The organism is Lyngbya sp. CCY1209 (genome assembly GCF_055795065.1).
The window spans coordinates 1-57,671 of record NZ_JAYFER010000581.1; the positions used below are offsets into that span (position 1 = coordinate 1).

Sequence of the window (57,671 nt, forward strand, 5' to 3'; positions counted from 1 at the left end):
GGGGGCTGGGGGGGATGCGGTTTCTATTCCCTACACCCTACACCCTACACCCTACACCCGCGCGCAGCGCTATAATTGTTAATTATGAACGTTCTCTCCGCCACCGTCTCCCAACTCCTCGAACTGATTTACAACATCATCTTTTTCGAGGTGGCGGGAATCCCCCTGATCGTGGTCTGGTTTATCGGCGGCGGCTTCACCTTTACCCTGTGGATGAAATTTGTCAATTTGCGGGGTTTCAAACACGCGATCGCCGTCGTTTTGGGGCGTTACGACGACCCGGAAGAGGAGGGGGAAGTCTCCCACTTTCAAGCCCTGGCAACAGCCTTATCTGCCACGGTGGGATTGGGAAATATCGCCGGAGTTTCCATCGCCATCGGTTTGGGGGGACCCGGGGCGGTGGTGTGGATGACGCTGGCCGGTTTTTTGGGGATGAGTAGCAAATTTGTCGAGTGCACCCTCGGCCAGAAATACCGCCAGATCAAGCCCGACGGCACGATCGCGGGGGGGCCGATGTACTACCTTTCCGCCGGTTTGGAGGAGTTGGGGCGAAAAAATCTGGGGCGGGTGCTGGCGGGAATGTTCGCTATTTTGGCGATCGCCAGTGCCTTGGGAAGTTCGAGCATTTTTCAGGCGAATCAATCGAAAGTGGCGGTGGCGCGGGTATTACCAATTTTAGCAGATCGGGGCTGGATTTATGGCTTGATATTGGTGTTTTTGGTGGGGTTGGTGATCGTCGGTGGCATCCGCCGGATCGCCCAGGTGACGGCGATTTTAGTTCCCGTGATGTGCGGGATTTACGTTTTGGCTGCGGTGTGGATTATCGGTGCAAATTGGGCAGCGATTCCGGATGCGATCGCGACCATTTTTAAGGGTGCATTCGTCCCTCAAGCGGCTGCGGGGGGTGTTTTGGGGGCATTAATTCAAGGGTTTCGGCGGGCGGCGTTTTCCAACGAGGCGGGGTTGGGAATTGCCGCGATCGCCCACTCGGCAGCGCGGACGGAGGAACCGGTGCGGGAGGGACTCGTCGCCACCCTGGAACCGTTTATCGACACGGTGATTATCTGCAACATGACGGCTTTGGTCATCATTATTACCGGGGCTTACAATAACCCCGAATGGGCGGATTTGGGGGGCGCAGAACTGACATCGGTTGCCTTCGGTTCGGTACTCGGATGGTTTCCGACGGTGTTGGCGATCGCGATATTTTGTTTCGCCTTTTCCACCGCGATCGCCTGGGGATATTACGGCGAACTGTGCTGGCGATACCTGCTGGGAGAACGGACGGCTATTATTTATAAATTACTGTTTTTGACCGCGATATTTTTGGGTACAATTGTCAATCCCCAAACCGTAATCCAATTCAGCGATGCCATGTATCTCACCATGTCAATTCCCAATTTATTGGGGCTGTATTTTCTCGCCCCGGGGGTGGCGGCGGATTTGCGAGACTATTGGGAACGGCTGCGATTGGGGAAATTTAAAGTGCGATCGGGTTGAAGATCCCCCCCAGCCCCCCTTGGTAAGGGGGGAGAAGAGTTCAAAGTCCTCTTTTTTTCAGGGTTGAATATCCCCCCCAGCCCCCCTTGGTAAGGGGGGAGAAGGGTTGAAAGTCCTCTTTTTTTCAGGGTTGAATATCCCCCCCAGCCCCCCTTGGTAAGGGGGGAGAAGGGTTCAAAGTCCCCCTTATTAAGGGGGATTTAGGGGGATCAGACTGTATCGCAGTAGACAGACAAGCGCTATAATTGCCCAGCGGTTCTATTCAACCGGCTGCGGTTGATTTCGCCGTTGCAACTCCTGTTTGATCAAACTTTGCAAGGACTCGGCATAATCGGCACTTCTCTCAGCAACACCGTGGATAAAGAAGATCAGCATGGCGATCGCGCGATTAATATCGTAATTTTTTACACTCAATTATATCATTCATTGTAGGGGCGCAAGGCTTGCGCCCAAATGCCGGGACAAATTTACGTTCCCGAATTGCCTTGAATCAGACAGGGTGCGGAAACCACCGTCAAATTATTGGTGGCAAAAATCGTGCAGCGATCGCGTTCCGACAACAAAATCGGCGGCGGTTCTGACAACAATTTTTCTTGGGCTTCTTCCGCCAAATCCTTCCACTGCACGAACCAGAGATTTTCGGTCATAAATTCCGCCTCAAACGCATCATTTTCTAATACAATAAAATCGACATTGTAGGTGTTAACAAAATCCTGCATTACTGCCACATCAGAGGTATAGTGGGCGCGGATAAAATCCTTCGCACGTCGCCGGATTTGACGGTAGTAACCGAGTTGGTAGGGAAGGGAATGTTCCCAGGAAATTAACACCGATCGCCGCCCGAAACTGGGGATGTTGTCCGCCTCGATCGCCAGGGTTGCAACCACCGTATCTTTGGGCTGATTTTGCAAGAACATATACAATCCAGATTCCGCCCCAATAATATAGTTTTTTCTGGGAAACGCACTTTTCCAAAATAGGGGCGGATAGAAGATAATTAAAATTCCGATAACCGCAATTAAACCGGCGGTAATTTTGGGGCGATCGCGCAGCTTTCTCAATCCGCAATCCAACAGCAGCATCAGGGCGATCGCAGTCGAAATAGCCAGAATAATTCGGAAACTGTGGCTGGTGTAGCGACTGGGTAGAAATAGCTTAAAAAGGAGGATATGGGCGGTAAAAAATAGGAAAATCGAAGATACCGTCAAATCGGCGATAACCGTTACCCCGTCATTAATCTGTTTTACCAACGGGAAGCGATCGCGAAATTTCAGCAACACCGGAAGCAGCAACCCCAACGCCAAAATTGGAGGATTAAACGAGAGGCGGAACCCGCTGCGGCTATTTTTAAACCAAAAACTCCAAAACGCATTTTCATAAAAAAACGGAACCCGCCCATCTTCCCCAAATTCCGGCCATAGTTTGGCTTCGGCGACGGTAATTGTCGGGCCGAATTCCGAAACGGAAGAAAGGTAGTAAAATATCACCGCGATCGCCACCGAAATACCGACACCAGAAATGATGTAATCCCGGCGATTCTGGGAAAAACGAAATAGCCAGCCGTACCAATTAATCGGCCACAAAACTAACACCCCGACACCCACTAACATCAACGGCCCATAACAGAGTCCCACTAACGCCGTACAGATGGCGACACCCACCCAAGATCGCCGCAATAGATAATAGAGAAATGCCATAAAAGTGGGATATAAAAACCCCGTACTGATGGCGGTGACGAGTTCCCCATTCAACCACAGATTTTGACTCAGAAGCAGCGACCCTAAAAAGCCCACAACAGGAATCGGAAGCAGGACAAAACAGACGGCAAAACAGTAAGCAGTCGTCACCAATCCCAGAACAACCGGCAGCAGTCTATTCAAAATCAGCGGTTCGATACCCAACCGCGCAAAAATCCTGTAAAATACACTCACACCCGGCGCGATCGCGGACTGGTAAAAATCCGCGATTAAATCATTGGGAAACAGTTCCGGATCGGAAAAACGCTGCATCCAAAAGAGATATTGTCGCGCATCGTCCATGATTATATATTCGCTGCTAAACGCCGTTTTCCAGACCGGAATGGCGAAGCTGACGGTAAATGCCAAACTCAGGAAAAACCAAAATAATGTCCGGGGACTGTAGGGGTTCGGTTCGGGTTGGGTGAGAACTTTTTCCAAGTGTTGAAGTATCGGGAAATTCATCGGGCGATCGCAAATTTTTACAGTCAATTGCAGGGTAGCAGGGGCAATCATCGGAGTCAATCCCCCGACGTGGCGAATTACAGTCCGAAAATCGGTGTACAATGGTGCATCGTCCGCAAGCTGAAAGACTCATAAACAGGGGGATCATGCAGCAACCGACAGTAGCCCAGGAGTGGAATTTAAACGCCGCGATCGCCGAAACATTAGCGACGGATGGCGGGCTCTCCGTGGTCATTCCCGCCTACAACGAGGAGGCCGCCATCGGCGATGTCGTCCGGGGCATGGTGGCGCTGCTAACGCCCACTGAATGCGAATTTGAGGTGATCGTCGTGGACGACTGTTCGAGCGATCGCACCGCCGAACTCGCCACCGCGGCGGGGGCCCGGGTCATCCGCCAAGCCCGGAACCGGGGTTACGGGGCGTCGCTGAAAATGGGGATGCGGCGGGCGAAATACGGATTGATTGCAATGGCGGACGCCGACGGACAACACGATGCCGACCAACTCGCCAATTTGCTGGCGGCTTTGGGGGAGGCAGATGTCGCGATCGGAACCCGCTACAAATCCCACGTTCCATTAGTTCGCAAACCCGGAAAATTGGTTTTAAAATGGGTGGCAAATTGGATCACCGGTTGGAACATTCCCGACCTCAATTCCGGCCTGCGGGTGATGCGTCGCGATGCGATTTTGGACTGCATCCACCTGGCACCGGACGGCTTTTCTTTCAGCACCACCACCACCATCGCCCTCATCCACCACGGAATGTTAATTCAGTGGGTTCCGATCCAAGTTCATCAGCGGGTGGGGCGCCCGAGTTCGGTGAAAGTGATTCGGGACGGGTTCAATACGATCCTGTTAATTATCCGCCTGGTGGTCATTTTCGCACCGCTTCGCGTGTTTTTGCCCGCCAGTGGCTTGTTATTTTTACTGGGTTTGATCAGTTCCGCGATCGGTATTATTCAAGAGCAAAATATCGCCGATCGCGATGTCATTATCCTATTGACCAGCATCATTATTTTCTTTTACGGAATCCTCGCCGATCAACTCTCCGCCATCCGCCGGGAACTGCGGGGATAAGCCGCCGATTGACTGAGGGCGAATGGCATTGAGGACGAATGACATTGAGGGCGAATGCCATTCGCCCCTACATTCAATTATTTTTGATATCAAATCCGGTCGAATATCCGCATCGCTTGGGAATCAATTCCCAAGCTAATAGCATAAATCCTCTCAAGAGGATTGGGAAGTTTGTGCGATTCAATAATCAAACGAGATACACGGGTCAATTCAAAGTCCCCCTTTTTAAGGGGGATTTAGGGGGATCGAAACGTATCTCAGTAGATAGACAACTGCTATATTTTTTATGAATCGCATCTGTAATCATGGATTGACTGTCTCGCCCCCAAACCCTCAATTCTGAAGGCTTAGATCGATCGCATTTTAACAAATCAAGTCATTAATTGTTCGTCAGCGGTGGTAACTGCAAAATTTCGGGTATCGCCGGTGATCCGGAATGGGTGCTGCCGGCGGGATATTTTACATCGATATATTGTTTCACGATCGGTTGAATTCTGAAGTGCGATCGCGCGTTTTTTGCGGGAGTTTCCAACCACGATCGCCGTCCCAAAGATTGTAACGCGATACCCAGCAAATCGGGACAGCTTTCGATCTGTTCCTGGAGTTGGGAAAGTGTCGCCAATTGCTGTTTGAGGGCTAGGGATACGACAACCCGTCTTTCCAACTCGGAAAGGCGATAAAATTGGCGATCCAGGGAGGCGATCGCATCGTCGCTCAAACACAGATCGTCATATCGCAAAAACTCCGAAACTCGCCCCCCAAATAAATCCCGGATCATCGTCGCCACACCCTGCAACCACAGCGGATTTCCCCGATAAATGTCGATCAGCGTATCCCAACTGTCGCGATCGCAAAGTCCCAAATGTTCCAAAAGTGCGATCGCCGATTTCCCCAAACCGCCCAATTGTAAAAAATGAACGGGAATATTATCTGCGATCGCCTCGGCGATTTCCACGGGAGGTTCCCAACCGTTCAGCAGCAAACAACTGTCGTGGTTGAACGTCGCCAGATGTCGGAACAGGATGCGATAATTTTCATATTCCGGCCGATAATGTCCCGCTAATTCGCCGCTGGAAAACACGCCTTGAACGTCGTCCAAAACGATTAAATATCGGCGCGATCGCAGACATTTCATCAACTCACAAAGCTGGCAGTCGAAGCGATCGAGCGGTGTCGGTTCGGGGCGATCGTCCAAAAATTGTAATAAGTCGGCGAGGAGATTTTCCGGCGTCGGGGAAAAGAATAAACTCCGCCAGATCACCCCGTCAAAATGGGATTGGATGCGATCGACGAGTTGGGCGGACAAGCTGGTTTTTCCCATCCCCGCCATTCCCAACACCATCGCCACCCGACAGCGTTCTTTCACAATCCAGGTTTCCAAAATGTCGAGTTCTTCCCCCCGTCCGTAGAAGGGTTCGGCGTCGGGCACCTCGTCGAGATCGAGGCGGGTGGGGGGGGTGGCGGTTGAGTCCGGCCGGGGGCGATCGCTTTTTTGGTGGGAAAAGTGGGAAAAGTGGGTTCGATCTAGGGCAGCCCGAAAGTTAGATTTCTTAACCTTCTCGCCCAGAACCCGCGACAGGATTTTCCACAGGATTGAAGCCACATCTTTAATATGACCTTCCGTACAGTGGACCCCGGCGGCAATCTCCGCATATTTCTGATTTTGGAGGGTTCCCCGCACGATCGCGGTCTGCAAGTTGTCGAGGTGCTCCCCCGTTTTCTCGAATACCAGCTCGTCAGTCAGCCTGACCGCATCTTGCCCATCCATGACTCGCAATATCTATCAGGATTTTACCATTGTACTCCCACCCAATCCGACTTTTCAAGACCCGGGGCGACTTCTTCCGACTTAATCCGACTTTTTTTCCGGTGAGCGATCGCCGACCCAATCCGACTTTCTCCGACTGACTAACCGGCACATATTAAACCATAATAGAAATAAGCCTTCATCGTCGCACCTCACCGATCGCTTTCGGCATTTAGAAAGAGTCGTCAGGAGAAAAAGAGAAGCTATGAAAATAAAATCGATCTCCAAAATTATCTTAGTGTTTTCCCTCGCTTGTCTGGCCTCCCTGTCAGTGGGTCAGACGGCGAGAGCGGAGAGAGTTTGTCAAGTCACCGACCCGACCGGAACGCCTCTCAACGTCCGCGAATACCCGAACGGAACCGTCATCAATGCCTTGCGGAATGGCCGAGAAGTCTACATCCACGACACCAGCAATGATGGCCGCTGGGTGAGGGTCGGCGGCTACTACAACGGTAGCTATAGAATGTGGGGTTGGGTTTTCAGAGAATATATTAGCTGCTACGACCGATAAGAGAATTTACCCCAATTGGAAAGACAACTCCGATCGCACCGTTGACCGGTGCGATTTTTGCGATCGAAACCGGCCGGGCAAATTCCCGACTTTTTCCGACTGAGTATAAAAAAAATCAGTTTTCGGCTTATACTGATAATTGATAGTCAGAAAAATTGATATTTCCGTGTATTTACGGATGGCATTTTTCCGACAATCTCATCTTAACAGACTTGCGTAATTTTACGGATCTCCCGGGGTAAAAAATATGACATCTTCAACCATTTCTCCCGCCCAAGCCAACCTCAAAATGGCCCTCTGGCAGATCGAAGCCGATTCGACGAGCAACACGGAACTTTACGTTTGGCTCAGTGACAGCGGACTGTCCCCGGAAGTCGCCCTCAGACTCCACGAAATGATGAGCCACACCCAAACAGTCGGTCAAAAAGTGTTCTCCGTCGGCAAAATTGTCCTGATCAAAATTATCGAATTTGTCAAAGATCATCCCTTTCTCGTGGCGGGTGTCGGCATCGGTGCGACCGTCGGAGCCGCCGTCGCCGGCATCATCACCGCCATTCCTTTCATCGGTCAACTTCTCGCTCCCATCGCCCTGGCTCTGGGAATCACCATTACCGCCGCCGGTGCAGTTTTCGGCCACAACATGGATCGTCGCTTCCAAGGAGTCGGGGAAGAGATCGTCGAAATCGCGACCATTTTCTTCAAGTTGGTTGCGGATGTTTTCAACGTCATCTTTCGCCATCCCGCGATCGCCTAATTTTTAAGGAGAGTTTAAAGATGTCCGATCCGAAATCGTTGACCAAAAATCAACTCGTCAAAGCCATTGAAAAATTGGAAAAAAATCCCTACGACAAACTCACCATCCTATCGGATTTGGGAATTGGCATCGTCGGTGCGGGGGCGGCGGGTTCGGCGGTGGCAGCCTTTGGCGGCACGTCCATTTTATTTGGATTGGTGACAGTCGCCCCACCCGTCGGATTGGTGGTCGGCGGTGCGGCGTTGGGTGCGGCTGCTCTCGTCGGCGTCAAACGGATCTTGATCGACGGCACGTTCAACGGGGGCAAAAAAGCGGAACTGCTCAAACAGATGAAAGAGCGGCTCACGGAAGTCGAAGCCAAAGAAAAATCCCACCAGTTGGACGAGAGTGATAAAACAAAATTTATCATCCTCTTGAAAGAACCCATCCGACAGAACTTGATCTCGCCCGAAGATGCTCAAGCTTTGATCGAAGGGGTCGAAAGCGGCCACCTGTCTCTCTCGGAAGGGATTCAAATGGTGCGGGACATTATCGAATCGGTCGATGTACAACCCGTCGAAACTCCCCAACAACCGAAACCTTCAGACGCATCCGACAAAATCGAATTTTCTACATTATTGGAAGATGCGGTCAAACGGAAACTAATTTCCTATCAGGAAGCCCGGGCCTTAATTGATGAAATCAAACGCGATCGCCTCTCTTTCCGAGATGGAATTAAAAAAGTTCGCGAGATGGTCGGAGTAAAAATCGGCGTTTGAGAATAAAAAAAGCAGCCCGAATGGGCTGCTTTCACTGGGAGAGATACTACAATTTAGGTTGTCGTGAAGCGGTTAACTGAAGGCGGGAACGGCACTCGCCGAAACCTGTGGCGTGCGATAATCGGCGACTTGAGCCGTTCCGGTTGTGTAAGAGATGCCACGATATTTCAATGTTTTGGGGGCAGAAATTTCCGGGACTTCTGCGGTATGGATGGAATAAGTTTGACCTCGGTATTTGGCAGTGATGCCGGTATCGACCGTTTCGATAGTCCCATGATTTTGGGTGTAAGAGATGCCACGGTAGGTGAGTTTCATGAGGTTGAATCCTCGAATCTATTCATGTTTCAATCATCTCTGATTTTCCCCCTGTCGGCTGTGACGAAAGTCCGCCGGATCGGTGAATTGACCGGCGCGATCGCGTGACGAAAACTGACGGTAATCTGCGACGTGACTCGGGGAGATGACGTGACGGCGCGATCGCTTTTCGGGTGACGGCGATCGCTTTTCGGCTGGGGGGAGGCGGAAACCGTCCCAGAAGATGAGAAAAAATACTTACTTTTTTACAAAAAATCGAGCGAGAGGGCGATCGGCAACGTCAGCCCGACTGAATCGCACAATTTCCCTCAAAACCAGTATTTAAAAGACTTCCAGGCTCAAAATCGACACTCCCGATTCTCGCTCCATTATCCCAAGTTGGCAGTTTTTTGTAAAGTTATGTAAAATAAATTGTTAAGAGATGTAAATTTTACTCAGCTACTATGGAACTCAAGCAAATTGAAACCTATATCGACAGTCCCAACCCCCAGGACCGCATGAGGGCGATCGTGGCGTTGAGACACCATTCCCCCGCCACAGTCGTCCCCCTATTGATGCGGCGGGTGTCGGACAAAGAATTTATCATCCGCTCCTTCGTGGCGATGGGGTTGGGGAACCAGCAGACGGAGGAAGCCTTCGCCGCGCTCATCGACCTGATCGAATACGACGGCGACTATAACGTAAGGGCCGAAGCCGCCAATTCCCTGCTCAAATACGGCGATCGCGCCCTCCCCGCCGTCGTTCAATTATTCGAGCGGGACACCAACTGGCTGGTGCGGCAGAGCATTTTAGCCGCCGTTTCGGAAGCCAATCGCCCCGCAATTCTCATCAAACTGTGTCGCTGGGGAATCGCCGGAGAAGATATCGTCGTCAAACAGGCCGCGATCGCCAATTTGGGGCGGTTGCACGGCACACCCCAGGCGGAAGAAGCCCTGGAAATCCTGCTCTCCCTCGCCACCGATGAAGCCGTGGAAGTGCGGGCACAAGTCGCCCGGGTCCTGGGATTTTTCCAGGAACCGGAAGCCCAAGCCGCCCTCATGGAACTGCGGAGCGATCGCGATTACCGAGTTATCGGCGCCTCTTTAGAAGCGTTGCTGTAAGATTCCGTTGTTGCGCTTGGGCGCTTTTCTGCGGAGCCCAAGCCCAACAACGGGTTTTTTAATCGGATTGGAATTTGACTCGGAAATCGCCCCGCTTGACAAATTCATCCAAATCCTCCAAACTCAGGGGTTCCGGGAGCGGATAGCGGGCGGAAATCAGACGTTTGAGATCGGTGTGGTAGCGGATCATCGACGCGAAATGTCGCGGGTATTTGTCCTCGGCGACGCCGACAAAACTGCCGCCCTTTTTCGCTTTTTGAAACACCTGCCGCCAGCGACCGATCGCGGGCAACCCCACCGAATCGACCCCGTGGGAAAATAACATCAAATAAATGTCCTCGTAGCGATCGCTATTATCCAAATAATTTTCCAGAACCCGCAGGGAAGATTCCGTGTTGAACGTCATCCAGAAAGGCACCGAACCCGTCCGCAGCGTCCACATCGGTTCCGTCAATAAAAACGATTCCACCAACAGGCGATTGGTCACGATCTGACGTTTTTCGTACCACCAACGATACAGTTGGGCCACTAAAGGACTCAGATCCGAAGGCTCATCGAAAATAATCCGCCGCACGCGATAGCCGTGCTGTTTGGCGAACCGCTCCACATCGTCCCGCAGAGACGGCTCGAACCCCCATTCCGCCTCGGGTCGATCGCCGTCCGGTTCGGGCCCCTTCCACCGGCGGCGGTGGGAGTTTTCGCGTACCAAATAGGCTTCGACGCGATCGCTCCCTTCCATAAATTCTTCCGGCGTCGCGCCCCCCAGGGCACCGAACTGAAAAATGTGGCGATCGCCGATTTCAACCGTCGGCCAGGTGCGCCGACATTCGATTAAAAATATCGTCCCCCCGGGCGGCAAATTCTCCCGCAAAAATCGCTCGTAACTCGCCCCCAACGTCAACCGCTTGACGCGAAAATAAGCCATGCCCTGACTCGTCAAACGATCTTGACAGGGATCGTGCATATGGTGTAATTTTAAATCGGGGTTATTTTCCAACAAAAAATCCGCCCACTTTCGACCCCAATCCAAAGCCTGTTTCGGTTCGTCAATATTGATCTCGCCCCCGTGGTTGACCGGAATCAAAAAAGTCTGGGGAAGCCAGGGCATATCCAACGCCGCGCAGAGGTTCACCAAAGCGCCGCAGGACGACCCGATCGCCACGGCGGGATAGGAGCGTTGGGGGTATTGATTCGCCATCCAATCGGCGACCACTTCCGATCGCACGTCCTGCAAATTTTCCGGCGCGATCGCCTCCCCCGCGCTGCCAGAAATGTACACTTGTTCTTGCAGCGATCGCGGCAACTGTTCCACCAGATCGGCGATCGGTTCAAAGGCGGACGGAACCACCCCGATACCGGGAAAATCTTCCCCCCGCAAATAAGCCGACGTCGCCCGCAGCATCCCGGAAGCCGAATCGAAGTTGGCGATGTAGGGCGGCGTAAAATTATTTTTGGCAAAAATTGAACTTAAAATCGGGTTCGTCGAGGGTGCTTTCATCGGATGGGTTCCTTTTCTTTTTGGCCATGAGATTGGGTGCCGCTGAGGAAGGCTCGGGCGACCCGGGCGACGGCGACGGGTTCTTTATAATTCAACGTGTGTCCTCCCCCTGCAATTTCGACATATTGGGCATCCGGCAAAAGATTGAAAACTTCTCGCGCCCATTCATAAGGGACGACCGGATCTTTTTCGCCCCGAACCACCAATGTCGGAACTCGGACACAGGGCAATTTCTCTTCGATCGCATCCGAAATCGCCAGATTAAAAGTCTGTAAAATGCGTCGAAAACCCGCTTTTTGATAATCTTCAATTTGAATCCCGGCCTGAGAAGACGCTTCATAGGGCGCATCCAGAATCAGACGCCAGAGCTGCTGGCCGAAGGTGCGGGCTGATCGATCAACCGTCGGACCCTGTAAAATCGCCCGTTCCAGGCGTTCGGGGTGGCGGACGGCGAATTCGACGATAATCTGGCAACCGAAGGAATTTCCCAGCATCGCGGCTTGTTGAATACCCGTCGCATCCATCCACCGGCAGAGGCTATCCGCGAGCCCCGATAAATCCAGCGGCGGTTCCGGTTTGTCGCTGTCGCCGTAACCGGGCAAGTCGGGGATGTAAACGCGATAATCCGGTGCCAACTGTTCCCCCGTGGGCACCATGTAGCGCCCCGAGAGTCCCGCACCGTGTACCAAAATGACGGCGGGCGCACCCGGCGGCGCGATATCTTCCGATCGCCGGTCGTAGATAGATAAACCCTTAACAATTGTATATTGACCCTGCAATTTTCCCCTTTGTCTCGTTTTTCCGGGGTCGAGGCGATCGCCCGTTACCCTGCCACCAATTCTCCCGACGGGCGAGAATTCGAGCATCTGCCGCCGGGAAGAGATTCGGAGCGAAAATCAGTTCGCCCCGGCAATTCTAAAGAGAATTGACGCATTATTCCGAACCGGAGAGATTTGGAGCTTTAATAAACCCAGAAAACTGGATTTCTCGAACCGGTCACAAGCGATGAACTTCTGGAAATCGACCCTCCCGACGATCGCCCTCATTTCCACGATCGCCTATTTCCCCCTCTCCCCAAGTGCGATCGGCCAGACCCCGGAACAGCGGGAAGCGATCGAAGCCGCCACCATTGCCGTCGTCCGACAACCCGGACGCCCCACCCCCACCGTCGAGAAAATCACCCTCGTCGGCGAATACGGCCTGGTTTCCTGGCTGATGGGAGAAGCCGGGGGAATGGTGGCACTCATCGCGCGCGGCGGCACCTGGGAAGCGATCGTCCTCCCCGGCGGCCTCCCCTCCCCGGACGATCTCAGTCAAGCCACCGGCATCCCCGCAGATGTCGCCGCCCAACTGCTTTCAAATCATTAACGGGAGTCGGGGGGCGGAGGAAGCTTCGGTAAGCGGAGGAAGCTTCGGTAAGCGGAGGAAGCTTCGGTAAGCGGAGGAAGCTTCGGTAAGCGGAGGTTGAATTGGGGGTGGGCAGGCGCGGAGGCAGAGCCCCTACAATCTAAAATCAGGGCGCAAGCCAGGGGCCCCTACAATCCCGACACCCGACACCCGACACCCGACACCCTAATTCCGATATAATAATCCGGCAGTTTCAACACGAACCGCTTCGGATGGCCGACATTCCCCAATCTGCGACTGAACTGGCTGAAGTTCTCACCGAATTGAGCGACCTCAACTTTGAACTCCCCGACCCCGAGGACGAGGGGGTTTCCGAGCACGAGTTCGCGAACCAGGTGGACACGGCCTGGAAAGTGTGCGATCGCTTCGACTTGCAGACGGAGATCTGGCGGGGGCGGATTCTGCGGGCCATCCGCGATCGCGAGAAACGGGGGGGCGAAGGCCGGGGCTCGGGGTTCCTCAACTGGCTCAAACAGCGGGAAATCAGCAAAAGTCAGGCCTACGCCTTAATTGAACTGGCCAACAGCGCCGACTCCCTCCTCGCCCAGGGACACCTCAACCCCGAGGCGATCAACAATTTCAGCAAGCGGGCCTTCGTGGAAACGGCCAAATCTCCCCCAGAAGTGCAGCAGATGGTCAGCGACGTCGCCTGTCAGGGCGATCGCATCACCCGCCGGGAAGTCCGCCAGATGGCCGACGAGTGGACGGCGATGAGCTCCGATCTGGTCCCCGACGAGGTGCGGGAAAAGGCCGTCGCCGGGTCGATGCCGCCCCGCTACCTGGCGCCGCTGGTGCGGGAAATGGAGAAGTTGCCGGATGCCCACATTGGGGAAATTCAGCGGGAGATGAAAGCGAGTCCCGACGTCGATACAGTCCGTCAGTTGACCTCCGAAGCCCGCAACTTGTCCAAATATTTGGACGCCGCCGCCCAGGTTCAGGCCTTGAACCAGTCCTCGGTGGATGTGGAAATGGCTTTGGAAGAGGCCCTGCGGGTCGGATGCCTGAGTACCGCTTCGGATCTGGTCAAACAGGCGACCCAGTTGGAACAGAGCATCGTCAAACTGCACGCCACCTGGCGGCGGGTGGGGAGTCTCGCCGATCGCCTCTATGTGGATACAGGGGCCAGCACCCCCCACCTGCGATCGCTCCTGAATTGCCTGGAACAGTTGGCGGGTCAGGTATTGGAAGTGAATTTGGGCGAGAGTGACGAGGGGCGGATTCGCCTACAAATTCTGTCGGATGGCGAATAGCGATCGGGGGAATGCCGAACGATTGAAACCCCCCAATTTTATCGCCCGGTTAATCGGAGATTAAAATTTGGTTAATTCCGGCGCGATCGCCCGAGAGTCGAAAATCGATATGATAAACTTCTAAGTAGAATAATAAATTGTCTGTCCGTTGATTTTGATTGGGGCGGGCAAAATCAGCGATCGGTTATTTGGCAGTGTGAAATAGTTCGTCAAATTTCGCTCCGCTCAAAGCCCCCAGAATTGGGGGTTTGGGGGCAAGATATTTTCAAAATGATTTCAGATGGCTATTTCTTTTTTCATCAAGTCATCGATGACATCTGGGTTGAAAAGGTTCTCCATCGCCGGCGAGAAGAATCGAGGTACAGTTCGGATGTCCGCCTTCCTCACTCGGTAGCATCTACGGGAATTGAGTTGACAGCGATCGCCGAAAAAATTGGGTCAAAAAAAACTTAATGATGAACGTATGTTCTCAAGGCTCCCCTTTTATGCCTGCCTCCCTATTTTCCCCCCAAAATCTCCGTTTAGATTCTAGCTTACAAGAACTGTCCCTGTACGAATGTCAGGTCGATGTCGATGCGGTGGGGATGGTTCTGTCTCATATCTTTGAAACCAATCCCGGCATTCCGGGGGTGATTTTGAAGTGCGATCGCGAGTTCGTCGGCATGATTTCCCGGCGGCGATTTTTGGAACGCCTCAGCCGTCCCTACGGGCGAGAATTGTTCCTGACGCGATCGATTCGCGCCCTGTATCGGTTCGCCCAAATTGAACTGATGATGCTTCCCGGAGACACCCCCATCGTCGATGCCGCGCACCAAGCCATCCGGCGATCGCCCGGACACATTTACGAACCCATCGTCGTTCAAATTTCCCCCGAAGATTACCGCCTCTTAGATACCCAACAATTATTGATCGTTCAATCCTACATCCACCAACTCGCCACGGAATTACTTCGCCAACAAACCCAGTCCCAACTGATTCAATCCGAAAAATTGGCGAGTCTCGGACAGATGGTGGCGGGAGTCGCCCACGAAATTCGGAATCCCGTCGGCTGCATCGTCGGAAATACCCACTGCCTCTCCAATTACTACGAAGATTTGATGGAATTGATCAACACCTATGAAGAAGAAAGGACGGCCTCCAACGGGCGGATCGAAGAAGTCAAAGAAGAAATAGATTTTGATTTTTTGAAAACTGACTTATTCGAGATGATTCGCAGCATCCAAGTGTCTTCGGAGCGGTTGAATTCCCTGGTCAACAGCCTGCGAAGTTTTTCCCACATGGATCAGAATAACCGGCGAGAAACGGACATTCACGAATGTTTAGAAAGCACCCTTTTGATTTTGAAAAATCGCCTAAAAATGGGCATAAAAGTCATCAAGAATTATGGTAAAATACCGCAATTTTTGTGCTATTCAGGATTGCTAAGTCAGGTGTTTATGAACCTGATCGCCAACGCGATCGATGCCGTGGAAGAGAACGCGAAAAGCGGAAAAGAATCCGGAAAAATTTGGATTTCGACCCACATCTTAGACGGATTTCCGCCCGAGTCGCGATCGCTCCAAATTCCCCCCGAACCCGAAATTGAAATTCCCCCATCAGCCTTGACGAAAAATATTCGCTGCATCGTCATCCGCATCGCCGACAACGGCTGTGGCATCCCCCCGGAAATTCAACATCGCATTTTCGAGAACTTTTTTACCACCAAATCCGCCGAAAAAGGCACGGGTTTGGGACTGGCGATCAGCCATCAGATCGTCCAAGAAAAGCACGGCGGCAGTCTCAACCTGCGATCGCTCCCCGGAGTGGGTACGGAATTTGAAATCGTTTTACCGTTTATGTGATAACAATTAACAATTAACAATTAACAATTACTGAAATTTTCAAGTCTATGCCATACAGATTTCAACTTTAAGTCCCCATCCCCCCCTACCCCCCCTTTGTAAGGGGGGAGATCAGGGGGGATAATGGCGGATCGAACCGTATCGAAGCAGAGCGACAACTGCTATAATTCTCGGATTTCCGTTTTGTGTTTTCTGAGCTAGAATGGTGGGATGGGACATTAACGATGATTCGACTTCCGATCCAGGACGGCATTTATCACTATCGTTCCTCAACCCCTCAAATTTCCATGCACAGACGGCAATTTTTGCGATTTTTGACCGGCTTCGGAACCGGCGCGATCGCCTCCTTTGGAAGTCGCGGTTGGGTCGCCAGAAGCCTCGCCGCGACACCCAATTCAAAGCGGTTGGTCCTGTTATTTTTGCGGGGGGGAATTGACGGACTCAGCGTCGTCGTCCCCCACGGCGAAACCGACTATTACCAAGCCCGACCCGCGATCGCCCTCCCCCAACCCGACAAAGACGGCGGCGTTCTCGACTTGGACGGACAATTCGGCCTGCACCCGTCCCTGGCCTCCCTGCTGCCCCTGTGGGAACAGGGAACCCTGGCCTTCGTCCACGCCTGCGGGTCCGCCGACCCCACGCGATCGCACTTCGACGCCCAACATTATCTGGAAGTGGGCACCCCCGGAAACAAAAAGACCCCCGACGGGTGGATGAACCGCCTGCTGGGCGTCTTGCCGGGACAGACCCCCGTGGAGGCCGTCAGCGTCGGCCAGTCCATCTCCCCCATCCTCTCCGGGTCCGAACCCGCCAGCAACATCTCCCTCGGACGCCACGCCGCCCGCAAACTGCCCATCGATCGCGATAACGTCCGCACCGCCTTCGACCGCCTCTACACCGACGACGACCCCCTCAGCGTCGCCTATCGGGAGGGTAGAACCGCCCGCGATCGCCTCCTGAAGGAACTCGAAGCCGAAATGGAAGCCGCCAACAACGGCGCCCCCCTCCCCGCCGGCTTCGCCGGAGACGCCCGACAACTGGCCGGTTTGATGGCCCGCGACCCGCAAATCCAACTCGCCTTCATGGACCTGGGCGGATGGGATACCCACGTCAACCAGGGTTCGACCCGGGGAATCTTGGCGAACCGCCTCAAAAGACTCGGCGAAGGGGTGGCGACTTTAGTCGAAAGCCTGGGAGAAACCTACGCCGACACAACAATAATTGTCATGTCGGAATTCGGACGCACCGTGCGGGAAAACGGCAACGGCGGCACCGATCACGGCCACGGTAATGTCATGTGGGTGTCGGGCGGTTCGGTGCGCGGCGGCAAAGTGTACGGCACCTGGCCGGGCCTGTCGGAGGATGAATTGTACGAAGGCCGGGATCTCGCCGTCACCACCGATTTTCGCGACATCCTCGCCGCCATCCTGACCTCCCAATTTCAACTGACCTCCACCCAATTAAACCGCGTCTTCCCCGACTACAATTTCGCCGGAAATTTTGCGATCGATTAGAACGCCGCGCGCGGAATGGGGAGTAGGGAATGAAATCACCTTTAAACGGTGGTTAACGGCGGCTATCGGGTCCAGCCGCACCTCCTCGCCTCCTAAAACGGCCATTGCCCCCCGAGACGCTGAACGTAGTGCGACAGGGGTTGATCGACACCAAAAGCCATCTTGAGTATATTTTGGGCTAAATCACACTTATAGTGTGTAGATTTTGACGGGGATCGGCCGTATCCTGACGTCGTGATACCAAATCCAGAGCTTAAAAAATTGGGTCAAAACATTCGCAACCTGAGAAAAGCGAAGGATCTGTCTCAAGAACAATTAGCCGAACTCTCAGGCCTTCACCGCAACTATATTGGTGGGATAGAAAGGGGGGAGAGAAACGTAGCAATATTGAATATCCTACGCATTGCCCGGGCTTTGGAAGTGTCACCCGGTGAACTTTTGAAGGGGCTTGAATAAATGGAGTCTCCATATGAGGGAATTCCGGTTTCTGATTGGGAATCCAAGACCCGAGAGCTGATCGGGCAACATCCTCTCGACCCGGATGAAATCTACGAAGTGATCGTTCAAGTTTGGAGAGAAATCTTTGAATCTAACTTGACCAGCAGGGGGTATCGGATTGGGGTTGATTTGTTTCCGCGTCCTCAAATTATGGGATTTTTTCTGCACGAACTGATTCCCTTGGAATTTTCTAACCGTTATCCTGGAATCTGGAGGCGTGAGGAAAATGATTTTGAAAAAGATTTGGTCTATCTTCCCAACAACTACTTTTCCATAGAAATCAAAACCTCATCGAGTAAACGGAGTACCTATGGAAATCGTAGTTATGCTCAAAAACGGACGGCAGGTGCCAAGCAAAAAAAAGATAAATCGGGATATTATCTAGTAATTAATTTTCAGAAATTTGACAAGGAGCGATCCGAAACTCAGATTCCAGACATCAATTTGATCCGGTTTGGATGGATCGATTTTTTGGATTGGCAAGGTCAAGCGTCTGCCACCGGACAACAGGCTCGATTAAATCCCAATGTCGAGAAATACAAACTCCTCAAATTGCCCCTTTAATCGATTTTACTGACCTTTTTCTAGAACAGCGAAAGTTGGGATGCTTGAATTTGCTGTTGAGTCAAAAAATTATCAATTCTGTCGGCCGCAATTTTGCAGTAATCCTCTCTAATCTCAAAACCGATAACAGGACGCTGCAACTCCAAGGCGACAACTGCAGTCGTTCCCGAACCCATAAAGGGATCGATCGCAATTTCGCGGGGATTGGATGAAGCTTTGATAATTCGCGAGATCACCGCAGTCGGAAATTGTGCGGGGTGGGGCGTTCTTTCTTTCGAGGCTCTTTGAGTTCCGGAGGTAACTTTTGGAAGTTCCCAAACATCTGTCGGATTTTTTCCGAGAGGGTTGACTTTCAACTTGCCATTCTTTTTTTGATTGGGATATTTGACATTGCGATCGCGCACGTCATCCAAATTAAACGTATAATTTTCGCTATCTTTGACATACCACAAAAATTTCTCGTTGCGGGGTGAAAAAAATTTCCGCCCCGCAACACCGGCACCGTAGTTCCAAACAATTTCTTGAATGAGATAAAAGGGGACTTTATCCCAAAGCAGATAGGGAATGGGAATACTTTTGGCGCGATCGGGAATTGACAGATAGCCCAAGTTGAGCCAAAAAGCGCCGTCGGGTCGGGTGAGGCGATAAATTTCTGTAATCCACTGTTGACACCAATTTAAGTAATCTGACAAAGGCTGTTTCTGTTCATATTCTTTACCAATGTTATAAGGGGGACTGGTGACGGTGAGCGCCACCCATTCATCGGGCAGATAGCTCATGGCTTCCAAACAATCCAGGTGATAAATCAGGCAATTTTGAGCCTGGAAGTAGGGAGTTCCTAAAATCCGAACAATCTGATTGAACATGATCTTGAAGGGTCATCGGCTCCGATTGGCTTTGAGGAGCGATCGCCCCACCTCGGGGAATTGTAGACCATTTTCCGACACTCGATCGTCAATAAAATTCGTGGTCGGGGTTTCAGTCTCGATCGTATGAGTTCCACATCTCAAATGGAAATGCTATAGCAGTGTGAAATGATGAGTGAAAATTTGAGCGGCTCAAAGCCCCCAGGATTGGGGGTTTGGGGGCCAGAAGATTTTCAAATGACTCCTGATCGCTATATAGCAGCGTGAAATGATTCGTGAAAAATTGATCGACTCAAAGCCCCCAGTATTGGGGGTTTGGGGGCCAGAAGATTTTCAAATGACTCCTGATCGCTATATATATTAAAGATCTCCATTAATATGAATCACCAATTCCCGCTGATGTCCGCGGCTGCGGTGCTCCCACAGGTAGAGCCCCTGCCAGGTGCCCAGAACCAGGCGGCCCTGGGAAATGGGGATCTGTTCCGAAGTCTTGGTCAAAACGGTGCGGATGTGGGCCGGCATATCGTCCGGGCCCTCGGTGCTGTGGATGTAGTGGGGGCCTTCGGGCACCAATTTGGAGAGGAAATTTTCCAGGTCTTCGAGAACGTCCGGGTCGGCATTTTCTTGGATAATCAGGCTGGCGGACGTGTGCCGCAAAAAGACCGTGCAGAGTCCGATTTGGACCCCCGACTCGGCGACGGCATCCTGGACGTGGCGGGTAATTTTAGCCAGGGATTTGCCCTGGGTTTTAACGGAAATGAATTTTTGATAGTGTCCCATGCGATCGCTCCGATGGTCGTCGGTGGAGAGCGGAAACGCCACGATGGTGACGGGCGAGACACGCTCCAACGGTGGTGTGTTAACCTTTAACTTATATTACGGTCCATCTCCGAGCCCTATCGAGTCCGTCGAGCGATCGCGATCGCGATCGCGATGAAAAATGAAAAACTGCAAGCTGACCCCACCCTACTCCGAGAGCCGGCATTCGAGATGATTGGGCTAGAGTGAGGGGCATCTGTCAGGGACAACCCTACTGATCGAGAGTGTTTCAGTCGATGTTTCCTCCAACCCCGCTAGATTCAAACAATTTGCTGGCCATCAGCCTCAGCTTCGGTGCCATTTTCAGTGTCGCCGCCAGTTGGAGTTGGATGAAATGGCGAAAAATTCCCCCCCTCGCGCGCCCCGACTTTCGCAATCGCGCCGACTCGTTGCTCCAACAGATGGGGTGCGTCGTCATCGGGCTCTGTGCAGAGGGCAAAATTCAGGAGTGGAACCGGGCGGCCCGGGAGCTTTTGGGCCATTCCCGGGAAGAAGTCCGCGATCGCGACTTTTGGACTTTGTGCGTGCCGGAATCCCGGCGGGAAACGGTGAAAGCCCTGTACGGCAAGGCGATCGCCTGCCTCGCCCCCGTCCGCGTCCACCACGTCCTCCTCACCTCGGACGGACGGGAACGGCAAGTTCAATTCCAAATCGTCCCCTGGCGCAACCGCCGCGGCGAAATTATCGGCATCATCGCCACCGGGGAAGCAGTGGCCTGCAGCCCGGACGGTTCCGGCCAGACCGAACTCGAATGCGAACGGCTGCAGCAACTCATCTCCCACCTCCCCCTCCCCGTCGCGATGTTCGACACCCAAATGCGGTACCTCGCCCACTCCACGGGGTGGATCGATTTCTGCCAGCCAAAAACCGCCAATCTGATCGGCGCGAGTCACTACGAGATCTTTCCCGACATCAAGCCGGAGTGGAAATTGGTTCACCAACGGGCACTGCGGGGGGAAACCATCTCGACGTTGGAGGATTGCTGGGTTCGGGAAAATCAGTCGCCGACCTACCACGGTTGGGCGATCGGACCCTGGTATCGCCACTCCGGAGAAATTGGCGGGGCCATCCTCGCCCTGATCCCCCTCAACCACCTGGTGGAGTCCCGCGACGCCGCCCTGCGATCGGTGCAGTTCAAATCGCGATTTTTGGCCCAGATGAGCCACGAGATCCGCACCCCCATGAATGGCGTGTTGGGGATGGTGGAACTGTTGCTCAAAACCGACCTCACCCCCCAGCAGCGGGACTACACCGGCACCATTTACCGCAGCGCCCGACACCTGCTGACCGTGATCAACGAAATCCTCGACCTGTCCAAACTCGAAGCCGGGGAGGCCCACCTGGAGGAACGGGACTTCGACCTGCACAACTGCATCGAAACGGTCGTCGATCTCCTCGCCGTCAAGGCGGAAGACAAACAACTCGAACTGGTCGTCCTCATCGATCGCAACCTGCCCCGACAACTGCGGGGCGACGGGATGCGCCTGCAACAGGTGCTCATCAACTTGGTCAACAACGCCATCAAATTCACCGAATCCGGCCACATCGTCATCCGGGCGACCCGCGACGGCAGGGAACCCCAGAAAACCGGCATCCGCTTTTCCGTGGAAGATACGGGGATCGGCATTTCCCCCGAACTGCAACAAAAACTGTTCGAGCCCTTCGCCCAGGCGAGTTCGAGCACCAACCGCCAGTACGGGGGTACGGGGTTGGGACTCTCCATCTGCAAGCACCTCATCGATCTGATGGGCGGCCAGATCGGGCTCGAAAGCCGGGAGGGGTGCGGCTCGACGTTCTGGTTCACCGCCGGTTTCGCGCCGCCGGAGTCTGAATGCGCGATCGCCGTCCCCGAACAATTGCGAAATTTGAAATTGCTGGTGGTCGATCGCAGCCCCCTGGTGCGGGAGTCCGTCCGCCGCATCGCCGAGGAGTGGGGCATCCGGGTGGAAGAGGCCGACACGGCCGAACTCGCCCGCACTTCATGGCAACAGTGCCGGGTTCGCGGTCGTCCCTACCACCTGATTTTGATCGACTTGCACTTGCTCAACCGGGAGGGGGCGCAGTTGGTCCGCCAACTCTACCGGGAGTCCAAACCCTCACTCACCGGGCTGATTTTGATGAGCGGCATCAACCAGCGCAACCGCGCCGAACAGGTTCTGAATTTGGGAAATTTCAGCTATCTGATCAAGCCGGTGGCGCCCCTGCGGTTGTTGCAGAGTTTGGCCGTCGCCCTCAAATTGGAGATGCCGGAGATGCCCGATCCCACCGACGGCTTGGAAAATTATTGGTCGGCGCGATCGCGGGATTTCTCCCCACCCGAATCGTCTTTCCCGGATTCCGAAACCCCAGCGGGGGAAACGCCATCGAACCCCGTCAAAATCCTCCTGGCTGAGGATGATGTCGTCAACCAAGAGGTGATTGTGAGCCAACTCCGGCAACTCGGCTATGCGGCGGATGCGGTGGGGGACGGACAGTCGGCCCTCGACCGTTTGCAACGGCAAGACTACGACATCATTTTGATGGACTGCCAGATGCCGATTTTGGACGGCTACGAAACGACGGCTAAAATTCGCGATCGCACCGGCCCCAAACCCCCCCCGGCGATCGTCGCCCTCACCGCCAGCGCCATGCCCTCCGACCGCCAGCGCTGTCTGAAAGCGGGGATGGACGACTACCTCAGCAAACCCATCGATCTGAGAGCCCTCGGCAGCGTGATCCGGCGCTGGAGTTCCGTCGGGGGCGATCGCAGCCCGGAACCCCCCGTTCCATCCTCCGATTTCCCCGCCGAACCGGAAATCCCCCTCGATCTCGATCGCCTCGAACAGTTATTTCATGGAAAACTGAACCTGCAATATCGCCTGTTGTCCATGTTCATCCAGCAGGGACAAGAACGCATCGACGCGATCGCACAAGCCGTCCGCACCGAAGATTTCACCCAGATCAAACAGCAAGCCCACGCCCTGAAAGGATCGGCCGCCAACGCCGCCGTCCTGCACATTCCCGCGATCGCCAAACAACTCGAAACCCTCGCCCTCCAACAAAACCTCCAAGACGCAAAACCCCTCGTCGAACAACTCCAAAACCACCTCGATCGCCTCCAAGCCTTCGTCGAAGAAAAAATGGTCCCCCAAAGCCAAAGCTAGAAGGAGGCGACCGGAAGCGACCGGAGGCGACCGGAAGCGACCGGAAGCGGAGGGAGCGGAGTAAGTCTCTGTCTTCTTATTGCCTATTGCCTACTCCCTACTCCCTACACCCTACACCCTACACCCTACACCCTAAATTTTAACTCCCCGAATCGAACAATCCAACAATTCCATCGGGTGCATCAGGGGAACTTCTTTCTCCTGCAATTTCAGATGTTTTTTAATCTGCAAAGAACACCCCGGATTCGCAGAAGCGATCAAAGTCGCCCCCGTATTCAGCAAATTTTCGACCTTCTGTTCTCCCAACTCGTCCGCCACTTCCGGTTGCAGCATATTGTAAACCCCAGCACTGCCGCAACACAGCGCCGCGTCCACCGGTTCCCGCAATTTGACCCCCGGAATTTGTTTCAACACTTCCCGAGGTTGGCTGCTGATTTTTTGTCCGTGCAACAGGTGGCAGGCATCCTGATAAACCAACGTCAAATCCTCCCCATCAACCAACGGCGACAATTCCGCCGTCAGTCCGACTTCCGCCAAAAATTCCTGGGCGTCCCGCACTTTTGCCGCGAATTCTGCCGCCTTTTCCCGGTATTCCGGAACGTCTTTCATGATGTGGCCGTATTCTTTTAAAGTGTGTCCGCAACCCGCCGCATTGATGATAATCGCATCCACGCCAGTTCCTTCAAAACTGTCGATCATTTGCTTAATTAAAGCGTGGGATTGTTCCGTCTGTCCCTGGTGTTCCGGCAGGGCGGCACAGCAACCCTGGGATTTGGGAATTACCACTTCGCAGCCGTTCGCCGTCAGCACCCGCACCGTCGCCTCATTCACCGGGGAGAAAAAGAGTCGCTGGACGCAACCCAAAATCACCCCCACCCGGTAGCGTTTCTCGCCTTTGGCGGGAATGACAGTCGGCATATTATCCCGAAATGCGGCATCGGAAATTTCCGGCAGGATCGATTCCATCGCCGCCAGCCGTGGGAAGATTTTCGGCAGTAATCCCGTCGATCGCACCACGTTTTGTAACCCTAATTTCTGATAAATATACAGGGGAAATAACAGCGGACGCAGGCGGTTCGGATAGGGAAATAAACTGAAAATTAGGGTGCGGATAATGCGATCGCTCAAATTCCTGGGAACATTCCGTTCTACCTGGGGGCGGGTTGCCGCGATCAATTGATCATACTGCACCCCGGAAGGGCAGGTGGTGACGCAGGCAAGACACCCCAAACAACTGTCAAAATGTTGGGCGGTGGCGGGGGTTAACGGCGCCTCTCCTTTATTAATCGCATCCATTAGATAAATGCGACCCCGGGGAGAATCCATTTCTTTGCCAATCACCCGATAACTCGGGCAGGTGGCCAGACAAAACCCGCAGTGCACGCAGGTATTAATCAAATCGGGAGGGGGCGGATTATTGTCATCGAAACCCGGAAATTCTTCGGAGGGTTGCAGGTGGGGATTTTGCCCCAAAAAATTGCTGTCTTTTGCCGGAATGGCTTCGGAGGTTTTGTCGAACGTTTGCATATTAAAAAATGAAAGTCCTGCAAAATTATCGTTGTTAAAAATTGGAATTAAATTCCATCCACAAATCGATGATTGTTCAAAAGTCCTTCGGGGTCGAATTGTTGTTTGATGCGGCGCATCAGATCCGAGGCATTCCCGGTATATCCCCAAACGTCGATCTGCTGTTTGAGGTCGGCGGGGGCCTCCAAAATCGACAGGAAACCGCCATTTTTGCCGCACCACTGACGCAGGGTTCGCAACCGTTCCGGGGTAGCCGTCTCGAACCGCACCACACCCAAACCGCTGCCCCCGTGAATCATGGCGGGGGTTCGGCACTGACTCAGGGTTGCCACCGCCGTCGTCGGGGTTACTCCTATTTTGCCGATCATTCTCTGTTCAGGGGAACCGTTCCACATTTGTTGCTTTAATTGCCCCCATAAGTCCGCCTCATTTTCCCCGAGGCGGTGTCCTTGCAATGTCAATTTTTCCCCCACTTCCAAGAGGCGATCGCACTGCTGCCGGACGCTTTCGGGAATGCTCTGGAACCGCACCGCCAACCCCATCTGATTGCCGAGAGCGGCGATTTCCATCAACTCAGGGGAGAGCAAATCGACGGCGATCGGTGTCAGGGCCGATGATAGCAGAGTTTGGGCCGCCGCGGCGATCGCATCCGGATTTCCCGATAGCAGGACAGTATCCGAGGCATCCTGGCGGGGGTACAGCCGCAGGGTAACTTGAGTAATGATCCCCAACGTCCCGTAAGAGCCCGTCAGCAACTTCATCAAGTCGTAACCGGCGACATTTTTAACCACCCGTCCCCCGGCTTTGGTGATTTTGCCGTCGGACCGGACGAAGGAAATCCCCAGCAGCAGATCGCGGACCCCCCGATATCGGTGTCGCAGGGAACCGCTGTCCCCCGTGGCGACGATGCCACCGATGGTGGCGGTGTCGGGGTAGGTGGGGTCAAATCCGAGGAATTGTCCCTGTGCTCCGAGAATGTCCCGCAATTCCCGCAGCGTCATCCCCGCTTCCACTGTCGCCGTCAAATCTCCGACGGCGTGTTCGATTAAGCGGTTCATCCGGCGGGTGCTCATGGCGATGCGCGGACCGGCGATCGGATTTCCCCAGGACAGCTTGCTGCCGTTCCCGAAGGGCAAAATTCCCAACCCAGTTGCCGCGGCGTAGGCGACGAAAGCCGCCAATTCCGCCGGGGTTTCGGGGTAGATGACGCCTTCGATTTGGGAGTCGGGGGTGACGGAACGGGTGATGCGGTTTTGGATTTCCGGTTCCAGATCGTCCCACCTCCGCAGGCGATTGCTCCCGGCGATTTTGCCGATTTCCTCCCAATTCAGGGGTTCGGATGTCTGGGATAATTCGCGACTGGCTGTAGACATCGCACTCAATAGTTGTTGCAATTTTTTTATTATATAAGACTTGTTGACATCCGACCCCGTCAAGCTGATGCCAGAACGGGGGATTCCCAGAACGGCGATCGGATTCGGGCATCGATCGCTCGACTATCCTCTGTCAAACGGTTCGGGGGGGTTTCATGGGGGGAATCGCGATCGCACCCTTGTGATTTCTCGGTCAATCTCCGCCCGGGGTCTATTTCGGAATTTTGATTTCAATATAACGCCCGGTTCGGCCTGTGAGGGGGCGTCGGAGGTTGGGGGTTAAGTTTTCTGAAAAAATCGGTCAGGGGAAAAATGATCGTGTTAGATTCTAGTAAAAAACGATGTGGAGTCAGTTACTTAAAAATAACGATGATCGTAATTCGCTGGATCGATACACTGATGAAATCTCTCAAAATGCTTTTAAAATCCATCGGGGAATTATTCGGGCCTTGTATGGTTTCTTTGGGAGCATTTCTGATTTTCTCGAGCGTCGAGCAAACCAAAGAAGTGTATCGTGTTATTATTGCGGATTCACTCCTGCATCAGGCTATTTTATCCGCATTTCTCGTCCATATTTTGGCTTCATCTATCTGGTACTCTGCCTACCTGCTGTATTCGACCCCACCCGAGTCAAACTGGCAATCCTCGCAACAGCAAGAAGTCAATAAAATTCTGTCCCTAGTGATTGGATATCTGCCAATATTGGGTTTTTCATTGGGCATACTTTCGGCTGGCAAAAATCTCGAAAATGCGAATTTTATTTTTAGTTATGCCGGCAATATTACGTTTTTGTTTTTATTCAATGCCCTCGAAATAACCGGCTTTTATAAAGCCTATCGTTTGACTCCGCTTCCGGTCGAAAGAATTAAAATTCTATTTGTCAATGTTGTCTCCGGAGCTTTCAGTTTAATTTCCTTGCCTTTGATCGCTCAAACATCCAGTTCCGCCTGGGGAGTGGTCGGTATTATTATTTTACAACTCTCACTTTATTTGCTGCTCTATTGTTCTTTTTATGATTCGGATAAGGACAAAGAAAATATTCAAAAAAATGCCCTCAAATATGCGTTACTATTTCCCGGGATTTACGTCGGATTAGCTTCCCATGTATTTCCCCCGAGTTTCTCTATACTTATCCCCGTTGTGATCGGGCCAATTAGCCTGGTTGCTATCTCATTTACAATTCTTGTTGTCGGCATCTCTATCCTGCAAAAAGTGGGCGACAAAAATGATTTTTCTGCTGTCATTTTCTTGATTTGTTTACTCATTTTTAACGGCGTTACAAACATCAATGATAACCATAAATTCAGATACATAAAACCTTCTATAGATAACTTTAAATCGGAACTACCGAGCTTGAATCAATGCTTTAAAGAATGGTTGGATAGCCGTCCAGACCGCGATCAATACCGGCCTGAAAAACCCTATCCTGTCTATATTATATCGGCGCAAGGTGGCGGGATTTATGCCGCCTATCATTCGGCGATGACTTTCGCAAAATTGACCGATGAAATTCCCGACTTTCCCCAGCATATTTTTGCCATCAGTGGCGTTTCCGGTGGCAGCTTGGGAGCGTCAGTCTTTGCCAGTCTTTTAAAAAACAGTGGCGAGGGACTTCCGGGGTCGATCAGTTATTCCGAACAAGCCAAAAATATCTTGAATCAAGATTTCCTTTCTCCTTTACTTTCCCTCGGTTTATTCCCCGATCTGTTCCAAAGGTTTATCCCCTTTCCTATCAATGAATGGGATCGGGCTAGGGGACTAGAATTTGCCTTTGAAAATTCCTGGGAGCGACTGGCGATCGAAAATCATGAAAATCCGTTCAGACAATCGTTTTACAAGCATTGGAAGCCCGAAGATACTTCGCCGGCTTTAGTCCTCAACACGACCGTCGTCGAAACGGGTGAGCGCTTGTTAATCAGTCCCTTTACAATGTCATCAGATCGACCAGTAAATCCAACAAAAAATAATTCCGAATTTCCAGTAATTCTTCGTGACACGGACTTGAGATTGAGTACGGCAGTGGGCCTGAGCGCCAGATTTCCTTATATCACTCCTGTCGGTTGGTATCGACCGGGCGACGATCGCGGTAGAATACATCTGGCAGACGGGGGTTATTTTGATAATTCTGGCATTTCCACAGCTCTAGATATTGGCCGATTATTACAGCAAATAGACGGGCAAGATAATCGATTCAAGATCATCTACATCGCGCTGGTAAATGCGCCCAAAAATCGTTCTTTAAATGAGCGCAGCGATTTGGTTTTTAATGAAATTTTTTCGCCGATCCGAGCCCTATTTCGTGCCCGCGAAGCTCGCGGCCGCAATATCGTCAATTTGTCAACCTATGCCCTGGATGAGGAGCGATTGAGAATCCTCAGACTGCGGACCGTCGGCAATGGTTTCAAACTCCCCGTCGGCTGGTTTCTCTCTCGCAATTCGCAAAATTTTATTGACGATCAAATCCTCGCATCAATCTCCTGCGACGAAGAAAGTGTCGGGCGGGATAACAGTTGCATAGTCAAGTCAATTCGGGAAGATTTGACGTAAGGGTGTAGGGTGTAGGGTGTAGGGTGTAGGGAGGAAAGAAAAATTTCTGACTCCTGACTCCTCACTTCTACCTTCTCCGGGAACCGATCGCGCGACTGAGGTGCGACGGTCAATTCTCGATCGCCCCGAAAAGGTCAATCCATCAATAATTGTCAATTATCAATTGTCAATGAATAATAGATCCTCGAACGCGACTTTTGAAAAACCATGAAACTAAGCTTTTGCGCGATCGCGAAAAATGAGGCGGACAATCTGCCCGACTGCCTGAACAGCGTCCGGGAGGTGGCGGAAGAGTTGGTGGTGGTGGATACCGGATCGACGGACGGAACGCCGGAGATCGCCGAAAAATTGGGGGCGAAGGTGTACGAATTCCCCTGGTGCGACGACTTCGCCGCCGCCCGGAATGCGTCGCTAAAATATGTCACCGGGGATTGGGTTTTGGTACTCGATGCGGACGAACGGTTGGTTCCCGATATTATCCCCCAAATTCGGAGAGCCACTGGACTCGAAGATCATTTATTGATTAATTTGGTGCGGCAGGAAATTGGGGCGGTGCTCTCCCCCTATTCCCTGGTGTCGCGGCTGTTCCGAAACCATCCCGATCTCTATTTTTCCCGTCCCTATCATGCCTTGGTGGACGACAGCGTTGCGGAAATTTTGCGGCGGGAGCCCCACTGGCGGATCGGTTCAATCTCGGAAATTGCGATCGCCCACGAGGGATACAGTGCAGATGCGATCGCGGGACGGAACAAGCGAGAAACCGCCAAAACCTCGATGGAGAAGTATTTGCGGCAACATCCCGGCGATCCCTACGCGGCGAGTAAATTGGGGGCGTTGTACGTGGAAATGGGGGATATGGAAGGCGGAATTCGACTGCTGAAAGGGGGACTCGAACAAAAAAGTCAAATCGACCCGGGAATTTTGTACGAACTGCATTATCATTTGGGCATCGCCTACCGAAAAAAGGGATTCGCCAAACTGGCCGAACGCCACTACCGGGAGGCGATCGCGGCGGAAGTGCTCCCCCAACTGAAATTGGGCGCCTATAACAATTTGGGAAACCTGCTGAAAGCCAAAGGGGATCTCGCCGGCGCCCGGACCGCCTACGAAACCGCCGTGAACATCGACCCCAATTTTGGCCTCGGCCACAATAATCTGGGGATGGTGCTGCGGGCGATGGGAAATTCTCGGGGTGCGATCGCCTCCTACCGACGGGCGATCGGGCTCAATCCCAATTATGCCGAAGCTTACCAAAATTTGGGAGCCGCCCTGCTGGGCATCGGCAACCTCCCCGAGAGTCTGGATGCCTTCCGAAAGGCGATCGCACTTTACGAAAAAACGAACCCCGCCGAGGGTTCGCGCCTGCGGCGGGGGTTGTCGGAGATGGGGTTGCCCATTTAAACCCTGCGATCTTGGGGAATTTGATACTACAATGCAGCAACAATTCAGCTATGCTGTTTTGTCGAACTTAATTGAGGAGTCTTGCAATAGTGCGACCCGTTAGCCCGAAACCGGGGAATTTCTCCTCGGGGGAAGGGCTGCAAGGTTTGGCGAAGCGCCCGGACAATTTGAGGACGTGGGGAAAATTGACAATTGACAATTCATTCCCCCCCTTCACCCTTTGTATCGGACGCGGCGTCAATTTCAACCTTGACAACTGAAACTCGCTTGTTGGTGCGGAAAAATCGAGTCATTTCGACTTTGAACCCTTCCAAGTCCAACCCTCCAGGTGCCGGAGTGAAAGCACTTCCCCACGGTAGCGACTGGCCCTCAATCCGTGAAGCGGGAAGGAAAGGTGGGATGCCTGCGAGCCCGATGCGGGCGCTTCCGCCGAGTAGCTGGCTACGGGCAGGGAAACCGAACTTCCGTCAGAACTACCGTCAGACTCGACTTGCGAAAGGGCTGTGACGCAAGGGTGCAATTGGCACTCGGGGCGAGACGACGTTGTTGTTGCCGACGTCAAAGGTAATCTCACTTTGTGGGATAACCCGGCACTCACAACGCCCCCGGTAGAAAGGAAGGCCCTAAGGTCAGGAACCAAAGTGAGTTTCGGAACGGGATAACCTCCGAGGCGCTCTCGGTTTCTGCGATGCGATCGCACGATGCCGAGCAGTCAGCCAAGACGCAAATTCTGGACTATCCAGGCGTCTCGGAGGCGGGATCGTGTCAGAAGCCAAGGCCCCGACCACAAATCGGGGATATGCAGACGGACACGCGGAATCTCAACTGGTAGAGGATGTCAATTGCGGTGAATAAGACTAAAGCCCGTCCGAATCGGACGAGGATGGTATGCACGGACGAAAACCTTGCGGGCGCCAACCTTGCGCCCCTACGGCGTCGTTTGTGGAAGCTGCAACAGCGAATCTACCGGGCCTCGAAACGGGGTGATGTGAAGGCGGTTCGCCGACTCCAAAAGACTTTGATCCGGTCCGCAACGGCGCGATATCTCGCTTCGCGGGTGATCGTCGCGGCCGACGGACCCACTCAACCGATCCGAGAGTGTTTGATGAGCTGGGCGATCGAGCCAGAAAGTCGGGCTCTGTCGGAGCGGGATGACGGGATCGTGAAGGCCGAGCGATCGCTTTCGGGGGCGGTACGGACGATCGCCCGAACCCTGGAAGATGAACCCCAATTTGTCGGGGTGGCGGATCTCAAATTCGCCACTCAACCGGGGAATTTTGCGCGGGGACTGACCTCGCTGCCCCGAAAGCTGAAATTGACCCCAAAAGCGATCGCGGCGCCTCTGGTGGCTTTATTGGATGCGATCGCCAATGCTCAATTGGCCGATCGCTTGCAAGCTGAACTCGGGTCTGAGGTGGATCGAATGCCCAGGGTGATCCGGTGGGGAACACATCTGGCGATTGTGCACCGCGATCGCGCGGTGGTTGAAGCCTGTCAGGAGGCGATCGCTCGGTGGTTGAAGCAACGGCAACTGCCATCCGGGGTGAATTGTCAAATCACCCACAGCGTCGATGCCGTCGGTGGGCAACGGCCGGGGTTCGAGGTGTCGGAATTTCACGTCCGGCAGTTTCCCCGGGGAAATGGATACCGGACGGCGATCGCGCCGAGTCGGGATTCTGTCGCCCGACACTATCGGGAATTGGCCGCGATCGTCGAATCCCACAAAGCCGGCACCCAAGCCGATCTGATTCTCTCCCTCAACCGGGCCATCCGCGCCTGGGGCGATCGGTTCAGAATCGCCAATTGCCGGAGTCATCACACCCGCCTGGATTGGTTGCTCGACACCAAGCTCAAAGCCTGGGCGAAACGCCGCCACCCCAACAAACCCGCCGACTATCGACGGCGAAAATACTGGCAAACGACGCCGGATGATCGCCATCAATTCGGGTGCTTCCAAAACGGAAAATGGGCCGGTTTGTTGAAACACGGAGTTTAGGGAGTCGGGAGTCGGGAGTCGGGAATAGGGAATAGGGAATTTTTCACTTTTCACTTTCCCCACACCCCACACCCGTTGCCCTGAGCGCAGTCGAAGGGAGCGCAGTCGAAGGGCCACACCCCACACCCCAATTCGAGGTCACATTGAGATTCTGAGGAGCCGTGTGAGGTGAAAGTCTCACGCACGGTTCTGGAGACGAGTGGGCCGGGTGACTGGCTCGCTTAGTTTAACTGGGTGATAAGCGCGTACCGATCGGAATCGTCGGAGCATCGGGCTACGGCGGCGTGCAACTGGTGCGACTGTTACAGGATCATCCGCAGGTGGAAATTGTCTATTTGGGAGGAGAAAGTAGCGCCGGAAAACCGTTTTGTAGTTTGTATCCTCACCTGGGACACCGGGTGGAACTGACCGTCGAGGCGATCGACTTGGACAAAATCGCCGATCGCTGCGAGGTGGTGTTTTTGTCCCTCCCCAACGGTCTGGCCTGCGATATGGCACCGAAGTTGTTGTCCAAGGGATGTTACGTTCTGGACCTATCGGCGGATTATCGGTTTTCCAACTTGGAAACCTATACGAAGTGGTACGGAAAAGAGAGATCGGGCGATCGCGAGGTGGCGAGTACGGCCGTTTACGGCCTGCCGGAACTGTACCGCGATCGCATCGCCAATGCCCGGTTGGTGGGCTGTCCGGGGTGCTATGTGACAGCGAGTTTGCTGGCCCTGTCCCCCTTGCTCAAGCAGGGGCTGATCGTGCCGGACAGCGCCATCATCGACGCCAAGTCGGGGGCCTCCGGCGGCGGTCGGCAGGCGAAAACCAATATGTTGTTGGCGGAGGCGGACGGTTCGGTTTCGGCCTACGGCATCGGCGGACACCACCGCCACACCCCGGAAATCGAGCAAATTTGCGGCGACCTGGCCGGACATGACGTGAAGGTGCAGTTCACCCCCCACCTGATGCCGATGGTGCGGGGCATTTTGGCGACGGTTTACGCCAACCTGCGCGATCCGGGACTGGTGCGGGAAGATCTGCTGACGATTTACAAGGCGTTTTACCGCAATTCCCCCTGGGTGAAGATTTTGCCGGGGGGGACGTTCCCCCAGAGCAAGTGGGCCTGTGGTACGAATTTGTGCTATATCGGCATCGAGGTAGACCAGCGCACCGATCGCGCGATCGTGATTTCGAGCATCGACAATCTGATCAAAGGTCAGGCTGGTCAGGGCGTCCAGTGCATGAACATCATGATGGGGTGGGAGGAAACCCTGGGACTGCCCCAGTTGAGTTTTTATCCTTAAAAATTGGGGTGTGGGGTGTGGGGTGTGGGGTGTGGGGAAAGTGAAAAGTGAAAAATTCCCTATTCCCTATTCCCGACTCCCTACTCCCTACTCCCTACTCCCTATTCCCTATTCCCTATTCCCGACTCCCTCCTTTCCCCCAAACTAACCGGCGTGGCGGGTCAGCAGGACGGGGCAACCCGCGTAGACGCGCACATAGTCGGACAGGGAGTTTCCGAGCAGGCGATCAAGATCGACGAAGCTCTTGGCGACGGTGGGGCGGCGATCGGGGGAACCCAAGATCAGCAGGTCGGCGTTGACCTCTTCCGCGATGCGGCAAATTTCCGGGCCGGGTTTTCCGGTTCCGGTGACGCAGCGGTAGCTGATACCCATCTGCTTGGCCTGGGCGATCGCGGGGGCAAAGGTGGGGTCATTTTCGGCGTTGGCGGTGTAGTCCTCCGCCGATTTCCCGCTCAGATCCTTGTTGACGTGGGTGAGGATCAGTTGTCCCCCCTGGGCTTCCTTCGTCAACGCCAGGGCCATCTGTAGGGCTTCTTGAGCTTCCGGAGAGCCGTCGAAGGCGACCGCAATCCGGCGCAGTTTTTTGACGTAAATATCATCTTTCACCAGCAGCATGGGGCGGGAGGTGAGTTGGAACACATACTGGCTGACGGAATTTTCCAAAATCGCCTGTAGGCGCCCGAGGCCCCGCGATCCCATGATGATCAGGTCGGCGTCTTCTTCGTCGGCCACCTGACAGACGATATCTTTGGGGTCGCCCTGTTTGAGTCTGGGATTGACCTTGCTGGGGTCGAGTTTGATCGACTTCACGGCTTCGGCCAGGATTTTGCCCCCTTCTTCGAGCTTGTCCGACATCGCGTCGGCAGTGATTTGGGTGGGGACGACGTGCAGGACGGTGACGGAAGCCTTTTGGAGGGAGGGCAAGTCCATCAACATATTCAGCATCTCTTCGCAGAGTCCCCGGCCGGCAACGGCAACTAAAATTTTTTGGATCATAGGTTTTTCCCGAAATTCAAAGCGAGCGTTTTGATCAGGTGTTCAGTTTCGATCCGATGATGAAGAGTCCCGCGGCCCGAGTCCGGTCAATCGGGATGGATCGCCTTCCGGAAGGGTGAAAGGCCGAACCCGGATTCGGCACCGATCCCGTTCCTCGGATGAAAGAAGCAGTCCGGCGAGACTCCCGGGCTTCCCCCACCTCGACTGCGCGTCCTTCGGTGGCGGGCGAGTCTTCTTGACGGAATTGCATGAGACACCGAAGCTATAACTTCAGGATAAAGCTGATGACTGGCTGATAATTTGTAGAAATGTAGCGTTTTGGAAAGAATTGTAAAGTGTCTGGATCGGAACAGTCCGCTTCAAAATGGTTCGAGTACCGGGTCGAGGTGTTTCCCCACCACACGGATTATGCGGGGGTGGTGTGGCACGGGAGTTATGTGGGTTGGATGGAGGAGGCCCGGGTTTTGGCCCTGCGATCGGCCGGCCTCGGGTATGAGGAATTAGTGGCGTCGGGGTTCGAGTTGCCGGTGGTGGAGTTGGCGGTCCGCTACCACCAGTTCGCTCACATGGGCGATCGCATCGTTATCAAACACCGCGTCGCCGGACTCGAGGGCGTCCGCATCCCCTGGGAATACGAGATCGGGTCGGCCGACGGCGGGCGGCGGTTCGCCAGCGCCCGGGCCACGTTGGTGTTGGTGGACCGCCAAACGGGGAAGATCCGGCGGCGTCGGCCCCCAATTTGGGAGGATGCGATCGCCCAACTCCTCGCCCCCGTCCCCGAGATTTAATCCGGGGGCACTTCCGGCAGTGTCACCGGCAATTCCACCCGAAATTCCGTCCCCTCCCCTGGTGTCGAATGGAAGGTCAACTGGCCGCCGTGCTTTTGAACGACAATTTGATAGCTGGTGGAGAGTCCCAACCCGATCCCCTTGCCCACGGGTTTGGTCGTGAAGAAAGGGTCGAATAAACGGGATGTGAACGCTTCCGGAATCCCCACGCCGTTGTCCCGGACTCGGATCGCGACCCATTCCGGATTCACCCGTTCGGTGGCGATCCAAATAGTGGGATTTCCGGAAGCGCCGGGGCGTTCTCGGTGCGCCGCCTTCAACGCATCGATCGCGTTATTGATCAAATGCATGAACACCTGATTGATTTGACTGGCGTAGCCGGTGACTTTGGGCAAATCTTGATAATTTTTGACGATTTGAATGGGGGGACTGTTTTCGGCTTCCGACAGGCGAGGTTTGATTAAAAATAACACGCTATCGAGACTTTCGTTGAGATTGACCGATTTGATTTCCGCTTCGTTGAGGCGCGAGAAAATTCGCAGTGCCAGCATGACGGTCGAAATTCGTTCGACCCCCGTTTTCATCGATTCCATCAATTTGCGGACATCTTCCATGACAAAATCGAGGTCGATTTTGTCAATTTTGTTCGCGATTTTTTCGGAAGGTTGGGGATATTCTTCTCGGTACAAATCGACCAGTTCCATTAGATCTCGGATGTATTCGGAGGCGGGCTCCAAATTGCCGGAAATAAAATTGATCGGATTGTTGATTTCGTGAAACATACCGGCGACAAATTGACTCAATCCGAGCATTTTTTGCTTCTGCACGAGTTGGGCTTGGGTGCGTTGTAATTCCCGCGTCGTTTGTTTGAGCCGCCGATTTTGCTGCAAAATATTTTGCTGTAGCTGCCGGATCTGAAGTTGATTTTTAATGCGGGCAATGACTTCCTCAAATTCAAAGGGTTTGGTGATGTAGTCGGCGCCGCCCACTTGAAACGCTTTCACCTTGTCTTCGACCTGGCCGATCGCGCTGATGAAAATAATCGGAATGTCTCGGGTTTCGGGATTCTGTTTGAGAATTTCGCACACCTGATAACCATTCATCTCCGGCATATTGATGTCGAGCAAAATGAGGTCGGGGGTGAGAGTATTCACGGCGGTCAGAGCCATCTTGCCGCTGATCGCCTTGCGGACACTGAACCCAAAATCGGCCAACATCGTTGACAAAAGCTTGAGATTTTCCGGGACATCATCGACGACCAAAAGATCGGCTTCGCGTAAAATAATATTGTCGGAATCCATCTGATTAAAGACAAAATGAGCGTTGGCAACGGTCATTCGATAATTGCTTAAAAATTTTTCAAACCGGCAGTGGGGTTTCAATTGTCAAACCGAAATCGATCCCAATATACAGTCGCATACAGTTCCGCATAATACGAATACACCCGATTCCAAGATAACATAGTTTTTTCACGGGCTGTTTTCTGTCTATTTTGTCACTCGGATGGGGCGGTCGTCGGCTCGGCTGGCGGGGGGCGGCGATCGCGGCGGGTCGCCCGTCCCGCTCGACTTACCAGGTCGGGCGAGATTCAATTAGTTTCAATAACTGCCGTTCTTTCAGGGGTTTAGCGAACAGATAACCTTGGGCGAATTCGCAGTCAAACCGTCTCAAACTCGACAGTTGCTGCTCGGTTTCCACCCCCTCGGCGATCACCCCCATTGCCATCGTCTTGGCGATATTCACGATCACCGGAACCAGGCCGAATTGGCCGCGGGTTTCATCCATCCGCTGGACGAAAGATTGGTCGATTTTCAAGGTGTCAACTTGGAAAGAGTGCAGGTAGCTCAAAGAGGAATATCCGGTGCCGAAATCGTCGATACTGAGCTGAATGTTTTGTCGCCTCAGACTGTCCAGGATGGCGGTGGCGGTTTTGGGATTGTCCATGATGGCGCTTTCCGTAATCTCCAGTTTTAAGCACTGGGGATCGAGTTGAGTTTGGAGCAAAACTTGTTCGATCTGCTCGATCAAATCGAGTTGGGCGAACTGTCGCGCCGAGACGTTGACGCTCACGAATAACGATTCATCGACGAGTTTTTGTTGCTGCCAATATCGCAGGCGATCGCAGGCGGTTCGGAACACCCAATTGCCGATCGGCGTAATTAAGCCGGTTTCCTCGGCGACGGGAATGAAGAGTCCAGGGGAAATCAGCCCTCGGCGGGGATGATGCCAGCGGACGAGGGCTTCAAACCCGGCAATTTGACCGGTTTTGAGAGATATAATAGGCTGGTAGTAGACGATAAATTCTTCCTGTTGGATCGCCCGTCGCAGGTCATTTTCAATTTGCAGGGTTTGGGAAACCTTATCATGCATACTGGGGTCAAAGATGTGATATTGACCTTTTCCCAAATCTTTCGCCCGATACATGGCCGTATCCGCATCTCGGAGCAAATGTTCCGGCTTTTCGTAGCCCAAATAGGAGAGGGCGATGCCGATGCTGGCGTTGATAAAAACTTCCTGATGTCGGAGGTTGAACGGGTGGGAAAAAACGTCGAGAACCCTTTCCGCCATGGCGATCGCCTGGTCGCGTCCGTCGATGTCCGTCACCAAAATTGCAAATTCATCCCCTCCGAGGCGGGCGAGGGTATCTCCGGATTTGAGCAGGGATTGCAGGCGTTGAGAAATGGCGACCAACAGTTCGTCCCCGACGGAATGGCCGAGGGATTCGTTGACCATTTTAAAGCGATCGCAGTCCAGAAACAGCACGACAAACTGACGGTTCGGTTGCGGTGCGGCGGTTCCGTTTCCATTCCCCGCCGTCCCCCGGATCGCGCGTTCAAGGTATTGAAGAAACAGCGCCCGGTTAGGCAAATTCGTCAGGTCGTCGCGAAAAGCCATCTCGCGCAGTTTGGCGTTGGCGACTTCCAATTCTTGCGTCCGCTGTTTCACCCGTGCTTCCAATTCGGCATTGAGCAGGCGCAATTTTTTTTCGGCTTTCCGAATCGTCAGTTGGTTCCGAACCCGGGCTAAAACTTCTTGAAATTGAAACGGCTTTGTGATGTAGTCCACTCCGCCGGCTTGGAAGGCTTTTACTTTATCGAATACGTCGTCTAAAGCACTCAGAAAAATCACGGGAATTTCCGCCGTTTTCCGTTCGGATTTCAGTTGGGCGCAGACGGAATAGCCGTCCATATCCGGCATCATGATGTCGAGCAAAATCAGATCCGGCAACAGGGTTTGCGCGGCTTCTAGCGCGGTTTTCCCGTCGTTAGCTTCGCGAACCCGATACCCTCTTTTGAGCAAAATTCGAGACAGTAGATGCAAATTTCCTGGCGTGTCGTCAACGATCAGGATGTCGGTATTTTCGTTCTCGTCTGGTCGGTCATCATTCATCATCGGTCTTAACCTATTGAGCTGGGCGACCCGGGAAAGTTGCAGGGCTCGCGATCGCGCTCTAAACATTTTTTACATCGGGCTGGAAATCGGAGAGAGTGCGGCACCGGAGGGTTGGCCGAGAGGCAAGTTTCAAAACATCCCTCGTTCCCGGAAATTGACCCCGGAACCTTCGACGGACATCCGCCGATGGCAAAGTCATGGGAATTGCCAAGGCTGCCGGGGCGGTCATGGAGCCAGTCATCGTAACTACGAACATTGTAATCGGGAGAGTTGCGGTTTTCAGCAAAAACGCCAGATCTCCGGAGTCAATCGGGCGGGCGGTTTCCGCTGCGAACCGCCGTCCGACCCGGAAGACCTCTAATTTGAGACAGCCTCCAGTTCGATGGTCGCCACAACCTGCCCGTGGTCGGACTTCCAGGGGGGGATGGCTTCGTCGCCGAGGGTTTCGTCGATGTGGTCGTTCAAAATCGAGTCGAGATATCCCAGGTATCGCGATCGCCCATTAACGGTTTCGTTGGCCCGCGGCAGGCTACGGAAACGGAGAGCCAACCTGGAAACCCCCATTCTCGGTGATTCCGATTCGCGATTCCCTCGTTATCGAGAGGCGATCGCCTTCAGACAGCCCGCACTAAATAAGAGCATCTCAAATTCGGTTCCCCCGCCTTCCCGGGGGCGGCATTCCAAGCGCCCCCCGTGCTTGTCCACGATAATTTGATGGGCGATGGAGAGTCCCAAACCCGTCCCTTTTCCGACAGGTTTCGTCGTAAAAAAAGGGTCGAAAATTTGCGATTTGATCTCTTCCGAAATGCCCGCGCCATTGTCGGTGATCGAAATTTTTACCCCCGCAGAATTGAATTGAAAATCGGCGATCGCGGAGCTGGCGACGGTGAGAGTCGGGAGAAATTCTCGATCCACCTTCAGGCGTTCTTCCAAGGCATCGATCGCGTTATTCAACAAATTCAGAAACACCTGATTGATCTGACTCGGATAACATTCGATCTTCGGCAACTCTCCCAACTGCTTGACGATTTCGATGTCGCGGCTTTGAGCCGCCACATTCAGGCGGCCCCGCAGCATCATCAGGGTGCTTTCGATCCCCTCATTCAGATCAACCGCCTTGACTTCCGACTCGTCGAGGCGGGAGAAATTCCGCAGAGACAGGACGATCTTTCTAATCCGGTCGGCCCCCGTTTTCATCGATCGCAACAGGTGCAAAAAATCGTCCCGGATAAATTCGAGGTCGATGCGATCGATGCAGTCTCGAATCACTGGGTCGGGGTCGGGATAAACTTTCCGGTAGAGGTCGCACAATTCAAACAAATCGGACAAATACTCCATTGCCGGAGTCACATTTCCGTAGATAAAACTGATGGGATTGTTGATCTCGTGGGCGACCCCCGCCACCAACTGTCCCAGGGACACCATTTTTTCGCTCTGCACGATCTGCGCCTGGGTGCTTTTGAGTTCCCGAAGCGCGACCGACAACTGTTTCGCCTTGCGCCGTTCCCGGGCCTCTGATCGCCGCAGCGCCTCCTCCGCCTGTTTCCGCTCGGCGAGTTCCGTCTGCACCTGCTCGAACAAACTGCACTGCTGCAGGGCGATAGCCAACTGCACCGCCACCTGCCGGAGGCAGGCCACCTCGAACTCCTGCCAGTCCCGCGTATCCCGGCACTGGTGGGCGATGAGCAGCCCCCAGAGCCGATTCTCTTCCCCCTCCAAGGTTTTGGGCTGCAACACCGGGATCACCAAATTAGCCTTCACCTGCAACCGTTCCAGGAGTTCGACGTGGCAGGGGTCCAAATCGGCATCGTAGATGTCCGCGATCGCCCGGGTGCGGCCGTCTCGATACAGGGGGGCGTGGGTGGTTTCAAAACAGCGGTCGCGGATGTCCATCCCCTTCAGGGCCATCGGGCCGTCGGCCGCAGACTCCACGGCGATCCATCCGCGACCATCCGCGTGAAATCGGTAAATCACGGCGCGATCGCAGCCCAAAAACTCCCGCACCTTGTCTGCGGCCTTTTGCAAAACCTCGTTCAAATCCAGCGACGACCGCACCTGCTCCAACATCATCGTCACGAACCGCTCCTGCAGCAACTTTTGCCGCAGGGTTTCCTCCACCCGCCGGCGATCGGTGATGTCGGTGTGGGCCGCGATCAGCCCGATGGGGCGGCCGGCCGCGTCGAAAATGCAGTCGGCTCGCACCAAATTGGGGACGATCGCCCCCGACCGCGTTTTCATCCCCACTTCCCCGCTCCAGGAGCGCCCGTTTTGAATCGAGGCGAAAATGGCATTGGCGACCCCCGCCGAAATGTAGAGTTTCCGGGGTCCGCCGGCGGCGTCCAACTCTTCGGCGTCGTAGCCGTACTTTTCGACCGAAGTCCGATTCAAATACAGCACCCGCCCCCCCAGGTCCGCCATCACGATCGCATCGCTGCTGCCGTCCACCGCCGCCTTCACCCGCAACAGGTCGATTTCCGCCTGTTTTTGCTGCATCAGCGCCCCCAACTGCGTCCCCACCGCCTCCACCAGGGCCATCAGCCGGGAATCTCGCCGGCAGCGGCCGCGCCGGCGGAACACCAGCACCGCCAGCACCCGTCCCGCCGCCAAGATCGGCACCGCCAGACTCGACTCCAACTTCGCCCGAGACAGGAGGGAGCGGCGCAAGGACGGCCGCCGGGAACCCTCGGCCAAATTTTCGATCCACTCCGGCTCCCGGGAAACCCAGACCCGCCCCGAGATCCCCTTGTTCGGCGGATATTTCACCGCAGCGCTGCGGTGCAGAAATCCCTCCAAACTCGGGTCGTCCGCGTAGCCGTCGCAATAGTCCAGAACCGACCCGTCCGCCGCCGGGACCCAGGCTTCGGCGACATCCCAGCCGATGTGGGTGCAGATCAGGCGCAGGACCTCGCCCAGGGCGGTATGGAAATCCGGGGCGCCCGCGATCGCCCGGGTCGCCGACCGCAGCAGCCCGACTTCCAATTCCGCCTGTTTGCGATCGCTGATATCCTTGTAGGTCCCCGTCATCCGCACCGGGCGTCCGCGATCGTCCCACTCGAACACCTTGCCCCGGCAGAGCATCCACTGCCACCCCCCCGAGCGGTTCCGCATCCGCACTTCCACATGGTAGACCGCCGTGCGGCCCTTGACGCAATCGTTGAGGGCCTCGAAGGCTGGCCGGCGGTCGGGGCGAGGGATCAACTCCCGCCAGGCCGCCCGGGTGTTCTCGATCTCGCCCTCCGAGTAGCCGAGCACCCGCTTCCAGCGGGGGTCAAAGTAGGCTTGGCCCGTGGTGATGTTCCAATCCCACAGCCCCAGGGCGCTGCCCTCCAGGGCCAGTTGCAACTGTTCTTCCCGACTTTGCAGGGCTTCCGAGGCTTTTTTCAATTCGATCACGGCCCGCTGCCGTTCGGTGATGTCCCGGACGATGGAAATCACGGTTTCCGCGTTCCGGGCCACGATCCGGGCTTCGTAGTGCCGCGGTTCCCCGCCGTCCGCCGCCGGCAGTTGGTATTCGATCGCCTGCATCTGGCCGGAAAACCGAGCGCGATCGTGGGCACGCCCCATCGCCCGGGCGACCTCGGGGGGCAGGAGGTCTTGAATGTTTTGGCCGACGGGGGATTCGAGAAAGGCCCAGCCGTCCGTCTCGCTCGGCGGCTTGAAATCGACCACTGTGCCGTCTCCCCGACAGTGCAGGATCAGGTCGGGGATGGCATCCAACAGGGCTTGTTTGGTGGCTTCGCTCTCCCGCAGGGCGGCTTCGGAGAGTTTGCGATCGGTGATGTCCGTGGCTAGACAGCAGATGGCGTGGGGTTCCCCGGCGCCGTCCTCCAGGGGGAAGCGGTGGGAGAGATAGCTGCGGAAGCCGGTTGAGGTGGGAATCTCTTCTTCCCAGTGAACGGGTTCTCCCCGGTCTAATACGGCGCGGTCGCGGGCTTCAAAAACCGTCGCCATTTCGGGGGGAAACAAATCGTAGTCGGTTCGGCCCCGGACGCGATCGCGACTCAGGCCGAACCGCCGTTCGTATTCGCGGTTGACGAGCAGGTAGCGCCCGTCGAGGTCTTTGAGATAGACGATCGCCGGGGCGCGATCGAGGATGGCCTGGAGCTGCCGCTGGCTCTGTTGCAGGGCGGTTTCGGCGATCGCCCGCTCCTTCGCTTCCAACGCCAGCGTCACCCAGTCGGCCAGGTAGGCCGTGAAGTTCTGGTCTTCCTGGGTCCAACGCCTCGGCCCCCCGATGTGTTCCAGGCACACCACCCCCACCGTCTTTCCCCCCGACCGGATCGGGGTGTCCAACATGGCGCCGATGTCCAGGGGTTCGAGGTAGGATTCTGTAAATTCCTGCGTTCGCGGGTCGGTTCGGGCGTCCGCGGCCACGATCGGCCGGTGGGTTTCCAGGGCGGCAAAATAGCTGGGATAGTCGTCCTCGGTGAGTTCGACCCCCCGGCCGTGGCGATCGCGATCGCGATCGTACAGGTCGGCGCAGCGGATGGCGTGGCGGGTGGGGCTGTAAAACCAGACGCTCACCCGGGCGACTTCCAACGTGTGGGCGACGATCCGAGTCACCGTCTGTAGGGCTTTGTCGAGATCTCCCCGATAAAATTCCGGACACCGGGCCAGTTCCACCTGGGCCTGTTGTTGGTTGTGCAAATACCGTTCCCGCCCCCGCAGATCCGCCGCGGTGCGATCTTCCCGGGCCACCCCCAAGAATCCGATCGCCCGCCCGGTTTCGTCGCGGATGGCCGTCACCGCCAGCCACACGGCGACGGCCGTCCCGTCCCGGCGGATGTAGGTCCGCTGCCGCTCCTCCGTTTCGCCCTGCCGGACTCCGGCGACCAAGATTTCGTGGGGGGAACCCGGCGCCGTCGGGTCGGAGGGGGGCGGCAGCAGCCGCGCCAGTTCTTCCGGGTCGTGAAATTGCGTCCAATTCACCCGGCCGACGACCTCGCGGGCCGGATATCCCAGGAGTTGTTCGGCAGCCCGATTGAAGGTGCAAACCATACCCTCGAGATCGGTGGCGATCATCGCCATATTGGTACTGTCGAGGATCGCTTGTTGAAAGTCCGGACTCGGCGGGAGAGTTGTCTGAGTAGCCATTACGCTTAGGTAGGGTCTCGACCGACTTCAAGGATCAAAAGGAATGGTCAAAAAAAATGAGACACCCCGAACATTCGACGGCTTTGATCTCCCCAGAGATTGCCGTCTGAGAAGATACACCCGACGGGGACAGCCGAAATCCAAGCTCCGACTCATTTAAAGATAACGAAAGAAACGGCTGGATGTTCTCAATTTTTGATAAAACTTTATTTTTGCATCCGGCCAGTCGGTCGGCCGATTCTGACTCGTTTGAACCGAGACAAATTATGGATGAATTATTGCCAAAATCCGCTCGGGTGTCAGGTTCTCCACGCGATCGAGGACGACCGTCGCCCCGGCATTTTTGAGCGTCTTCTCGTAGGCTTCCCGACGGTCTGGGTTTTCCCGGACGTGGGGGGGTAAGATGCCGACTCCCACCCAAGTCCGGCCGGGGTGGTGTTCCCGGGCTTTTTGCACCGTGTAGAGGTCGGCGACGGTATCGCCGGCGTAGACCACCGGAAGGGTCGAGTCTTCGGCTTCTACCTGGGAAATCGTGGCGAATAATCCGCTGGGGTCGGGTTTTCCGGGGGCATCCTCCATCGCGATCAAGGCCGGGTTTCTCAGGTCGAGTTTTCCCCGCAAAACGTACAGGGCCTCGTCCCGCATCGCCCCGCTGAAGAATCCCCAACCGATCGCCGCGTCGGTGAGGTGGCGGAAATAGTCGGGGGTGCACAGCAGGGGTTCGGAACAGATGTAACCCGTCCAGTTGTCGGGATCGGAACCCCGGTAGCGGGATTGGAAAAAGGCCACCATTTCGTCATAATCCAGGGCGATCGCATCCCGAGATTGGCCCCGACTCTCGAAATGCCGGCCGATCAACTCCCGGGAGGCCTCCCAGTCGTTGTTCCAGATTCCTTCGGACTTGAGGCGGTCGATGTCGGCTAGGGTGGGGCGGTAGCTGCCGGTGAAGTGTTCGACGGTATCCGCGATCGCCCGCCGGTAAGACCCTCCCACGTCCCGGATCACTCCGTCAATATCGAAAATTGCGATGGCTTTCATATTCGGTCGAGTCGAATGGCTACAGAACATCGATGCTGTGTTATAATAGTACGCTGTGTATTTTTTGAAATGAACTCGGATTGACCCGGAGGTGTAATTGTCAAGGTTCGTTCTCAAAGTTCTCTGGCTCGATGATAATGTAGCGCTGGCCGTTGACCAAGTGGTGGGTAAGGGCAGCAGCCCCCTCACCTCCTACTTTTTCTGGCCCCGCAACGACGCCTGGGAACAACTCAAAACGGAAATGGAAGCCAAGCGCTGGATTGGCGATGTCGAGCGCATCGAGTTGCTCAACAAAGCGACTGAAGTCATCAACTACTGGCAGGAAGAAGGCAGACGGCGTCCCCTCGGGGAGGCCCAAGCCAAGTTTCCCGAAGTCATCTTTACTGGTAGCAGTTGATCCGAACCGGTGCAATAATTTAACGAGTTTGAGCCTACAGCCCGGTGGTGTAGGCTTTTGCTCTGTTTGGGGGAGGTTTTCAGCGCGATCGCCGCGATAGAATGAAACTGTGCGACACGTCACGGATACGATCCGGAATTGCGGGCATACTGTTGGACAGACAATCCTAATCAAGTTTCTAAATCGGGTCGCCCGAACCCGAATCGGTCGGACGGACTTTCGATATTAGAAGGGCTCATTCTGGACAGGAGATCTCACCGCGAGGAGAACTGATGAACAGCACCGCTCAATCTTCCCAGTACCAGTACACTAGGGAACAAACCGTCGCCTGGATTCGAGGCCTGCTGACGTTAGCCTGGGCTGACGGTCAGTTCGACGAAGAAGAAAAAGAATTGATCGCCTCCATCACCCACGACATCCTCGCCAGCGATATGGATGTCGATACCCTCGAACCTATTTCGCCCGGGGAACTGGCGGCGGTTTTGGGACGCCACACGCTGATCGGCGAAAACTTCTTGCGGACGGCGGTGATGGTCGCCCTCGCGGATGGGATTTATTCGGTTTGCGAAGATGACATCCTGCACCAATTCTGTGAGGCTTTGGATTTAAAAGTCAAGGCCCTGGAGTCCCTGAGACATACCCTGGAAGATGTTTCGGAGGGATGGTGCAAGCCGTCCCCAAAATCCGATCGCAAAAAACATCACCCCGTTGACGTGCTCAGTCCCGTCAAGCACTGGTTGGACGACTGGGACCTTCACGATCCGAAAGTCGCCCATTTCATCTGCAAAATGGTTCCCCCCCAATGTCCGTTCGAGCGGGATATCAAACTCTTCGGACACAAAATCGTCCACATCCCCCCCATGTGCAAGCTCAACCCCCTCTACGAACAACTCGTCGGCCTGCGCTTTCGGGCTCTATCTTACCTCGCCGACGAGTGCAACGAGGATGTCTCCCAATATTTTTAGTTCAAAGACCAGAAAAAAAAGAAAAAAAGCCTGCTCCACTCGGGGCAGGCTGTTCTCGTAGCATCTCTTGTGTTTATATTGGTATCATCCCCCATCCACCTCGCTTGACACTTCCTCCGATGGGCTCATCCGGACGGGCGATATTTCTGAAACGCCCTGGATTGATAGCGATCGCCAAAAATGCGACGAAGTCAATCGGGTTGAGGCACGAAACCCAACCCAAAAAGATGGGAGTCGCCTCACTCGGCCTCACCGAATCATGTCAAGTTTCGGGCATCAGTGATCATATCGATTTTTGCTCCTTGAATGACAGCAATAGTTTTCATAAAAACTATTAGAGCGGACATGATATCATTTATCCAGCCAATAGCCGTAATGGCGACTATAGTATGGCGAATGAAGTTCCTCGTACAAATCCTCTATAGAACACTCCACATTATCACACAATTTACTTTCCCATTCCTCCCACTCTAATTCCGTGATAACTCGGGTCGCTTTGGAGATTTTCAAAGCGTGTGCAGGTTTGACAAATCTCCGGCGTTGCCAGCCAACGAAGGGATATCCAGAGAACCATATGACCGCTTTTTGACAGTCATTAATCACCGGAATATCCAAGTTTAACTGTTCTCTCATATAGATTCCTAGTGACAGGGCTTGGCTTTCATAATTCTCGAAAATCTCGCTGTCCCATTCGCGCCATGCCATCACCAATGGTCTAGCCCAAGCATGGTCTTGATAAACGGCTTTGGCAACGATAATTTCAAGGGTTGTGGGAGTCCAGTCATAGGTTTCTAAAAACCGTTCAACCGCCTCGTCATCTTCCAAATCCAGATCGATTTCGAGGTCGTCAATCAAGTATTCGAGATCGGCATCTTGCCAGTTTTGTTGATACCACTCCCGAATCTCTTCCGCTGGAAAGTATTGACAAGCCTCTGCAAAGGTCAACCTTTCCCATCCCGCATCGGTGACAATTTTTCCGTCCGAATTGGCGACTAATTTCCGCGATGTTTTCACCAAATCATCTATATCGAAAGACGCATAAAAATTGTCTATTCTTCGACCTTTTTTTTTGTGTCGCGATCGCTTCTTACCCATCGTCCACTCACCTGATATTGTTTCCAATTGTCTGACCGAAAATTTCCAATAGAAAAGGGGGGAAAGTTTTTGGGCTTTACCCCCTGGGTAACTATCGCATTTCATACCCGAACTTATTCGGGTCAACTTCGGTCAAATTCACATCCCCCAAACCGTACTCCGCCCAGCGGCGTTCCACCATCGCCGCCACGTCCGGATCGGACTCCAGCGGTTCCCCCCATTCGTGCTCCGTTTCCGGGGGGATTTTGGTGGTCGCGTCGATGCCCATCCGTCCCCCTAAGCCGATTTTTTGACTGGCAAAATCTAAACTATCAAAGGGCGTATCGGGGAGAATAAACACATCCCGAGACGGGTCAACTTTTGAGGTAATCGCCCACACCACCTGACGCGGATCGCGGATATTAATTTCCTTGTCCACCACGATCACAAATTTGGTATAAGTAAATTGGGGCAGGGCACTCCAAAACGCCAGCGCCGCCCGCCGTGCCTGTCCGGGATACGCTTTATCGATGGAGATGACCGCTGCCTTGTAACTGAGGGCTTCCATCGGTAAAAAGAAATCGCAAATTTCCGAAACCTGCTGGCGGAGAATCGGCGTATAAATGCGGTTGAGTGCGATCGCCATCATCGCCTCTTCTTTGGGCGGGCGTCCGCTAAATGTGGTCAAATAAATCGGATCGTTGCGGTGGGTGACGCAGTGGAACCGGATCAGCGGCGAATCCTCCACGCCGCCATAATAACCCATGTGATCCCCGAACGGTCCGTCCGGCAACATTTCCCCCGGCGTGATAGTCCCTTCCAGGACAAATTCCGAGTCCGCCGGGACTTCCAAATCCACCGTTCTGCACTTCGCCAACTGCACGCCGGAACCGCCGTAGAGCCCCGCAAACAGCCACTCTGACAAGTCTACCGGAATCGGAGTCGCCGCCGCCATCAGAATCAACGGATCGACACCGAGGGCGATCGCAATTTCCAGCTTTTTACCATTTTCCGCCGCCTTCCGCAGGTGTCTCGCCCCGCCCCGCACGGACAGCCAGTGCACGGTCATGGTATTCTCGGACTGGAGTTGCAGGCGATAAACCCCGACGTTGGGAGTTCCCGTCTCGCAATCTTTAGTAATCACCAATCCCAACGTGATAATCTTCCCCGCATCTCCCGGATAGGGCCGAATCATCGGAATTTTGGTCAGATCCACATCCGATCCTTCCGTCACCACCTGCTGACAGGGGGGAAAAAAGTTCCGTCCCGGCTTCGCTTTCACCACGTCGAACAGGATTTTACCAAAATCGATCGCCTGGGAGATTTTTTTGGGCGGCTTGGGTTGTTGCAGCATCCCCAGCTTTTTCCCCAACTCTTCCAACTCCTGGGGTTTATCCATATTCATCGCCCAGCAAACCCGTTGTTCGGTGCCGAGCAGGTTCACCGCTACCGGGTGGGCGGCGCCTTTGACATTCTCGAACAGGAGGGCGGGCCCCCCGCACTGTAACATCCGGTTGGAAATTTCCGCAATTTCTAAATCCGGGTCTACGAGGGCATCGATGCGCCGCAACTGTCCCCGTTCTTCCAATATTTTTAAAAATCCCCGCAGATCTCGTGCCATTGTTTTGAGTGTTTTTAACGATTCCGAGCTAATGTTATTATAGGGAAAAAATGGGAAATAGGGAAGGTAACTTCTGTTGTTGCGCTTGGGCGCTTCCCAGTTACAGCGCTTCGCGCAGTAATGAGGTACAGCAGTAAAAGATCCCCCCTAACCCCCCTTAATAAGGGGGGAATAAGAAAGTCCCCGTTGAAGTTTCTAGCGTTGCCTCCTCTGGCTCCCCCGGACTAATTTCTAGCGTTGCCTCCTCTGGCTCTCCCCTTTCTCCCCCCTTTCAAAGGGGGGCTGGGGGGGATGGGGGCGGGGGGGGATCGAAGGGGGATAATGGGGGATAAAAATGTACCGCATAGCAGAGCAAACTGCTGTATTGGTTGTTGCGCTTGGGCGCTTCCGAGGGGTTCAAGCCCAAAAGCGATCGCCCGACAACGATTTCGGAACAATTTGATTTGATAAAATTATCGCATCAATGATAATGGGGGATCGGTTCGATGATTGCGTTTTCTGATTCGTCCCGGATGACGGCGGAAGAATACCTGAAATGGGAAGCGTTGCAGGATGTGCGATACGAATTGATCGATGGAATTGCGGTGGCGATGACAGGGGGAACGATCGCCCACAACGATATCGCCCTCAATTTTAATGACAAATTACGGCCCGTTTTGCGTCCGAAAGGCTGTCGGGTGAATGTGTCGGATGTGAAAGTCACGGTAGAAGCGACGGGGAATTATTTTTATCCCGATTTGGTAGTCAGTTGCGACGATCGCGATTTGGAAGCGACCAAAGAAATTCGGTTTCCGAGGCTATTAATTGAGGTTTTATCTCCCAAAACGGAGGCAAAAGATCGGGGCATCAAATGGCAACATTATCGGCAAATTCCGACGTTGCAAGAATATGTTTTGGTGAGTTCTGACCGCATTTTAGTAGAGTGTTTTCGTCGGCGGGAGGCTTTTTGGATGTATCAGGCATTGGGGACGGGGGAAATTTTGCAGTTGGAAAGCGTGGGGGTTTCCGTCGCGGTAGATGATTTGTATGACGGGGTGGCGATCGCGGATGATTGAACCACTTACCGCAATCTTTGATAAAGTTCAGCGTTTTTCTGCAAAACGTATTCCATCGCCAAATGAATGTCATATCAAATCCGGTTAAATACTCAAACATCGGGCAACCCGAGACGTTTGCCCCCAAGGGAAGCCGATCTCCCCCCTTATCTCCCCCCTTACAAAGGGGGGTAGGGGGGGATGGGGACTGGGGGGGATGGCGATCAATTGTAAATAGAGAAGCAAAACTCGCATCATATAAAATTCGTTTAAATGCCCGAATTTCTCGGAAATCAATTCCCCTGTAAGGGCGGTTCGCGAACCGCTCCTACGAGTTCGTCACAAAACTCCAGATAATCATCAACAGAGTCACGAAAAGCCTGATTCGCTTCCTCAACAGTTTTTCCCTGAAAGGTAATCGTATCTTTAATATCTAAAACATAACCAAAAAGAATTTGGCGATCTGTATCGACTTCAATTTGAGCGGTGTAACCTTGATATGTCAGCATCGTTGGTTCAGCCACAGAAGAGAAAGTATAGCAGTTTTCTATCCAGTGCGATACATCCGATCCCCCTAAATCCCCCTTGGCAAGGGGGACTTGAAATGCCTACCGTATCTGATTAGCCTGAAAGAGGCTATATCTGCACTATCGCCCAGCTTGATAACATTTTATCCTCGATTGTGTCTCGATCGCCCCCCAGATTACCTTCCCTTAACCTCAATCCCCTAAACTCAGATCTGATAATATCGGGCATTTTGTCGTTCAATGCCAGAATCCGCATCTATCCTCAAACGAGAATTGGGCGTCTTCGGCGCCACCCTGATGGGGTTGGGGTCGATCCTGGGAACCGGGGTATTTGTCAGCATCGGCATCGCCGCCGGGATCTCCGGGCCGGCGGTCATTTTGGCGATCGCACTCGCGGCAATGGTGGCCGTCGCCAACGGGTTGAGTAGTGCCCAGTTAGCCGCCAACCACCCCGTCAGCGGGGGAACCTACGAATACGGCTATCGTTATTTAACTCCGGAATTGGGATTCGTCGCCGGTTGGATGTTCCTGCTGGCAAAAAGTGCCTCGGCGGCGACGGCGGCTTTGGGGTTTTCCGGCTACGTTTTGAATGCCTCGGGAGGCGAGGGGGTGTCCGTGCCCCTGGCGTTGGCGGCGGTGGCGGGATTGACGGCGGTGGTGCTCGGCGGGTTGCGTCGATCTAACATTGCCAATATTGCGATCGTTTCGATTACTTTATTGTCTTTGTCGGTATTTATTTTGTCGGGTTTACCCGTGGCTTTGTCGGCGGCGGGAAGCGATCGCCTGACTCCTTTTTTCCCAGTCGAAAATCCCGTCGCGGCCCTGTTGCAGGGTACCGCTTTGATGTTCGTCGCCTATACCGGATACGGACGCATCGCCACCCTGGGGGAGGAAGTGCGGGAACCGAGGCGGACGATTCCTCGGGCAATTATTGTCACGATGTCGGTGACGATGGTGTTGTATGTCGGCGTGGCGTGGGTTGCCGTGGCGACGGCGGGGGCGGCGGGTTTGGGTGCTGCCCCGCTGGAGGTGGCGTCCCGGGCCTTCGGGGTTCCCGGCCTGCCCCAATTGGTGGCCCTGGGTGCGATCGCGGCCATGTTGGGGGTGTTGCTGAATTTGATTTTGGGCCTGTCTCGGGTATTATTGGCGATGGGACGGCGGGGGGATATGCCCGCCCGGGTGGGGAGATTGAATGCGTCGGGGACGACTCCCACGGCCGCTGTGGTGGTGATGGGGACGACAATCGCACTGTTGGTATTAATCGGAAATCTGAAGATTACCTGGTCTTTGAGCGCCTTCAACGTTTTGATTTACTATGGAATTACCAATTGGGCGGCGCTGCGATTGTCTCCCGAAGAGAGACTCTATCCCCGCTGGATCGCCGGGGTGGGGTTGGCGGCTTGTTTTTTCCTGGCGTTTTGGGTGGAGTGGCGGATTTGGGTAGCTGGAGTTTTGGCGATCGCAATTGGAGCCCTGTGGCGGGCGATCGTGCGATCCCGGGGGCGATCTTGAGGAATCCTATCGGGATGAAATGCCGTTTTCTGTAGCCCCCGAGCCCATCCGATCCCGGAACGTGTTACCCTAAATTGTAATCATCACAAGTCTGAGCGATTTGTCAAGGGCGATGCCCATGCCTCATCAGTCGAGCGTGTCACAGACAACCAATGGAACGACAGCGGTTCATGCGATCGGGGATTTGATTTATCAAACCCTGGTTTCGTTATATCAAAATCACCCCGAACGGCTGGACGATCGCTATCAAAAGATTCGTTGGGATCAACCCCAATGTCGGACGGCACTGTTGGATAAACTCACACCGGGGTTAAGTCAAGCCAAAAATCGGGACGCATTATTTTCTAAAGTTCACGGTTATCTGAAATCCCTCCTCAATTCAGATGCGATCGCCGCGGCTGAGTTTGAACGCCTCAAACCCCAACTCGAACAACTGTTCGACGCCGCCCCATCCGCCGAAAATTCCGCCACCCATTCCGCCACCCATTCCGCCCCTCCTGGCTTCAACGGTCGCGGAGTCGGCAACAACGGCATTAGTATTTTACTCCTCGATGCCGAAAATATTCAACTCGACGGCGCGATCGAAAAATTTTTGGAAAAAATCTGCCACTATCCCCTACAAATTCGGGTCGCCTTTGCCAACTGGCGGAGTATGGGAAAAAAAGATGCCGAGTTCCACCAGCGGGGCTATCAATTGATTCACGTTCCGGCGGGAAAAGATAGCGCAGACTTGAAAATGGCGACGGTGGGATCGTCGATTTTTGTCCACTATCCGACGGCGCGGGAAGTGCTGGTCTGTTCCTCCGATCGCGCCCTGATCCACCTGTGCAATACCCTGCAATCCCACGGTCTGACGGTGTATCAAGTCCGCAAGGACAAAGAGAAAATTATCGTTTCCAACAGTCAGAATGGGACGACGGAAACTTATTCTTTGGTTCCGCCGCCGGAAATTCCCAGCGTGGAAGATTTTTTGACCCAGCTTAAAGGCCTCATCCAAGAAGAGCAAAATCGCACCAACAGCCCTTGGGTCAAACTTTCCAGGCTGTCAAATCTTTACCGCAACCAATATAAATTGACGTTGAGCCAGGTCGTATCTTGCCATTATCCAGATGCCAACGTCCGAGATATTTTTGTCAACAATCCCCTGGTTTTTGCCGTCCACCAGCCCTCCGGAAAATCGCAAATTTACGTCACTTTATTCCAGGATAATTCATCTCCAAATAATCCTTCCGAAACTCTCCCCCAAAAACCGACGGATGCGATCGCGCCCATCGCCTCGCAGTCGGATTTGGAAACGGCCCTGGTCGAGTTGATGGCGGAACTGACTCAAAATTCCGATAATCCTTTCGTTCCCATCTCGATTTTGGGCAGTCATTTTAATAAAAAATACGGGCAAGCTATCACCCAACTGATCCGCCAATTTCAAGCCGGCGGAAAATTCCCAAAATTTTTGGAGTCCTGCCATTCGTTTAAACTTGAAAAAACGGAGAGGGGTTGGCAGGTTTGCCTGTCAACCGCCGAGTCCGTCGGTTTGTTGGCGTCGGAATAAAAATCGGCCATTCCCCGTCTTCCCCGCTTTTATTGATGCAAAGACCGGTAATCTTGTCCGGCGATTTAAACCTCTCCCTTTGGGTAGATATCGATAATTTTAAGAGTCCATTGTCAGGTTGAATGGGCGGGGGTTCCCGATCGCTTTCCGGAGATCTTCTATACTGAAAAGCGGATTGTCGGAATTGCCAACTCGTCATCGTTCATTTGATTCATTCTATGAAGTTCGACCACATTCACTTTTATGTTGAGGATGCCGAAGCGTCCCGCAATTGGTTTATTGAGAAACTCGGATTTCGGGGGGTGGGACAGGCGGTAACGGAGGGGTGTCACACGGAGGCGATCGCAAATGGCCCCGTCTATATTTTGCTGTCCTCGCCCCGAGAGTCCCGCAGTCCCGTGGCGAAATTTCTCGCCCACCACCCCCCCGGCGTTGCGGACGTTGCCTTTCGGGTGGCGGACGCGGATGGGGCCGTCGATCGCGCGATCGCCGGCGGGGCGAAACTCCTCGAACCCCTACAACATCGCGAATTTGCGATCGGGACCCTGCGGTGGGCGACGATTTCCGGCTGGGGAGATTTGCGACATTCCCTCGTCGAAGTGAAAGGAATCCCTTCCGACTCTCGCCTCCTCCTCCACTGTCCGAATCCCGTCCGGCAAGCGCCATCGCCCCTGCAGTTGACGGCGATCGACCATGTGGTATTAAATGTAGATGGGGGGGATCTGGAGACGGCTTTGAAGTGGTACGAACGGGTTTTGGGACTGCAACCGCAACAAACGTTTAATATCCAAACCGATCGCTCGGGCCTGCAAAGTCGGGTGATGGTCCACCCGGACGGGGAAACCCAATTTCCCATCAATCAACCCGCTTCGGAAACCTCTCAAATCCAAGAATTTTTGGATGTCAACCGGGGTTCGGGCATCCAACATATCGCCCTGCGATCGGACAATATTATTCACGCCATCCGCTCTTTAAAAGGTCGAAATTTACCGTTTCTGTCGGTTCCCCAAACCTATTACGAACAGATGCAAGAAAAGGGGGGCGATCGCCGTTTGCGGGGCGATTGGGACGAGATTCGAGAGTTGCAAATTTTGGCGGACTGGCAAGATCCGACGTCGGAGGCGATGCTGTTGCAAATTTTCACCCGGCCGATTTTTTCCCAACCCACCTTCTTTTTTGAATTGATCGAGCGGCGGGTGGATGCCCGGGGCTTCGGCGAAGGGAATTTTCAGGCTTTATTCGAGGCGATCGAACGGGAGCAGTTGCAGCGGAAATAATTGGGGTGTGCTCGGTGCTCGGTGCTCGGTGTTCGGTGCTCGGTGCTCGGTGGGGTGTGGTCGGAAATCTGTACAATAACTGATTATCCGAACTTGATATCAACCATCACTGGAGGGGACGGGGGGTTGGGATTTGGGGCGGGTCGAATACCATTTGTAGGTGAAAGAACCGGCGATCATGGCGATGAGAAATAATACAGGGTTGAGGATGCCCAAAATGAGGGCGGTGATGGCGGGGCCGGGGCAGTAGCCGGCAATGCCCCAGCCGATGCCGAAGATGGCGGCGCCGGCGATGAGGGGAAAGTCGATATCTTTTCGGGTGGGGAGGTAGAATTTTTCGGAGAACAGGGGGTGGGGGAGGCGGAGGACGAAGCGAAAGGCGATCGCGGTGACGCCGACGGCGCCGCCGAGGACGAAGATCAGGGTGGGGTCCCACAGGCCAACGATATCCAAAAATCCCAACACGCGATCGCGATCGATCATCTGGGACAAACCGAGTCCGAAGCCGAACAAAAGGCCGGAAATGAGGACAATTACATTCTGTTTGAGGTTCATTTTTTTAGACTCCCAAAACGTGTCGCGTGATAAAAACGGTGATGAAGGCGGTGGTCATAAAGGTGAGCACCGCGACGAGTGATCGCCCCGAGAACCGGCCGAGTCCGCAGACGCCGTGTCCGCTGGTGCAGCCGTTACCCATGCGGGTGCCGAACCCGACCAAAAAGCCGCCGAGGAGCATCGCCGCGGGGGCGAAGGTCGAGGTGGGGGTGGGTTGGGCGGCGAAGCCGTATTCGTAGAGGGCGGCCCCCCCCAGCAAACCGAGGATAAACAGCCACCGCCAAGCCTCCTGGGAGGCGAAGGTGACGGCGCCGTTGACCATGCCGCTAATGCCGGCGATGCGTCCGGTGAAGGCTAACAGCAGGGTGGCGCTCAGGCCGATCGCGGCGCCGCCGATCATCGCAGTTATCCAGTTAAACTCTGCCATCGATGTGTCCTCCAATATTCGATATTTAGCATCGCCGGATGTTGAAGCAGCACCACTCCTTCCGCTTCCAGAGGGTGGCGACGATCCAGCCGTGTTGTTCGAGGGTGTCGGCGATCGGTTTAGCCTGGTCGAGTAGGATGCCGCTGAGGACGCCCCAGGTGCTCGCTGTGGCGATCGCGTCAAATTGGGGGATCAGGTCCATGATCACCTCCGCCAAAATATTGCAGACGATGCCGTCCACCGGGCCGCCGGCGAGTCGGATCAACTGCTCGACGCTCCCGGCTTCGACCACCATCTGCTCGTTGGAGATGCGGTTGAGGGCGCGGTTGTGGCGTGCGGCCCGCACGGCCAGGGGGTCGGTGTCCACGCCGTAGACCTTGCTGGCCCCCAACAAGATGGCGCCGATGCCCAGAATTCCCGAACCGCAGCCGACATCCCCGACCACGATCGGCCGGTCTTCCTTGACGCCCAACCGCATTTCCAGGGACTCCAAACAGAGCTGGGTCGTGGCGTGGGCGCCGGTGCCGAAGGCGACCCCCGGATCGAGTCGCAGCACCAGGCGGTCCGTTTTTTCGGGGAGGGACAGCCAGGCCGGGTAGACGAGAAAGCGATCGCCGATTTCCGCCGGTTCCCAATGTTGCTTCCAACTGCTGGCCCAGTCCTGCTCGTCGATCAGGTCCCACTGCACGACGGGCACCTGCATTTCCATGCACAGGGCATCCTGGCGCATCCACAGGGACAGGGCGGCGAGATCCAGCAGGTGAGCTTGGTCTTCGTGCAGATAAGCGCAAACCAAACAGGACTGATTTTTGGTCTGACTGGCGGTTCCCCGACAGCCGAAGCTATCCAGACGCCAAAAGACCGTTTCTTCCAGAGCCGGATCGCAGAGGACTCGAATTTCCCACCAGCTATGTGCCATATCAGTGTTTGTAGGGGGGCCTTACGCCGGACATTCCGACCGCGCCGGAAGGGGGCGAAGCGGGGCGCTCAGGGCGCATTTCCCGCCACCACCCTCCCGGTCTGCCGACGGCCCGCCTCCCCAGTTCCCTCCAACTTTACAGCGTCACCGTGTAGGCATCCCGAATGCCCGGTACTTTCATGATCTCACTCAACAGGCCGTCGGGCAACGGGTCGTCCAAACTCAACACCATCACGGCCTCGCCGCGCACGATCTTGCGGCCCACCTGCATACTGGCGATGTTGACGTTGAAGCTGCCCAAAAGGGAGCCGATTTTGCCGATGATCCCCGGCATATCCCGGTGCAGGGTGAACAGCATATAGCGGGTCGGCGGCACGTTGATCGGGAATTCGTCGATGTTCGTGACCCGAATTTCGCGATCGCCCAGCAGCGCCCCCGTCACAGAGTGGCTCCCCAAGGACCCGTTCGCGGCCAGGTGCAGCGATCCGGTGTAGTCGCACACCGACGCATCCCGCGTCTCAATCACCCGGATACCCCGCTCCTTCGCCTCGATGGTGGCGTTGACGTAATTCACCCGCTCCCGCAGGGCTTGGGAGAGCAGCCCCTTCAGGGCGGCCACCACCACCGGCTTGCTGTCCCGGGTAGCCAGATCCCCCTGCAGGCGCACGTCCAAGAAATCCACCCGTCCCCCGGCCAGTTGGCTGACCAAGTTCCCCAGGGTTTCCGCCAGTTGCAGGTAGGGTTTGAGCTGTTCGAGGGCGTCGGGGTACAGGCCGGGGATGTTCACCGCCGAGCGAGCCGGCAGTCCCAGCAACACGTCGCGAATTTGCTCGGCCACGTCGATCGCCACGTTGACCTGGGCCTCTTCCGTGGAGGCACCCAAGTGGGGGGTGAGGATGATTTTTTGACCCAACTCCCGCAGGGGGGAATTGTCCTCCAGGGGCTCG

47 protein-coding genes (1 of these 47 running past the window's edge) are annotated in these 57,671 nt (G+C 54.5%); 24 read left to right on the forward strand and 23 right to left on the reverse strand.

The window, feature by feature from the left end; all coding sequences use genetic code 11:
- The first annotated feature begins 84 nt into the window (after nt 1-84).
- Nucleotides 85-1,500: an alanine/glycine:cation symporter family protein gene (locus AC0QHF_RS20800; RefSeq protein ID WP_324706154.1), complete on the forward strand. Its 1,416-nt coding sequence runs from the start codon at nt 85-87 to the stop codon at nt 1,498-1,500.
- Between the two features lie 258 nt (nt 1,501-1,758).
- Here the strand turns inward: AC0QHF_RS20800 and AC0QHF_RS20805 are convergent, their stop codons facing one another.
- Together AC0QHF_RS20805 and AC0QHF_RS20810 are read right to left on the reverse strand one after the other, a co-directional pair.
- Nucleotides 1,759-1,914, reverse strand: a complete 156-nt coding sequence (locus AC0QHF_RS20805; RefSeq protein ID WP_324706155.1) for a hypothetical protein — start codon at nt 1,912-1,914, stop codon at nt 1,759-1,761.
- A gap of 53 nt (nt 1,915-1,967) precedes the next feature.
- The gene (locus AC0QHF_RS20810; RefSeq protein ID WP_324706156.1) at nt 1,968-3,752 is read right to left on the reverse strand and encodes a hypothetical protein; all 1,785 of its coding nucleotides are present in this window, start codon (nt 3,750-3,752) and stop codon (nt 1,968-1,970) included.
- A 95-nt stretch (nt 3,753-3,847) separates the two neighbouring features.
- On the opposite strand from AC0QHF_RS20810, the gene AC0QHF_RS20815 reads away from it, so the two are divergent.
- Nucleotides 3,848-4,777: a glycosyltransferase family 2 protein gene (locus AC0QHF_RS20815; RefSeq protein WP_324706157.1), complete on the forward strand. Its 930-nt coding sequence runs from the start codon at nt 3,848-3,850 to the stop codon at nt 4,775-4,777.
- 379 nt (nt 4,778-5,156) lie between these two features.
- Here AC0QHF_RS20815 and AC0QHF_RS20820 read toward each other — a convergent pair whose 3' ends face one another.
- The gene (locus tag AC0QHF_RS20820) at nt 5,157-6,545 is read right to left on the reverse strand and encodes a helix-turn-helix domain-containing protein (protein ID WP_324706158.1); all 1,389 of its coding nucleotides are present in this window, start codon (nt 6,543-6,545) and stop codon (nt 5,157-5,159) included.
- 244 nt (nt 6,546-6,789) lie between these two features.
- Here AC0QHF_RS20820 and AC0QHF_RS20825 point away from each other — a divergent pair, with 244 nt between their 5' ends.
- The 3 genes from AC0QHF_RS20825 (at nt 6,790) to AC0QHF_RS20835 (ending at nt 8,607) form a co-directional block, all read left to right on the forward strand.
- Nucleotides 6,790-7,095, forward strand: a complete 306-nt coding sequence (locus AC0QHF_RS20825) for an SH3 domain-containing protein (RefSeq protein WP_324706159.1) — start codon at nt 6,790-6,792, stop codon at nt 7,093-7,095.
- A 247-nt stretch (nt 7,096-7,342) separates the two neighbouring features.
- Complete coding sequence (locus AC0QHF_RS20830) at nt 7,343-7,849, forward strand: hypothetical protein (RefSeq protein WP_324706160.1); 507 nt, start codon at nt 7,343-7,345, stop codon at nt 7,847-7,849.
- Nucleotides 7,850-7,869: 20 nt separating this feature from the next.
- Entirely contained in the window at nt 7,870-8,607 is a 738-nt protein-coding gene (locus tag AC0QHF_RS20835) for a hypothetical protein (RefSeq protein ID WP_324706161.1), read from the forward strand.
- Between the two features lie 72 nt (nt 8,608-8,679).
- Here the strand turns inward: AC0QHF_RS20835 and AC0QHF_RS20840 are convergent, their stop codons facing one another.
- Complete coding sequence (locus AC0QHF_RS20840; protein WP_324706162.1) at nt 8,680-8,922, reverse strand: DUF4278 domain-containing protein; 243 nt, start codon at nt 8,920-8,922, stop codon at nt 8,680-8,682.
- Nucleotides 8,923-9,365: 443 nt separating this feature from the next.
- Here AC0QHF_RS20840 and AC0QHF_RS20845 point away from each other — a divergent pair, with 443 nt between their 5' ends.
- Nucleotides 9,366-10,022 carry a HEAT repeat domain-containing protein gene (locus AC0QHF_RS20845; protein WP_324706163.1) on the forward strand — a complete coding sequence of 219 codons (657 nt, stop codon included), beginning with the start codon at nt 9,366-9,368 and terminating at the stop codon, nt 10,020-10,022.
- Between the two features lie 58 nt (nt 10,023-10,080).
- Here the strand turns inward: AC0QHF_RS20845 and AC0QHF_RS20850 are convergent, their stop codons facing one another.
- Nucleotides 10,081-11,520, reverse strand: coding sequence for a hypothetical protein (locus AC0QHF_RS20850; RefSeq protein WP_324706164.1), 1,440 nt, complete (start codon nt 11,518-11,520; stop codon nt 10,081-10,083).
- Nucleotides 11,517-12,386, reverse strand: coding sequence for an alpha/beta fold hydrolase (locus AC0QHF_RS20855; protein ID WP_324706165.1), 870 nt, complete (start codon nt 12,384-12,386; stop codon nt 11,517-11,519). Before AC0QHF_RS20855 ends, AC0QHF_RS20850 begins: the two co-directional genes overlap by 4 nt.
- A 139-nt stretch (nt 12,387-12,525) precedes the next feature.
- Here AC0QHF_RS20855 and AC0QHF_RS20860 point away from each other — a divergent pair, with 139 nt between their 5' ends.
- The 6 genes from AC0QHF_RS20860 (at nt 12,526) to AC0QHF_RS20885 (ending at nt 18,594) form a co-directional block, all read left to right on the forward strand.
- Nucleotides 12,526-12,888 carry a hypothetical protein gene (locus AC0QHF_RS20860; protein ID WP_324706166.1) on the forward strand — a complete coding sequence of 121 codons (363 nt, stop codon included), beginning with the start codon at nt 12,526-12,528 and terminating at the stop codon, nt 12,886-12,888.
- Between the two features lie 251 nt (nt 12,889-13,139).
- Nucleotides 13,140-14,177, forward strand: a complete 1,038-nt coding sequence (locus AC0QHF_RS20865; RefSeq protein ID WP_324706167.1) for a hypothetical protein — start codon at nt 13,140-13,142, stop codon at nt 14,175-14,177.
- Between the two features lie 455 nt (nt 14,178-14,632).
- Entirely contained in the window at nt 14,633-16,018 is a 1,386-nt protein-coding gene (locus AC0QHF_RS20870; RefSeq protein WP_375341454.1) for a sensor histidine kinase, read from the forward strand.
- 224 nt (nt 16,019-16,242) lie between these two features.
- Complete coding sequence (locus AC0QHF_RS20875; protein WP_375341452.1) at nt 16,243-17,532, forward strand: DUF1501 domain-containing protein; 1,290 nt, start codon at nt 16,243-16,245, stop codon at nt 17,530-17,532.
- Nucleotides 17,533-17,766: 234 nt separating this feature from the next.
- Entirely contained in the window at nt 17,767-17,988 is a 222-nt protein-coding gene (locus AC0QHF_RS20880; RefSeq protein WP_324706169.1) for a helix-turn-helix domain-containing protein, read from the forward strand.
- On the forward strand, nt 17,989-18,594 hold the full coding sequence (locus AC0QHF_RS20885) for a ScaI family restriction endonuclease (protein WP_324706170.1): 606 nt from the start codon (nt 17,989-17,991) through the stop codon (nt 18,592-18,594).
- A gap of 20 nt (nt 18,595-18,614) precedes the next feature.
- On the opposite strand, the gene AC0QHF_RS20890 is transcribed toward AC0QHF_RS20885, so the two are convergent.
- Together AC0QHF_RS20890 and AC0QHF_RS20895 are read right to left on the reverse strand one after the other, a co-directional pair.
- Nucleotides 18,615-19,460, reverse strand: coding sequence for a DNA-methyltransferase (locus tag AC0QHF_RS20890; RefSeq protein ID WP_324706171.1), 846 nt, complete (start codon nt 19,458-19,460; stop codon nt 18,615-18,617).
- A gap of 360 nt (nt 19,461-19,820) precedes the next feature.
- Complete coding sequence (locus AC0QHF_RS20895; protein WP_324706201.1) at nt 19,821-20,240, reverse strand: secondary thiamine-phosphate synthase enzyme YjbQ; 420 nt, start codon at nt 20,238-20,240, stop codon at nt 19,821-19,823.
- Between the two features lie 275 nt (nt 20,241-20,515).
- Between AC0QHF_RS20895 and AC0QHF_RS20900 the strand changes: the two genes are divergently transcribed.
- Complete coding sequence (locus tag AC0QHF_RS20900; protein ID WP_324706172.1) at nt 20,516-23,422, forward strand: response regulator; 2,907 nt, start codon at nt 20,516-20,518, stop codon at nt 23,420-23,422.
- A 132-nt stretch (nt 23,423-23,554) separates the two neighbouring features.
- Here AC0QHF_RS20900 and AC0QHF_RS20905 read toward each other — a convergent pair whose 3' ends face one another.
- The gene (locus AC0QHF_RS20905) at nt 23,555-24,949 is read right to left on the reverse strand and encodes a (Fe-S)-binding protein (protein WP_324706173.1); all 1,395 of its coding nucleotides are present in this window, start codon (nt 24,947-24,949) and stop codon (nt 23,555-23,557) included.
- A 47-nt stretch (nt 24,950-24,996) separates the two neighbouring features.
- Nucleotides 24,997-26,322: an FAD-binding oxidoreductase gene (locus tag AC0QHF_RS20910; RefSeq protein ID WP_324706174.1), complete on the reverse strand. Its 1,326-nt coding sequence runs from the start codon at nt 26,320-26,322 to the stop codon at nt 24,997-24,999.
- Between the two features lie 369 nt (nt 26,323-26,691).
- On the opposite strand from AC0QHF_RS20910, the gene AC0QHF_RS20915 reads away from it, so the two are divergent.
- The 4 genes from AC0QHF_RS20915 to argC all read left to right on the forward strand — a co-directional run bounded on the left by AC0QHF_RS20915 (nt 26,692) and on the right by argC (nt 33,558).
- Nucleotides 26,692-28,869, forward strand: coding sequence for a patatin-like phospholipase domain-containing protein (locus tag AC0QHF_RS20915; protein ID WP_324706175.1), 2,178 nt, complete (start codon nt 26,692-26,694; stop codon nt 28,867-28,869).
- Nucleotides 28,870-29,076: 207 nt separating this feature from the next.
- Nucleotides 29,077-30,270 carry a glycosyltransferase gene (locus AC0QHF_RS20920; RefSeq protein ID WP_324706176.1) on the forward strand — a complete coding sequence of 398 codons (1,194 nt, stop codon included), beginning with the start codon at nt 29,077-29,079 and terminating at the stop codon, nt 30,268-30,270.
- Between the two features lie 847 nt (nt 30,271-31,117).
- Nucleotides 31,118-32,266 carry a reverse transcriptase N-terminal domain-containing protein gene (locus tag AC0QHF_RS20925; protein WP_324706177.1) on the forward strand — a complete coding sequence of 383 codons (1,149 nt, stop codon included), beginning with the start codon at nt 31,118-31,120 and terminating at the stop codon, nt 32,264-32,266.
- 230 nt (nt 32,267-32,496) lie between these two features.
- Entirely contained in the window at nt 32,497-33,558 is a 1,062-nt protein-coding gene (argC, locus tag AC0QHF_RS20930) for an N-acetyl-gamma-glutamyl-phosphate reductase (RefSeq protein ID WP_324706202.1), read from the forward strand.
- A gap of 144 nt (nt 33,559-33,702) precedes the next feature.
- Here the strand turns inward: argC and AC0QHF_RS20935 are convergent, their stop codons facing one another.
- Nucleotides 33,703-34,554 (reverse strand): universal stress protein, encoded by an 852-nt coding sequence (locus AC0QHF_RS20935; RefSeq protein ID WP_324706178.1) that lies wholly within the window; start codon nt 34,552-34,554, stop codon nt 33,703-33,705.
- 335 nt (nt 34,555-34,889) lie between these two features.
- On the opposite strand from AC0QHF_RS20935, the gene AC0QHF_RS20940 reads away from it, so the two are divergent.
- Nucleotides 34,890-35,342 carry an acyl-CoA thioesterase gene (locus AC0QHF_RS20940; protein WP_324706179.1) on the forward strand — a complete coding sequence of 151 codons (453 nt, stop codon included), beginning with the start codon at nt 34,890-34,892 and terminating at the stop codon, nt 35,340-35,342.
- Here AC0QHF_RS20940 and AC0QHF_RS20945 read toward each other — a convergent pair.
- The 5 genes from AC0QHF_RS20945 to AC0QHF_RS20965 all read right to left on the reverse strand — a co-directional run bounded on the left by AC0QHF_RS20945 (nt 35,339) and on the right by AC0QHF_RS20965 (nt 44,867).
- Entirely contained in the window at nt 35,339-36,679 is a 1,341-nt protein-coding gene (locus tag AC0QHF_RS20945) for a sensor histidine kinase (protein WP_324706180.1), read from the reverse strand. The two genes, AC0QHF_RS20940 and AC0QHF_RS20945, sit on opposite strands and share 4 nt — an antisense overlap.
- A 232-nt stretch (nt 36,680-36,911) precedes the next feature.
- A complete protein-coding gene (locus AC0QHF_RS20950; protein WP_324706203.1) occupies nt 36,912-38,732 on the reverse strand; it encodes a two-component system response regulator in 1,821 nt (606 codons plus the stop codon).
- 360 nt (nt 38,733-39,092) lie between these two features.
- A complete protein-coding gene (locus AC0QHF_RS20955; RefSeq protein WP_324706181.1) occupies nt 39,093-39,299 on the reverse strand; it encodes a hypothetical protein in 207 nt (68 codons plus the stop codon).
- A 30-nt stretch (nt 39,300-39,329) separates the two neighbouring features.
- Complete coding sequence (locus tag AC0QHF_RS20960; RefSeq protein ID WP_324706182.1) at nt 39,330-43,829, reverse strand: PAS domain S-box protein; 4,500 nt, start codon at nt 43,827-43,829, stop codon at nt 39,330-39,332.
- Between the two features lie 264 nt (nt 43,830-44,093).
- Nucleotides 44,094-44,867 carry a TIGR01548 family HAD-type hydrolase gene (locus tag AC0QHF_RS20965; RefSeq protein ID WP_324706183.1) on the reverse strand — a complete coding sequence of 258 codons (774 nt, stop codon included), beginning with the start codon at nt 44,865-44,867 and terminating at the stop codon, nt 44,094-44,096.
- A gap of 97 nt (nt 44,868-44,964) precedes the next feature.
- On the opposite strand from AC0QHF_RS20965, the gene AC0QHF_RS20970 reads away from it, so the two are divergent.
- Entirely contained in the window at nt 44,965-45,264 is a 300-nt protein-coding gene (locus AC0QHF_RS20970; protein ID WP_324706184.1) for a 30S ribosomal protein PSRP-3, read from the forward strand.
- 272 nt (nt 45,265-45,536) lie between these two features.
- Nucleotides 45,537-46,229, forward strand: coding sequence for a Mo-dependent nitrogenase C-terminal domain-containing protein (locus AC0QHF_RS20975; protein WP_324706185.1), 693 nt, complete (start codon nt 45,537-45,539; stop codon nt 46,227-46,229).
- A 351-nt stretch (nt 46,230-46,580) separates the two neighbouring features.
- Here the strand turns inward: AC0QHF_RS20975 and AC0QHF_RS20980 are convergent, their stop codons facing one another.
- Nucleotides 46,581-47,324 (reverse strand): hypothetical protein, encoded by a 744-nt coding sequence (locus AC0QHF_RS20980; protein ID WP_324706186.1) that lies wholly within the window; start codon nt 47,322-47,324, stop codon nt 46,581-46,583.
- Between the two features lie 91 nt (nt 47,325-47,415).
- Nucleotides 47,416-48,924, reverse strand: a complete 1,509-nt coding sequence (locus tag AC0QHF_RS20985; RefSeq protein WP_324706187.1) for a UbiD family decarboxylase — start codon at nt 48,922-48,924, stop codon at nt 47,416-47,418.
- A 485-nt stretch (nt 48,925-49,409) separates the two neighbouring features.
- On the opposite strand from AC0QHF_RS20985, the gene AC0QHF_RS20990 reads away from it, so the two are divergent.
- Nucleotides 49,410-49,979, forward strand: coding sequence for a Uma2 family endonuclease (locus AC0QHF_RS20990; protein ID WP_324706188.1), 570 nt, complete (start codon nt 49,410-49,412; stop codon nt 49,977-49,979).
- A 272-nt stretch (nt 49,980-50,251) separates the two neighbouring features.
- Here AC0QHF_RS20990 and AC0QHF_RS20995 read toward each other — a convergent pair whose 3' ends face one another.
- A complete protein-coding gene (locus AC0QHF_RS20995) occupies nt 50,252-50,467 on the reverse strand; it encodes a hypothetical protein (RefSeq protein WP_324706189.1) in 216 nt (71 codons plus the stop codon).
- 258 nt (nt 50,468-50,725) lie between these two features.
- On the opposite strand from AC0QHF_RS20995, the gene AC0QHF_RS21000 reads away from it, so the two are divergent.
- From AC0QHF_RS21000 to hppD, 3 genes are all read left to right on the forward strand, one after another.
- A complete protein-coding gene (locus AC0QHF_RS21000) occupies nt 50,726-51,997 on the forward strand; it encodes an APC family permease (RefSeq protein WP_324706190.1) in 1,272 nt (423 codons plus the stop codon).
- 136 nt (nt 51,998-52,133) lie between these two features.
- Nucleotides 52,134-53,546, forward strand: a complete 1,413-nt coding sequence (locus tag AC0QHF_RS21005; protein ID WP_324706191.1) for an NYN domain-containing protein — start codon at nt 52,134-52,136, stop codon at nt 53,544-53,546.
- 218 nt (nt 53,547-53,764) lie between these two features.
- Entirely contained in the window at nt 53,765-54,823 is a 1,059-nt protein-coding gene (gene hppD / locus AC0QHF_RS21010; protein ID WP_324706192.1) for a 4-hydroxyphenylpyruvate dioxygenase, read from the forward strand.
- A 99-nt stretch (nt 54,824-54,922) separates the two neighbouring features.
- Here the strand turns inward: hppD and AC0QHF_RS21015 are convergent, their stop codons facing one another.
- The 4 genes from AC0QHF_RS21015 to serA all read right to left on the reverse strand — a co-directional run.
- A complete protein-coding gene (locus AC0QHF_RS21015) occupies nt 54,923-55,378 on the reverse strand; it encodes a YeeE/YedE family protein (protein ID WP_324706193.1) in 456 nt (151 codons plus the stop codon).
- Between the two features lie 4 nt (nt 55,379-55,382).
- Nucleotides 55,383-55,805: a YeeE/YedE family protein gene (locus AC0QHF_RS21020; protein WP_324706194.1), complete on the reverse strand. Its 423-nt coding sequence runs from the start codon at nt 55,803-55,805 to the stop codon at nt 55,383-55,385.
- 25 nt (nt 55,806-55,830) lie between these two features.
- Nucleotides 55,831-56,724, reverse strand: a complete 894-nt coding sequence (gene prmA / locus AC0QHF_RS21025) for a 50S ribosomal protein L11 methyltransferase (RefSeq protein WP_324706195.1) — start codon at nt 56,722-56,724, stop codon at nt 55,831-55,833.
- 136 nt (nt 56,725-56,860) lie between these two features.
- Nucleotides 56,861-57,671: the 3' portion of a phosphoglycerate dehydrogenase gene (serA, locus tag AC0QHF_RS21030; RefSeq protein ID WP_324706196.1), read on the reverse strand. 773 nt of this gene lie beyond the right edge of the window; 811 of the gene's 1,584 nt are visible here — the last part of the coding sequence; its start codon lies beyond the right edge, outside the window; the stop codon is at nt 56,861-56,863.

Bases quoted from the DNA above. Each gene is read 5' to 3' on its own strand.
- AC0QHF_RS20800 (WP_324706154.1), top strand. From the start codon at position 85: ATGAACGTTCTCTCCGCCACCGTCTCCCAACTCCTCGAACTGATTTAC.
- AC0QHF_RS20810 (WP_324706156.1), bottom strand. From the start codon at position 3,752: ATGATTGCCCCTGCTACCCTGCAATTGACTGTAAAAATTTGCGATCGC.
- AC0QHF_RS20815 (WP_324706157.1), top strand. From the start codon at position 3,848: ATGCAGCAACCGACAGTAGCCCAGGAGTGGAATTTAAACGCCGCGATC.
- AC0QHF_RS20820 (WP_324706158.1), bottom strand. From the start codon at position 6,545: ATGGATGGGCAAGATGCGGTCAGGCTGACTGACGAGCTGGTATTCGAG.
- AC0QHF_RS20825 (WP_324706159.1), top strand. From the start codon at position 6,790: ATGAAAATAAAATCGATCTCCAAAATTATCTTAGTGTTTTCCCTCGCT.
- AC0QHF_RS20830 (WP_324706160.1), top strand. From the start codon at position 7,343: ATGACATCTTCAACCATTTCTCCCGCCCAAGCCAACCTCAAAATGGCC.
- AC0QHF_RS20835 (WP_324706161.1), top strand. From the start codon at position 7,870: ATGTCCGATCCGAAATCGTTGACCAAAAATCAACTCGTCAAAGCCATT.
- AC0QHF_RS20840 (WP_324706162.1), bottom strand. From the start codon at position 8,922: ATGAAACTCACCTACCGTGGCATCTCTTACACCCAAAATCATGGGACT.
- AC0QHF_RS20845 (WP_324706163.1), top strand. From the start codon at position 9,366: ATGGAACTCAAGCAAATTGAAACCTATATCGACAGTCCCAACCCCCAG.
- AC0QHF_RS20850 (WP_324706164.1), bottom strand. From the start codon at position 11,520: ATGAAAGCACCCTCGACGAACCCGATTTTAAGTTCAATTTTTGCCAAA.
- AC0QHF_RS20855 (WP_324706165.1), bottom strand. From the start codon at position 12,386: ATGCTCGAATTCTCGCCCGTCGGGAGAATTGGTGGCAGGGTAACGGGC.
- AC0QHF_RS20860 (WP_324706166.1), top strand. From the start codon at position 12,526: ATGAACTTCTGGAAATCGACCCTCCCGACGATCGCCCTCATTTCCACG.
- AC0QHF_RS20865 (WP_324706167.1), top strand. From the start codon at position 13,140: ATGGCCGACATTCCCCAATCTGCGACTGAACTGGCTGAAGTTCTCACC.
- AC0QHF_RS20870 (WP_375341454.1), top strand. From the start codon at position 14,633: ATGAACGTATGTTCTCAAGGCTCCCCTTTTATGCCTGCCTCCCTATTT.
- AC0QHF_RS20875 (WP_375341452.1), top strand. From the start codon at position 16,243: ATGATTCGACTTCCGATCCAGGACGGCATTTATCACTATCGTTCCTCA.
- AC0QHF_RS20885 (WP_324706170.1), top strand. From the start codon at position 17,989: ATGGAGTCTCCATATGAGGGAATTCCGGTTTCTGATTGGGAATCCAAG.
- AC0QHF_RS20890 (WP_324706171.1), bottom strand. From the start codon at position 19,460: ATGTTCAATCAGATTGTTCGGATTTTAGGAACTCCCTACTTCCAGGCT.
- AC0QHF_RS20895 (WP_324706201.1), bottom strand. From the start codon at position 20,240: ATGGGACACTATCAAAAATTCATTTCCGTTAAAACCCAGGGCAAATCC.
- AC0QHF_RS20900 (WP_324706172.1), top strand. From the start codon at position 20,516: ATGTTTCCTCCAACCCCGCTAGATTCAAACAATTTGCTGGCCATCAGC.
- AC0QHF_RS20905 (WP_324706173.1), bottom strand. From the start codon at position 24,949: ATGCAAACGTTCGACAAAACCTCCGAAGCCATTCCGGCAAAAGACAGC.
- AC0QHF_RS20910 (WP_324706174.1), bottom strand. From the start codon at position 26,322: ATGTCTACAGCCAGTCGCGAATTATCCCAGACATCCGAACCCCTGAAT.
- AC0QHF_RS20915 (WP_324706175.1), top strand. From the start codon at position 26,692: ATGATCGTAATTCGCTGGATCGATACACTGATGAAATCTCTCAAAATG.
- AC0QHF_RS20920 (WP_324706176.1), top strand. From the start codon at position 29,077: ATGAAACTAAGCTTTTGCGCGATCGCGAAAAATGAGGCGGACAATCTG.
- AC0QHF_RS20935 (WP_324706178.1), bottom strand. From the start codon at position 34,554: ATGATCCAAAAAATTTTAGTTGCCGTTGCCGGCCGGGGACTCTGCGAA.
- AC0QHF_RS20945 (WP_324706180.1), bottom strand. From the start codon at position 36,679: ATGACCGTTGCCAACGCTCATTTTGTCTTTAATCAGATGGATTCCGAC.
- AC0QHF_RS20950 (WP_324706203.1), bottom strand. From the start codon at position 38,732: ATGAATGATGACCGACCAGACGAGAACGAAAATACCGACATCCTGATC.
- AC0QHF_RS20955 (WP_324706181.1), bottom strand. From the start codon at position 39,299: ATGGGGGTTTCCAGGTTGGCTCTCCGTTTCCGTAGCCTGCCGCGGGCC.
- AC0QHF_RS20960 (WP_324706182.1), bottom strand. From the start codon at position 43,829: ATGGCTACTCAGACAACTCTCCCGCCGAGTCCGGACTTTCAACAAGCG.
- AC0QHF_RS20965 (WP_324706183.1), bottom strand. From the start codon at position 44,867: ATGAAAGCCATCGCAATTTTCGATATTGACGGAGTGATCCGGGACGTG.
- AC0QHF_RS20975 (WP_324706185.1), top strand. From the start codon at position 45,537: ATGAACAGCACCGCTCAATCTTCCCAGTACCAGTACACTAGGGAACAA.
- AC0QHF_RS20980 (WP_324706186.1), bottom strand. From the start codon at position 47,324: ATGGGTAAGAAGCGATCGCGACACAAAAAAAAAGGTCGAAGAATAGAC.
- AC0QHF_RS20985 (WP_324706187.1), bottom strand. From the start codon at position 48,924: ATGGCACGAGATCTGCGGGGATTTTTAAAAATATTGGAAGAACGGGGA.
- AC0QHF_RS20990 (WP_324706188.1), top strand. From the start codon at position 49,410: ATGATTGCGTTTTCTGATTCGTCCCGGATGACGGCGGAAGAATACCTG.
- AC0QHF_RS20995 (WP_324706189.1), bottom strand. From the start codon at position 50,467: ATGCTGACATATCAAGGTTACACCGCTCAAATTGAAGTCGATACAGAT.
- AC0QHF_RS21000 (WP_324706190.1), top strand. From the start codon at position 50,726: ATGCCAGAATCCGCATCTATCCTCAAACGAGAATTGGGCGTCTTCGGC.
- hppD (WP_324706192.1), top strand. From the start codon at position 53,765: ATGAAGTTCGACCACATTCACTTTTATGTTGAGGATGCCGAAGCGTCC.
- AC0QHF_RS21015 (WP_324706193.1), bottom strand. From the start codon at position 55,378: ATGAACCTCAAACAGAATGTAATTGTCCTCATTTCCGGCCTTTTGTTC.
- AC0QHF_RS21020 (WP_324706194.1), bottom strand. From the start codon at position 55,805: ATGGCAGAGTTTAACTGGATAACTGCGATGATCGGCGGCGCCGCGATC.
- prmA (WP_324706195.1), bottom strand. From the start codon at position 56,724: ATGGCACATAGCTGGTGGGAAATTCGAGTCCTCTGCGATCCGGCTCTG.